Origin of the sequence: Nocardioides sp. CCNWLW239 (assembly GCF_037137035.1) — a bacterium.
Classification (GTDB): Bacteria; Actinomycetota; Actinomycetes; order Propionibacteriales; family Nocardioidaceae; genus Nocardioides.
Map to the genome: position 1 here is coordinate 1 of NZ_JBBBNW010000009.1, position 57,671 is coordinate 57,671.

A 57,671-nucleotide genomic window follows, 5' to 3' on the forward strand; every position below is an offset into this window, starting at 1 on the left:
GAACCCGGAAGTCAAGCCCTTCAGCGCCGATGGTACTGCAACCGAGAGGCTGTGGGAGAGTAGGACGCCGCCGGACAAAATTTCAGGTAGAGGCCGCCCATTTGGGCGGCCTCTACTGCTTTTACCAGCGAATGATCTGGGGATCGTTCGAAGTCGGCTGCCAGAGGCAGCAGTGAGGATGGCAGCTATGGCTGACGAGCGCCGTAGCAACAGAGGCGGTAAGCCCGCCGGACGCCCGGGGCGTCCGAAGAGCTCATCAGGTTCGTCCGCCGGCGGCCGCGGAGGCCGATCGGGCGGCGGCCGGCCGGGGACCGGCGCAGGCCGCAGCAGCGACCGTCGCGATGGTGGCGGCCGCGGAGGCGAGCAGCGTCGCGACGGCGCTCGCGGCGGAGACCAGCGCCGTGATGGTGGCCGGGGCGGCGACGAGCGCCGCGACGGCAAGCCGTCGACCGGGCGCGGTGGCCCCCGTGCCGGTGGCCGCTCTGACGCTACGAAGCGCGGTGGCAGCGGTGACCGCAAGGGCGGCTACTCCAAGGACCGCGGCGGCAAGCCCGGTGGCAAGCCGCAGCGTCGTTTCGACGAGCCGCGCGAGGAGCGTACCGCCGACCAGCGTGCCTATGACGGCCCGGTGCTGCCGGAGGAGGTGACCGGCAAGGAGCTGGACCGAGCGATCGCGGCTCAGCTGCGCGGTCTGCCCGAGAAGCTCGCGGCGCGCATCGCCCGTCACCTGGTCGCAGCGGACATGTTCATCGACTCCGACCCGGAGCTGGCCTATCAGCACGCGAAGGCGGCGAAGTCGCGTACGCAGCGGATCGCAGTGATTCGCGAGGCGCTGGGAGAGGCCGCCTACGCGGCTGGCCACTACTCCGAGGCGCTCGCCGAGCTGCGGGCCGCGAAGCGGATGAACGGCGCGACGGCATACCTCCCGATCATGGCCGACTGCCACCGCGCGCTCGGTCAGCCGGAGCAGGCGATCAAGCTCGCCCACAGCCCGTCCGTGGCGAACTTCGAGGCGCCGGCGAAGGCAGAGATGACGATCGTCGAGGCCGGTGCCCGCCGGGACATGGGGCAGTACGACGCAGCCCTGCGGATCCTCGAGCAGTCGCCGCTCAACAACAAGAGCCGCGAGGCCTGGGTGGTGCGGTTGCGCTACGCCTACGCTGACACGCTCCAGGACGCCGGGCGCGACAAGGACGCCCTGACCTGGTTCCACCGCACCTACGCGATCGACGCCGACGAGATCACCGACGCCGCGGCGCGGGCGGAGGCGCTCGAGAAGACGGTCGAGAGGGACTGAACCCCTCGAAGCACGCAGGCGGTGGCGCCCGGCACATGTGTCGGGCGCCACTGGCCGTTTTTGCCCGGTACTGGAGATCCTGGGCCGGGTAGGTAAGAATGGATCGTACAACTACATCCATGTGATCCACCGAAGTGTTTCCTTCACGCATGATCGAGCCCGCTGGGGAAGGCGTAGCTCGCGCCGCAACGAAGGAGATATTCGGTGACCACTCAGATCAAGGACCCGAGCGCCTCGCGTGGCATCGCCCGAGGCGTTGTGTTCGTGCATTCGGCTCCCTCCGCGCTCTGCCCTCACATCGAATGGGCCGTCGCGGGGGTTCTCGGCGTGCCGGTGAACTTCGACTGGACGCCGCAGCCGGCTCAGGCGGGCACCTACCGCGCCGAGCTCTTCTGGTCCGGTGCGATCGGTTCTGCGGCGGCGATCGCTTCGGCGCTGAAGGGCTGGACGCATCTGCGCTTCGAGGTCACCGAGGACGGCACACCGACCTCTGAGGGGGCGCGTTACTCCTTCACCCCGGACCTCGGTGTCTTCCACGCCATGACCGGGTTGCACGGCGACATCGTGATCCCCGAAGACCGTCTCAAGGCCGCGGTCGTGAAGGCTGCCCTCGGAGACACCACGCTCGAGCTCGAGGTCGACAAGCTCCTCGGCAAGCCGTGGGACGACGAGCTGGAGACGTTCCGCCACGCGGGCGAGGGTGCCCCCGTGCGCTGGCTGCACCAGGTCGTCTGAGCGACCCGTCGGCCGCAGAGCACGGTCGACAACAACGCCGAGTCGGCGCGTCATGACGCGCCGACTCGGCGTTGTTTAGGTCAAGATGCGCCGACTCGGCGCTGGGTCATCAGATGCTTCCGTAGACGACCGCGACGTTTGCTCCACCGAAACCGAAGGAGTTGTTGAGAGCGGCGATGTCGCCGACCGGAAGGTCGCGGGCCTTGGTGGCGATGTCGAGCTCGACCGCGGGGTCGAGGTTGTCGAGGTTGATCGTCGGCGGCGACTGGCGGTGGTGGATGGCCAGCACGGTCGCGACGGTCTCGAGGGCGCCGGCACCACCGAGCAGGTGCCCGGTCATGGACTTGGTCGAGGTGACCACGACGTTCTCGACGTGCTTGCCGAGCGTGGCGTGGAGCATGAGGCCCTCGGCGATGTCGCCCTGCGGGGTGGAGGTCGCGTGGGCGTTGACGTGGACGATCGTGCTCGGGTCGATGTCGCCGTCCTCGAGCGCCCGCTTGATGGCGCGGCTGCCGCCGCGACCCTCCGGGTCGGGCTGGGCGATGTCGTGGGCGTCGGCGGTCACGCCGGCGCCGAGCACCTCGGCGTAGATCCGGGCGCCGCGGGCCTGGGCGTGCTCGAGCGTCTCGAGGACGACGATGCCCGCACCTTCACCGAGGACGAAGCCGTCGCGACCGGTGTCCCAGGGGCGGCTGACCGCGGTCGGGTCGCCACCGTCGGGTCCGGAGGCGGTCTTGGACAGGGCCATCATGTTGGCGAAGGCGGCCATCGGCAGCGGGTGGATCGCGGCCTCGGTGCCACCGGCGATGACGACGTCGGCGCGGCCGAGGCGGATCTGGTCGGCGGCCAGGGCGATCGCCTCGGAGCCGGAAGCACAGGCAGAGATCGGGGTCTGAGCCGCGGCGCGAGCGCCGTAGGCCAACGAGATGTTGGCTGCCGAGGCGTTGGCCATCAGCATCGGGACGGCCAGCGGGCTGACCCGACGCGGGCCCTTGGCGAGCAGCGTGTCGTAGTTGTCGAGCAGGGTGGTCACACCACCGATACCGGTAGCGACGGCGACGCCGAGGCGCTCCCCGTCGAGGCCTGCCTCGGTCGCCGTGCCCTCGAAGCCGGCGTCCTTCCAGGCCTCGGCCGCAGCGACCACAGCGAACTGCGCGGAGCGGTCCAAGCGCCGGGCCTTGACCCTCTCCAGAACCTCGGACGGCTCGACGGCGACACGGCCGGCGATGCGTACGGGAAGGTCCTGGGCCCACTCCTCGGTGAGCTCGCGGATGCCGGAGCGGCCGGCGATCAAGGCATCCCAGGTGGTGGCTACGTCTCCGCCGACCGGGTTGGTGGTGCCCAATCCGGTGACAACGACTCGGGTGCGGCTGCTCATGTGGTCTCCGTGGTGGGGTGGTTGGCGCGTTGGGATCAGGTGATGAAGGGTCCGGCGGCCCGGCCTGGGAGGGTTGGCCGAGCCGCCGGGGCGCGTCAGGCGCTCGCGGAAGCCTTCTCGATGAAGCTCACCGCGTCGCCGACGGTCTTGAGGTTCTTGACCTCCTCGTCGGGGATGGAAACGCCGAACTTCTCCTCGGCAGCAACGACGACCTCGACCATGGACAGCGAGTCGACGTCGAGGTCATCGACGAAGGACTTGTCCAGCTGAACGTCGTCGACGTCGATGCCGGCGACCTCGTTGACGATCTCGGCGAGGTCGGAGCGGATCTCTTCGGTGGTGGGCATGTGTGGTGGTTCCTCTCGGATTTCTGTGTGCTGAAACTGTGGTGGTGATGCAGGACTAGGGGATCACGACGACCTGGGCGGCGTACACCAGGCCTGCGCCGAAGGCGATCAGCAGCGCGGTGTCGCCCGACTGCGCCTGGCCCTCGTCGATCATCCGCTCGAGGGCGAGCGGGACCGAGGCGGCTGAGGTGTTGCCTGCCGTGGCGATGTCGCGTGCGATCTTGACCGTCGGAGGAAGCTTCATCGAACGCGCCAGGGCGTCGACGATGCGCATGTTGGCCTGGTGCGGTACGAAGCAGTCGAGCTCGTCAGCGGTGATCCCCGCCTTCTCGAGCGCCTCCCGGCCGACCTCGGCCATCGCGTAGGAGGCCCAGCGGAAGACCGGGTTGCCGAGCATCCGCAGCCACGGAGTCTCCTTGGCCGCGGTCGCGTCGAACCAGTCAGCGGTCTGGATGTGGTCGGCCTTGTCACCGGAGGAGCCCCATACGACCGGGCCGATGCCGGGCTCGTCGCTCGGACCGACGACCGCCGCACCGGCACCGTCGGCGAAGATGAAGGCGGTGCCTCGGTCGTGCGGGTCGGTGATGTCGGAGAGCCGCTCGACGCCGATGACGAGCACGTGGCGGGCGCTGCCGCCGCGTACGAAGTCGTTGGCCATCGCGATGCCGTGGCAGAAGCCGGCACAGGCCGCGGAGACGTCGAACGCGGCCGGGTGGTCGGCGCCCAGCTCGTCGGCGATCAGCGCGGCGACCGCGGGGGTCTGACGCATGTGGCTGACGGTCGCGACGATCACGCAGTCGATCTGGTCGATGCCGATCCCGGCATGCTCGAGCGCCTTGCGTGAGGCGGCGACCGACATCGCCTGAACCGTCTCCTCCTCGGTCGCCCAGCGACGCTCGGTGATGCCGGAACGCGTCCGGATCCACTCGTCGGAGGAGTCGATCAGGTCGACGATCTCGCTGTTGGGGACCACCCGGCTCGGGCGGTAGCCGCCGACGCCGAGGATGCGGGCGTACGGCGAACCGGTCGGGGCTGAGATCACGAGTGCTGTGCTCCTGTCTCCCCGTGCTTCTCCACGAAGGCGCGGGCGTCATCGAGCTGGTCGGGGGTCTTGAGAGCGAACGTCTCGACGCCCTTCAGGGCACGCTTGGCGATGCCGGTCAGGGTGCCGGCGGGCGGCATCTCCAGGATGCCGGTGACGCCCATGTCGGCCATGGTGTCGAGGCAGAGGTCCCAGCGCACCGGGTTGGCGATCTGGCCGACGATGCGGTCCAGCGCCTCGGCGCCGTCCTGCACGATCTGGCCATCCTTGTTGCTGATCAGGCGCGTACGCGGGTCGTGGGTCGAGACGCTCTGGGCCAGCCGGGCGAGGTGGCCGACGGCGGGCTCCATGTGGCTGGTGTGGAAGGCACCGGCGACGCTGAGCGGCATGAGCCGGGCCTTGGCGGGCGGCTCGGCCGCGAACGCCTCGAGCTGCTCGAGCGTGCCCGCGGCGACGATCTGGCCGGGACCGTTGTCGTTGGCGGGGGTGAGGCCGTGCTTCTGGATCGCGGCGAGCACCTCGTCGCGTACGCCACCGAGGACCGCGGTCATGCCGGTCGGCGTCTTCGCGGCGGCCTCCGCCATCGCCTTGCCGCGCTCGCGGACGAGCACCATCGCCTGCTCGGCGCTGATCGCGCGAGCACCTGCAGCAGCGGTGATCTCCCCGACGCTGTGGCCGGCGACGGCGCCGATCTTCGCGAAGGCGTCCGAGGGCTGCGGGCAGAGCTGGAGAGCCGCGACCAGGCCGGTGGCGACCAGCAGCGGCTGGGCGATCTCGGTGGCGCGGATGGTCTCTGCGTCGGCATTGGTGCCGTAGTCGATCAGGTCGATGCCTGCGACGGTCGAGAGCCACTCCATACGAGCGGCGAAAGCGGGGTCCTCCAACCACGGGGTGAGGAATCCTGGTGTCTGAGCACCTTGTCCTGGGGCGACAATGACGAGCACGGAACGATAGTCCCGTCTGGAGGGGTGTCGGAGCACCTTCAGCGACGACGAATATCTGTCCCGCAATCTTGTAGGTGTCCTACAAGATTCGCGAAACGTGTGTGCGCGCTCACTCTCAGTGGTCCTGTTGCCGGCCGAGGATCAGCGCGACCTGCAGGGCGAGGGCGTCGCGGGAGTCGGTGGGGAGGAACCCGGTGAGCTCGGCGACCTGCTTGAGCCGGTAGCGCACGGTGTTGGGGTGCACGAACAGCGTGCGGCCGGTGGCCTCCAGGCCGCCGCCGGCGGCGAAGTAGGCAGCCAGCGTCTCGATCAGGGTGCTGCGAGCCTCCACCAGCGGCCGGTAGAGATGCTCGATCAGGTAGCGATGGGCCCACGCGTCGCCGGCCAGGGCACGCTCGGGCAGGAAGGCCTGGCTCATCGCCGGGCGGGGCGCATCGGGCCACCCCGGCGCCGCTCGATAGGCCGAGAGCGCGGCCCGGGCGGAGTCGGCAGCGGTCGCCAGCCCGGACGCCACCGGCCCCACCACGACGGGGCCGTCGGCGAAGAGGTCGGCGATCCGGCCGGCGGCCTCCAGCGGATCGTCGACGCCACCGAGCAGCGCGACGAGCCGGTCACCCTGGACCGCGCACAGGCTGTGGAGGTCGTGGACGCGGGCGCGGCGGCGTACCTCCTCCATGGCGGCGTCGAGGCCGATCCCCTCAGGGGCGTGACCCAGCACCGCGCACAGCTGCAGGTCGGCGTCCCAGCCGAGCGCGCTGGCACGGGAGAGGACGACCTCGTCGGTCTCGGCGCGCAGGACGGCGTCGACCACGAGCGCCTCGAGTCGAGCGTCCCAGGCGCCCCGCTGCTCGGCTGCGCGGGCGTAGACCTCGGCGGTGGCGAAGGCGACCTCGCGGGCGTAGCGGCCGATCGCCTCGTGCACGTCTGCGGCGTCCTCCGGGCCCAGGAGGTGATCGATGTTGGCCTCGACGACCTCGATCGAGAGCCGCACCAGGTCGACGGTCTGCTGGAGGGTGATGATGCCGGTCAGCGCACGGGGCGCGACCCCGAACATCGACGCGGCCAGGTCGGGTTTGGCGGTGTCGGCGGAGGCGCCGCCGGCGTACCAGCCGACGAACTCCTTGATGCCCGCCTGGACGATCAGGCCGACCAACGAGCGGTTCTTCGCGGAAAGGTCCTTGAACCAGGGCATCGCGTCGTCCATGCGTGACGTCGCGGCCGTTGCCAGCCGGCCGGTAGCGCGCCGCAGCGCCTGCGCGGTGCGCTGACGGGTGGGAGGGATCACTGCGGTCACGTTGTCCATTCTTGCGCTTAGTACATCTGATGACATGCCGAGTCGGCGCATCCGACCCCTCTGGCTCGCGTCGCTTCGCCAGACACGGGGTCAGATGCGCCGACTCGGCGCCACGATTTCAGGCGTCCCCGCCCTCCTGCATGATGCCCCTCGCGGCGGTCGGGTCGTCGATGCGGTAGGCGTCGAAGGCCTTCTTCACCAGGGAACCGTCGATCTCGCCGGCCTCGGCCAGGGCCTGGAGGGCCTGGACGACGACCGACTGGGCGTCGATCTGGAAGAAGCGACGCGCGGCCGGGCGGGTGTCGGCGAAGCCGAACCCGTCGGCACCCAGGACGCGGTAGTCGTCGGGCACCCAGCGGGCGATCTGCAGCGGGACGGCTCGCATGTAGTCGGAGACCGCGATGACGGGGCCGTTGGACGCCGAGAGCTTCTCGGTGACGTAAGGCGTGCGCGGGGTCTCGCCCGGGTGGTTGAGGCTCCACTGCTCGGCGTCGATGGCGTCGCGAGCGAGCTCGTTCCACGAGGTGACCGACCAGGTGTCGGCCTTGACGCCCCACTCCTCCTCGAGGAGGCGGGCCGCCTCCTCGATCCACGGGTAGCCGACGCCCGAGGCGAGCAGGCGGACCCGGGGGCCCTCGCCCGAAGCGGTCGAGACCTGGTGGATGCCCTTCAGGATGCCCTCGACGTCGACGCCCTCGGGCTCCTTGGGCTGGCTGACCGGCTCGTTGTAGACGGTCAGGTAGAAGATGACGTCCTCGCCGTTCGGGTGCTTCTCCGAGGTGCCGTACATCCGCTCGAGGCCGCTCTGCATGATGTGCGAGACCTCGTAGGCGAAGGCGGGGTCGTAGTGCACGACCGCCGGGTTGGTCGCCGCCAGCAGCGGGGAGTGACCGTCGGCGTGCTGGAGGCCCTCACCGGTCAGCGTGGTGCGACCGGCGGTGGCGCCGATCAGGAAGCCGCGGCCCATCATGTCGGCCATCGCCCAGATGGAGTCGCCGGTGCGCTGGAACCCGAACATCGAGTAGAAGATGTAGAACGGGATCATCGGCTCGCCGTGGGTTGCGTACGCCGTGCCGGCAGCGGTCGCCGACGCCAGCGCCCCCGCCTCGGAGATGCCCTCGTGGAGCAGCTGGCCCTGCGCGGACTCCTTGTAGGAGAGCAACAACTTCCGGTCGACCGACTCGTACTGCTGGCCGCCCGGGTTGTAGACCTTCGCGCTGGGGAACATCGCGTCCATGCCGAAGGTGCGGTATTCGTCCGGCGCGATCGGGACGATGCGCTTGCCGATCTCCGGGTCACGCATCCAGTCCTTGAGGAGCCGGACGGTGGCCATCGTGGAGGCGATCTTGTTCTTGCCGGAACCCTGCTTGAGCTCGGAGTAGACCTTGTCGCCCGGGAGGGTGAGGGGCTTGAACTCGACCCGACGCTGGGGGAGCGGGCCGCCGAGCTGCTTGCGGCGCTCCATCATGTATTCGATCTCGGCCGACTCCGGACCCGGGTTGAAGAACGGTGCCGCGCCGGTCTGCTCGTAGGTCGCCTCGAGCTCCTTGTCGGAGATCGGCAGGAGCAGACGGTCGCGGAACTTCTTCAGGTCCGCCATGGTCAGCTTCTTCATCTGGTGGGTGGCGTTCTTGCCCTCCAGAGCGTCGATCGTCCAGCCCTTGATGGTGTGGGCCAGGATGACGGTCGGCTGCCCGACGGTCTTGGTGGCCGCGTCGAAGGCCGCGTAGACCTTGCGGTAGTCGTGGCCGCCGCGGGGCAGCTTGCGGATCTGCTCGTCGCTCATCTGCTCGACCATCTTGCGCAGGCGCGGGTCGGAGCCGAAGAAGTTCTCCCGGACGTAGGCACCGGTCTCGACCGAGTAGGTCTGGAACTGGCCGTCGGGGGTGGAGTTCATCTTGTTGACCAGGACGCCGTCGACGTCCTTGGCGAGCAGCTGGTCCCACTCGCGGCCCCAGATGACCTTGATGACGTTCCAGCCGGCACCGCGGAAGTTGGACTCCAGCTCCTGGATGACCTTGCCGTTGCCGGTCACCGGGCCGTCGAGCTGCTGCAGGTTGCAGTTGACCACCCAGACGAGGTTGTCGAGCTCCTCGCGGGCGGCGACGCGGATCGCGCCGAGCGACTCGGGCTCACCCATCTCGCCGTCGCCGAGGAAGGCCCACACGCGCTGGTCGGAGGTGTCCTTGATGCCGCGGTTCTGCAGGTAGCGGTTGAACCGCGCCTGGTAGATCGAGTTGATCCCGGTCAGACCCATCGAGACCGTCGGGAACTCCCAGAAGTCGGGCATCAGACGGGGGTGCGGGTAGGACGAGATGCCCTGACCGACGCCGTGCTGCACCTCCTGGCGGAAGCGGAACAGCTGCTCCTCGTTGAGCCGGCCCTCGAGGAAGGCACGCGCGTAGATGCCGGGGGAGGCGTGGCCCTGGATGAAGACCTGGTCGCCGCCGCCGGGGTGGTCCTTGCCGCGGAAGAAGTGGTTGAAGCCGACCTCGTAGAGGCTCGCGGAGGACTGGTAGGTGGCGATGTGGCCGCCCACCTCGAGGCCCTTGCGGTTGGCGGAGGAGACCATGACGGCGGCGTTCCAGCGGATGAAGGCGCGGATGCGTCGCTCGATGTCCTCATCGCCCGGGAACCACGGCTCGCGGTCGGAGGGGATGGTGTTGATGTAGTCGGTGCTCCGCAGCGCCGGGACACCGACGGACTGCTCGCGGGCGCGCTCCAGCAGGCGCAGCATGACGTAGCGGGCCCGCTCGCGCCCGTTCGACTCGATCATCGCATCGAACGAGCCCAGCCACTCACTGGTCTCCTCGGGATCGATGTCCGGAAGCTGGGTCGGTAGACCCTCGTGGATTACGGTCGGCTGGGCGGGGGTCGGGCCCTGCGGACCACCAGTCGTCTCGGTGGATTCTTCGGTCACATCCTCAATGGTCGCACGCGGTCGAGAGCGGTTGCTCACCCGCGGTGGGTTACTGGACAGTAGGCGATTTCTGCTGGTCAACCCCGAAAATTCCTGGGTACGCCGAGTTGCTACTCTGCCGCCGTGACCAGCCTGGATCGTGACAATGCCGTTGCCGACGTTTTGGTGGTAGGCGAGGCCCTGGTCGACGTGGTCACCACGGCCGACGGCGTGACCCAGGAACATCCCGGCGGAAGCGGCGCCAACGTCGCCGTCGCGCTGGGCCGGCTGGGCCGTCCGGTGCGCTACGCGGCCTCCTTCGCCGACGACGCCCGCGGCCAGGCGCTGGCCGCCCACCTGGCCGGATCCGGGGTGCGGATGGCGTGCGACCCGCACGTGCTGGCCCGCACCTCGACCGCTCAGGCCACGATCACGGACGACGGCTCGGCGACGTACGTCTTCGACCTGGAGTGGAGGCTTGGCGAGGTCACGGTCGGGACGCCACGGTTCGTCCACATCGGCTCGCTCGCGCCGGTGCTCTCGCCGGGAGCCGAGACGGTCTTCGCGCTGCTCGACGGGCTCCCCGAATCCGTCCGGGTCCTCTACGACATCAACATGCGGCCCACGCTGACCGGAACGGGCCCGGAGATCGTCTCGCGGATCGAGCGGGCCGCGGCGTACGCCGACGTGGTCAAGGCGAGCGACGAGGACCTGGAGACGCTCTACCCCGGTCTCGGGCTCGACGACGCGGCGGCTCGGCTGCTCGGGCTCGGAGCCGGAGCGGTCGCGGTGACCCGCGGCGGTGACGGCGCCAGCTGGATCACCACCTCCGAGCGGATCGACGTCTCGGCCGAGAAGGTGACGGTCGTGGACACCATCGGCGCCGGGGACACCTTCTCCGCGGGCCTGGTCGACGCGCTCTGGGAGGACTTCGACCGCGACCGGCGCGAGGTGCTCGCTCATGGAGTCAGGGCGGCTGCCGTCACCGTCTCCCGTGCCGGAGCCAACCCGCCGACCCGGGCCGAGCTCGGGTCCTAGGGAGCCAGCCGCTCGGCGAGCGTACGTCCCAACCAGGCCGCGGAGCGGATGGCGCTGCCGCAGTTGGCGATGAGGAGACCAGGGGTGGGTTCGTCGACCACGAGGGTCTTCTGCGCGGTGTCGACGCCCCAGAGGATGTCGTCGACGCGGGCATCGCGGAGCCAGGGAAGCGTCGCGGCGAGCCCACGGTCGAGGATCGTCGTCCAGTGGTCGACCGGTCCCGAGGTGTCGTCGTCCTCCACGATGTCCTCCTGGCCGACCAGGACCCTGAGGCGACCGTCGACGAGCTTGACGAAGACGTAGCCGAAGCCGTCGCCGACCGGCACGATCGTGTGCGGCATCTGCTCGCGCTCGGGCGGCACCGGGAGATCCAGGACGAAGAGCTGGCGCTTCTCCGGCGTCGCACTGGTCTGCGGGAAGACCGATGCGTTCGCCGCGCCCATCGCACCGAGGACCCGTGCGGCGCGGATGGTGCCGCGAGCGGTCTCGACGACGTGGCCGGGCCCGTCAGGACGTACGCCGGTGACGGCTGCGCCATCGATGAACTGCACCCCCAGTTCCTGGGCCTGATCGCGCAGCAGCCCGACCAGACGCGTCGCGGAGACGTTGATCGCGGGAATGAGCTCGCCGGTGTGGAGCAGGTGGTAGGGGTTCTCGAGCATCGCCAGATCCGCGTCGGATGTGACCCCGCGGATGAACTTCTCCGTCTCGGTCGTCATCTCGCGCTTGACCGGATCCGGCCAGGTCCAGCGGATGCTGCCGCCGGAGTAGCGGTAGGTCGCGAGGTTGGCCGGGTCGTCCTCGGGGTCGAGGTCGAGCACCACCACCCGCAGGTCCGGCCTGGCCAGGAAGTAGGCCGTCGCGGCGCCGATCGGGCCGGCTCCGCAGATCACCACATCGGCCTGTGCGAGCTGAGTCACGAGTTGGTCAGCCTTCATGTCGTCGGGCAGGTCGGCGGGCTGATCGGTCAACGAAGTCCTTCCGGGAGGTACATCAGGCCGGTGCGCGAATGTGCGTCCAGCAGGTTATCGGCCGGTGTGCGTCCCTCGCTCAGGAACTGGTCCAGACAGTCCAGGTGCCCGGCCTCGGGCATCCCGGCGAGCGCCCGGCGGGCGGCGGTGAGCACCTCGCGCGCGCCGCTTGCGATCTCCGGGTCCGCCAGCGCCGCAGTGGCGGCACGTTGGTGCAGGTCACGGCTGGGAGCGTCGGCAATCCCGGGGAGCTCGTCGGTGAGACAGACCCCCAGCGTGAGCGCCGCGCCGGCGAGCAGGAGGTCGCGGGAGAGGAAGGCGTCGAAGGCCTTGAACTCGATGCGTCCCTCCTCTCGTGGGATCCGAGGCTTGTGCACCATCGTCGGATCGCCCAGGGGAGCGTCCACGAAGCAGCGCGCCGCGACCCGCCTCCAGGTGCGCTCGTAGGTGCGCTTGCTGGGGCCTCGCCACGGACCTCCGGCGTGGAAGGGCGAGCTGAAGCTGAACGGCACCATGAACGGGCTGTAGTAGGTCAGCCGCCGGGTCACCTCGACGACCTCGCTCGCGGAGAGCTCCGGGAACGAGAGGTTGATGTCGGGGCCGTAGCTCAGGTTGGAGACCTCCGCGTGGTCGTACTCCCGGTGCTCGGCCCGCATCTGCTGCTCCCACGCGTTGAGCGGTGGGTCGAGGACGTACGCCTCCCGGACCGGGTTGAAGCCGACGATGCCCAGGCGCAGGCCGAGGGGGTCGAGACGTGCGGTGAGATCGCCCTGCAGGTCGATCAGCCGGTCGGCGGCCTCGGCGGTGCCGGTGCAGACGGGGGTGCGGATCTCGACGCCCTTGACCAGCATCGTGGTGAAGGTGCCGTCGGTGCTGAACCGTTCGTCGCCCTCGAGATACCAGTAGCCGCTCTTGATGCCGAGGTCACCGCGTACGAGGTTCTCGTCGGAGGTGCCGGAGCCGTCGGCGAGCGCGCTCTGGAGAGCTGCGAAGTCGAGGTCGGTGAAGTCGTGGAAGGTGCCGTCACGGTCGACCAGGGCGTACTCGAACTCGAACCCGGTGGAGTAGAGCACGACGCAACTCTAGGGGGGTCTCGACAAGCTCGACCACCGTTTGTCCACCTTCAGCGGCATTTCTCGAGAATTAGGTTAGGCTCCCCTCATGTTTCGCGCGGTCAAGCCGGAGACAAAGCCGGACACGCGGGTCGTGGTCACCGCGACCCGACGCCTCAGTGCGGGGATGACCCGGGTCTACTTCCGGGCCGAGGACATGGCCGCATTCGTCGGCAGCGTGTGCACCGACCGGTTCCTGCGACTGGAGATCCCGGTCGGTGACGGCTCGACGGCCTGCCGCACCTACACCGCGCTGGAGCCGTCGGTCGCCGACGGGACCCTGGCGGTCGACTTCGTGCACCACGGGGACGAGGGTGTCGCCGGGCGCTGGGCGGCGACGGCGGGCCCGGGTGATGTGCTCACGGTGCGGGGGCCGGGCGGGACGTACGCTCCGGACCCGACTGCCGACTGGCACCTGCTCGTCGGAGACGAGTCCGGTCTGCCCGCGATCCGGGCGGCGCTGGCGGTGCTGCCTCCCGACGCGGTGGGCTACGCGGTGATCGAGGTCCCCTCCGCCGAGCATGTCCAGCAGGTCCAGGCTCCGGCCGGGGTCGTCGTGCGCTGGCTGGACGCCACCGTCGACCCGCCCCTCGACGCCGTCGTGCGCGAGCTGCCCTGGCTGGTCGGCCGGGTGCATGCGTTCGTGCACGGCGAGGCCGAGATGACGATGCAGCGGATCCGTCCCTACCTGCTGCGCGAGCGTGGGGTGCCGCGCGGTGACGTGTCGATCTCCGGCTACTGGCGCCGTGGGAACAACGAGGACAGCTTCCGTACGTGGAAGCGCACGCAGTCGGTCGATCGCCAGGTCGCGTACGCCCGCTGACGTCCGTTGTCGTACCCACCCGATGCCCGTACGGTTCTCCGGAGGTGACCTCGAGGGACGGGACGGCCGCGCATGCACGACGACGTAAATCTCACCGAAGGCCGGGTGAGCCGGGTGCTCGCGGAGCGCTTGTGGCCGGCCGTGCATTCGCTCTCGGCGCCCGTCGACGTCGAGTGGCACGAGCTCCCCGGGGAGCCGATCCCTCCGGCGGAAGGACTCGCGCTGGACTTCGTCCCTGTCGACGTCGGCACCGACTGGGGCCCGGCCTGGAGGACGACCTGGTTCCACATCACCGGGAGCGTGCCGACGGAGTGGTCAGGGCGTCGAGTCGAGCTCGTCTGCGACCTCGGCTTCGACGTCAGCCGGCCCGGTTTCCAGTGCGAGGGGCTCGTCTACACACCCGCCGGAGAGCCGGTCAAGAGCCTCAACCCGCGCAACCAATGGGTGCTGGTGGCCGAGGAGGCGACCGGGGGTGAGGAGGTCGAGCTCTTCGTGGAGGCGGCGGCGAACCCGCTGCTGCTCGAGCACCACCCGTTCCTGCCGACGCGGGAGGGCGACATCGAGACCTCGTCACCGACGAAGCTCTACAGGACCCGCAGGATCGAGCTGGCCGTCTTCGAGCACGAGGTCTTCGAGCTCTGCCTCGATCTGGAGACCCTCCACGAGCTGCAGGTCGAGCTGCCGGAGGGGCCGCGGAAGTCTCGGATCCTGCAGGCGATCGACGACGCACTCGACCGGGTCGACCTGCAGCGGATCCCGGAGACGGCGGCAGCGGCACGCGCGGCTCTCACCGGAGTCCTCGAGGCCACCGCCCACGACTCCGCCCATCAGATCGCCGCGATCGGTCACGCCCACATCGACTCCGCCTGGCTGTGGCCGGTCCGCGAGACGATCCGCAAGGTCGCCCGCACGACCTCGTCGATGACCGAGCTGCTCGCCGAGGACCCCGACTTCCGCTACGGGATGTCGAGCGCTCAGCAGTACGCGTGGCTCGAGGAGCACCGTCCCGAGGTCTACGCCAAGGTCAAGGCCGCGGTCGCCGAGGGCCGCTTCATCCCGCTCGGCGGCATGTGGGTCGAGTCCGACACCACGATGCCGTCGGGGGAGTCGCTGGTGCGGCAGTTCCTCTACGGCCAGCGGTTCTTCGAGAGCGAGTTCGGGATCCGCTGTCGAGGGGTGTGGCTCCCGGACTCCTTCGGCTACAGCCCGGCGCTGCCGCAGCTGATGAAGCGGGCCGGGTTCGAGTGGTTCTTCACCCAGAAGATCTCCTGGAACCAGGTCAACCGGTTCCCCCATCACACCTTCGAGTGGGAGGGCATCGACGGGTCCCGGATCCTGAGCCACTTCCCGCCGATGGACACCTACAACTCCCGGCTCTCCGGCTCGGAGGTGGCCAAGGCCGCCCGGCAGTTCCGCGAGAACCGAGTCGCCACCGGGTCGATCGCGCCCGTGGGCTGGGGCGACGGCGGTGGCGGCACGACCCGCGAGATGGCCGGCAAGGCTCGGCGTCTGCGCGATCTGGAAGGCTCCGCCCAAGTGGCCTGGCGCCATCCCGACGACTTCTTCGCCGAGGCGCGGGAGGAGCTGGCCGAGCCGCCCGTATGGGTCGGCGAGCTCTACCTCGAGCTCCACCGCGCCACCCTCACCTCCCAGCACCTGACCAAGCAGGGCAACCGGCGCTGCGAGCACCTGCTCGTCGAGGCCGAGCTGTGGTCGGCCACCGCCTCGGTTCGCGGTCTGCTCGACTACCCCTACGACGAGCTGGACGCCCTGTGGAAGCAGGTCCTGCTCCAGCAGTTCCACGACATCCTGCCGGGTACGTCGATCGCCTGGGTCCACCGCGAAGCGGCCGCGCAGTACGCCCGGGTCGCCGAGGCCGCCGAGGCACTCATCGAGCGCGCGCTCGCGGCGCTCACCGGCGAGGGGACGGTCGCGCTGCGCGCCGACGGGCGCGCCGGGTCTGTCGTGCCGGCCGAGCCTGTGGCGGCGGTCTCCGTGGTCGAGAAGAACGGGACGTACGTCCTGGAGAACGGCGTCATCGAGATCACCGTCTCCGCGGCGGGTCTGGTCACCTCGGCGATCGACCTGGCGACCGGGCGCGACGCGATCCCGGCCGGCGCCGAGGCCAACCTGCTGCAGCTCCATCAGGACTTCCCGAACATGTGGGACGCCTGGGACGTCGACCGGTTCTACCGGAACCGGGTCACCGATCTGCGCGAGGTCACCTCGATCGAGATCACCGCCGACGGCCTGGTCGTCGAACGGCCGATCTCGTCCGAGTCGTCCACCACCCAGACCCTCTCGCTGGCCCCCGGCTCGCGGGTGCTGGACATCGCGCAGAGCACCGAGTGGCACGAGACCGAGAAGTTCCTCAAGGTCGCCTTCCCGCTCGACGTCAAGGCCGAGCAGACGCTCGCCGAGACCCAGTTCGGCTACCAGCGCCGCCCGACCCATACCAACACGTCCTGGGAGGCGGCCAAGTTCGAGACCTCGATGCACCGCTGGGTCCTGGCCCAGGAGCCTGGGTTCGGGGTGGCGCTGGTCAACGACTCGACGTACGGCTTCGACGTGACGCGGCCGACGGCGGTCACCACCGAGGTGCGGCTCTCGCTGCTGAGAGCGCCGCGCTTCCCCGACCCGGAGACCGACCAAGGGGTGCAGACCCACCGTTACGGACTGGTGGTCGGTGCTGACGTCGCGTCTGCGACCGAAGCGGGCACGGCCCTCAACACGCCTCCTCGCCAGGTCACGGGCGCTCACGCGGTCGAGCCGCTGGTGACCGTCTCCGGTGAGGGTCTGGTGCTCTCCAGTGTGAAGCTCGCCGCCGACCGTTCCGGCGACCTCGTGGTGCGGGTCTACGAGTCTCACGGGGCGCGCACGATGGGGGAGGTGCGGGTCGCGGGCAGCGTCGGTCGGGTTGCCTCGGTCTCGCTCCTGGAGGACTCGGGTGACCCGGTCGAGACGGCGGGAGGGACGGTCGCGCTCCGTCTGGGGGCGTTCGAGGTGCGGACGCTGAGGTTCCGGCGGAGCTGAGGGCATGGAGCCGGGCCGGCCCGGCGTTGTGCAACTGCACCGTTCCGCGTCGGGAAGATGCGGCATTTCGTGATTGCTGACACCTGTTGCCCACCGAGACGCTGGTCACATGCCAAGCGCCGTACAGGAACCCCACGTCGCCGCCGTCGAGATCGGTTCGCAGCTGGTCGCCGAGCTCGGCGACGGTGTCGTGACCACCGACCCCGACGTGCTCGCGACCTTCTCCCACGACCAGGCACGGTTCTGTGAGGCAGGCGTCCCGGCAGCGTTGGTCCGGGCTCGCTCGACCGAGGACGTCTCGGCGACCCTGCGACTGGCTCACGCGGCCGGGATCCCGGTCGTCCCCCAGGGCGCGCGTACGGGTCTCGCGGGCGGCGCGAACGCCGTCGACGGCTGCATCCTGCTCAACCTGGAGCGGATGAACCGCATCCTGCGCATCGACACCGGTGAGCAGATCGCCGTGGTCCAGCCCGGGGTCGTCAACGCGGACCTCTCCCGTGCGGTCGGCGAGCATGGCCTGTTCTACGCCCCGGACCCAGCGTCCTGGGAGAGCTCGACCATCGGGGGCAACGTCGCCACGAATGCCGGCGGCCTGTGCTGCGTCAAGTACGGCGTCACCGGTGACTCGGTCCGGGCCCTCGAGGTGGTGCTGGCCGACGGCTCGGTCATGCGCACCGGGCGGACCACCGCCAAGGGCGTCGCCGGATACGACCTCACCAGTCTCTTCGTCGGCTCCGAGGGGACGCTGGGTGTCATCACCGAGGTCGTCGTCGCGCTGAGACCCGCACCGGTGCCGCCGCTGACGGCGGTCGCGATCTTCACCGACATCGCCGCGACGTGCGACGCCGTCAGCGACTTCATGGCCACCGGCGTACGGCCGTCCCTGCTCGAGCTGATGGACGGCCCGACGATCAAGGTCGTCTCCGCCTACCGGGACCTGGGCTTCCCCGAGAAGACCGGGGGAGTGCTCATCGCGCAGTCCGACGACCCCGACCGGGCTGCGGCCGATCTGGAGGTCTTCGCCGAGGTCTGCCGCAGCCACGGCGCCGAGGAGGTGGTCGTCGCGGACGACCCCGCTGAAGGCGAGCTCCTCATCGCCGCCCGCCGGCTCGTCGGCCCCGCCCACGAGCCGTTGGGCGTCTGCCTCGTCGACGACGTCTGCGTCCCGCGGGCCCGGCTGGCCGACCTGCTGCGCGGCGTGGAGGAGATCGGTGCCACGTACGAGGTCCTGGTGACCTGTGCCGGCCACGCGGGCGACGGCAACATGCATCCCGGCGTCGTCTTCGACCCCACCGACAAGGCTGCCGCCGAGCGTGCCTGGGATGCATTCGGCGCCATCATGCAGCTCGGCCTCGACCTCGGCGGCACGATCACGGGCGAGCACGGGGTCGGACTCCTCAAGCGGTCGTGGCTGGCGACCGAGCTCGGAGACGTCGCGCTCGCGACGCAACGGTCGATCAAGAGCACGCTCGATCCGCGCAACATCCTCAACCCCACCAAGGTGCTGCCCCTTCGGTGACGCGTCCATCGCCACGACGGAACGACAGACAAGGATCCCCCATGACCACCACCTCCACCTTCGGCACGACGCCGGCTCCGCCCACGGAGAACGATGTACGCAGGATCGTCGCCGCGGCGTACGTCGGCACTGCCCTCGAGTGGTACGACTACTTCCTCTACGGAACCGCCGCCGCGATCGTCTTCGCCGGGCTGTTCTTCCCGACCGAGAACGCCGCGACCGCAGCCATGGTGGCGCTGCTCAGCTTCGGCATCGGGTTCGTCGTCCGCCCGCTGGGCGCCGTGCTCTTCTCCCACATCGGCGACCGCTACGGCCGGCGCGCAGCACTGATCGGCACGATCGTCGTCATGGGCGTTGCCACCGGGGCCATCGGCCTGCTGCCGACGTACGCCGCCATCGGTATCGCGGCACCCGTCCTGCTCACCCTGATGCGGGTGCTGCAGGGGCTCTCGGCTGGTGGCGAATGGGGCGGCGCGACGCTCATGGCGCTGGAGTATGCGCCGGAGGAGAAGCGCGCCCGCTACGCGTCGATGGTGCAGCTCGGCTCGCCCACGGGAACCGTGCTGTCCTCCGCGGCGTTCATCTTGGCCTCGATGCTGCCTGAGGACGCCTTCCTGTCGTGGGGATGGCGGGTCCCGTTCCTGGTGGCGTTCTCGCTCCTCGCCCTGGCCCTCTACCTTCGGATGAAGGTCGAGGAGACCCCGCTGTTCAAGCAGCTCGTCGCCGCCGAGCAGCGGGAGAAGCTCCCGGTCGTCGAGACCTTCCGTACGGCCTCCGGACGCCTCTTCGTGGGTGCGGCGATGTATTTCATCGGCACCGCGGCGTTCTTCATCATGACCACCTTCATGATCAGCTACATCACCTCGAGCCTGGGCCTGCCCAAGTCGCTCGCGCTCGCCAGCACGATCGTGGGCGCCTTCGCGCAGATGGCCGTCCTCGTCTACTTCGGCCGGCTGGCGGACCGCATCGGTGCGGCCAAGGTCAACATCCTGGGTTCTGCGGTCACGGTGGTCGCGGCCTTCCCGGTGTTCTGGCTGGTCGACACCAGGGTCCCGGCCCTGGTCCTTCTCGGCGTGACCCTCGGCATCGCCTGCATCTCGATCCCGTACTCCGCGATCGGACCGGCCCTGTCCAGCCTCTTCCCGGCACACCTCCAGTACAGCGGTGTCGCGCTGTCGGCGAACTTCTCCAACGTGCTGGCCGGTTTCATGCCCTTCATCGCCACCTGGGCCTTCGCTGCTGCCGGCGACAGGTCGTGGGCGCCCGCCGGGCTCCTGGCGCTGGTGGCACTGATCAGTCTCGCCGGGTCGATCGCCAGCGACAAGCTCCAGCGACCGGTCCGGGTCGAGGAGGTGTTGTAGGTCGGGGCCGCGAGGACCTGGTGTCGGGGAGTATCGTTCGCCCTCGACCGCGGCGGCCGGTCCCGAGGAGAAGAGGCGGCGTAGATGGGTGTCACGAGCGAGAGCGGACGGATCGTCGCGGGAGGCCGGAAGGGCCCCTACGTACGTCTGGCCGAAGGCCCGCAGGAACGCCACGTCTCGCGCACCGAGCTGGCCCGGAAGCCGGAGAAGCTGGGTGACCCGATCCTCACCGTCGCGCACCTGTCCGACATGCACGTCTGCGACCACCAGTCGCCGGCCCGGGTCGAGGTCCTGGACCGGCTGAAGGACCCCGACAGCACGACCCGGGACCTGATCGAGCAGGTCGGGACCTACCGCGCGCAGGAGCTGCTGACCGCCCAGGTCGGCGCGGCGATGGTCGAGGCGGTGAACGAGATCACCGAGGGCCCCGTCGGTGGTGGTCCGCTCGACCTGGCGATCGCGACCGGCGACAACACCGACAACGGGCAGTACAACGAGCTCGACTGGTATCTGACCCTGCTCGACGGCGGCCGGCTGACTCCCGACTCCGGCGACATGCTGCACTACGAGGGCGTCGCCACCCTGCCCGACAAGCGCTTCTGGCACCCGCAGGGCGAGACGTACGACATGCGCCGCGGTGACCTCGGCTTCCCGCTCGTCCCCGGGCTGCTGAAGGCCGTACGTCGCGCCATCGACTCACCCGGGCTGGAGGTGCCGTGGCTGGCCGTCAACGGCAACCACGATGCGCTGCTGCAGGGCACCGTGCCGGGCAGCACCGCCATCGGCGAGGTCGCGGTCGGTGAGCTGAAGGCGATCGCGATGCCCGAGCACTGGACCGACGAGGCCAAGGCGAAACTCATCACCGGCCTGATCTCCGGCGATCCCGCGGCGTTCGGGATGCTGGCCGAGCTGGAGCCGTACGAGGTGACCGCCGACCGCCGCCGGCGCCAGACCACGCTGCAGGAGTTCATCGACTCCCACGTGCACGACGAGGCCAAGCCGGCCGGGCACGGTTTCAAGGCCGGGGGCGAGCCCTACTACCGCTACGACGTCAACGACGAGGTCACCTTCGTCGTCCTCGACACGGTCAACCCGGCCGGTGGCTTCGAGGGGTCGATCGACGCCGAGCAGCTCGAGTGGCTCGATGCCGTGCTCGCCTCCACCGACTACGACGAGCGGCTCGCGGTGATCGCCAGCCACCACGACGTGGCCTCGCTGGTCAACGACATGAGCGGCTCCGGAGGGGGCCGGCGGGTGCTCGGCGACGAGATCGAGCAGACCGTCTCGAGGCATGAGAGCGCGGTCCTCTGGCTCAACGGGCACACGCACCGTACGGCGGTGAAGCCTCGTGGCTCCTGGTGGGAGGTCACCGCGCCGTCCCTGATCGACTGGCCGCAGCAGGGCCGTGTCGTCGAGCTCATCTCCGACGGAGACGTACTCACCATCGCCACCACCATGCTCGACCATGCCGGTCCCGCCCGGTGGAGCGGCTCGATCGATGAGGTCGGCCATCTCGCCTCGCTCTCCCGCGAGCTGGCCGCCAACGACTGGCAGGGACCGCAGGTTCCTCTCGCCGAGCACCCGTGGGCCGGGACGGCTCAGGATCGCAACGTACTGCTCCATCTGCTCGATCCGAGGGCCTGAAAACAGGTGCGACACGCCGTTATCTAGCGCACGACAGGCGGTTGGGGTTGCGTGGACCAGCGTTCTCCGCTGGACTACCACCAACGAAGTCCGTGCAAGCGGCGTGGACATCAAGCTTTGGAGGAACGACACGTGAGCTCGACCGCAGCCACAGGGCCTGCGGACCGGCTGGGCCTCAAGTCCGGCATGGTCATCCAGGAACTGGGCTGGGACAACGACACTGATGACGAGCTGCGGGTCGCCATCGAAGACTCCGTCGACGCAGATCTGGTCGACGGCGACTACGGCAACGTGGTCGACGCGGTGCTGCTGTGGTGGCGCGACGACGACGGCGACCTCGTCGACGGTCTCGTCGACGCGCTGACCGACCTCGTCGGTGGCGGCGTCATCTGGCTGCTGACGCCGAAGGTGGGCCGCCCTGGTGCGGTCGACGCGGCCGACATCGCCGAGGCGGCGCCCATCGCCGGACTGTCCCAGACCACCACCGCATCTGTGAGCAAGGACTGGGCCGCCACGCGTCTGCTGGCGCCGAAGACTCCTGCCTGATGACCGCGATTCTCGGGATCGCAGGCATCCTCGGAGGCCCCGTGTGAGTGAGCATGGGGGAGCGATCCACGGAATTAGTGCGACGCAGTGTCCGCATTCTGGTTCCTTTTCTACGGGGGCGGCATCCCCACGTGGCTAGACTTCCGACGGTGTTCTCGACTACGGCTGCCAAGGCACGCACCGCCGGATCCGCGGCGAGGATCCTGGCCGGCTCCGGCATCGTCCGGCCGGTCAACCCGATCGGGCTCGCCCGGACCGGTCTGGCGCTGGCGCGCTGGGGCACCGGGCCGGCCGGTGGGTTCATCGGCCTCGCCCGCCGCTACCCACGCCGCACGGCGGTCATCGACGAGCTGGGCTCGCTGACGTACGCCGACCTCGACCGGCGTTCCAACGCGATCGCCCGGGCGCTGGCTGCCCGTGGTGTCGGCGAGGGCGACGGGGTCGCGATCATGTGTCGCAACCATCGCGGGTTCGTCGATGCGACCTTGGCGGTGGCGAAGCTGGGCGCCGACGTGCTCTACCTCAACACCGCCTTCGCCGGTCCGCAGCTGGTCGGGGTGCTGGAGCGTGACAAGCCCGCCGTGGTCATCCACGACGAGGAGTTCACCGAGCTGCTTTCCTCGGCGACCACCGCACAGCGGCTGATCGCATGGGTCGACTCCGCCGACCCCGGGGCGACCACTCTGGAGTCGCTGGTTCACGGCGATGCGCGGCCGGTGCCGCCGCCGAAGCGGCACGGGCGGATCGTGATCCTGACCTCCGGCACGACCGGGGCGCCCAAGTCGGCGCCGCGCCCGGAGGCCGGGTTCGACGCGGCCGTCGCGCTGATGTCGCGGATGCCGATGAAGGACGGGTGGCGGTGCTTCATCGCCGCGCCGCTCTTCCACACCTGGGGGCTCGCCCACCTGCTCTTCGCCGAACTGCTCGGCACCACCATGATCCTGCGCCGCCGGTTCGACCCGGAGGACGCGCTGGCGACCCTCTCCGAGACGCGCGCGGACTCCTTCGTGGTCATCCCGGTCATGATGCAGCGGATCCTGTCGCTGCCGGAGGAGACGCTGGCTGCGTACGATCTGGAGGGGATCGCCTCCCGGCTGAAGGCCGTCGCCTCCTCCGGCTCGGCGCTGCCCGGCGACCTGGCCCTGGAGTGGATGGACAGGTTCGGCGACAACCTCTACAACGTCTACGGCTCGACCGAGGTCTCCTATGCCTCCATCGCCGACCCCGTCGACCTGCGCGAGGCACCGACCTCGGCCGGCAAGGTCCCGTGGGGCACCCGGATGCAGATCCTCGACGGCGACGGCGTACCCGTGCCCGACGGTGAGGCCGGCCGCATCTTCGTCGGCAACGGGCTCCTCTTCGAGGGCTACACCAGCGGCGGCGGCAAGGAGGTCATCGACGGGCTGATGGCGACCGGTGACGTGGGACGGTTCGGGCCGGATGGCCGGCTCTACGTCGAGGGCCGCGACGACGACATGATCGTCTCCGGCGGGGAGAACGTCTTCCCGCAGGAGGTCGAGGACTGCCTGATGCGGCATCCGCTGGTCGCCGACGCAGCCTGTGTCGGGGTCGACGACGCCGACTTCGGCAAGCGGCTGCGCGGGTTCGTGGTCCTGGTATCCGGCGCCGAGGCCGACCTCGACGGCGACGTCGATGTGGCTCTGAAGGACTGGGTGAAGGAGAATCTTGCACGCTTCAAGGTTCCGCGAGAGATCGTCGTGACCGACGCTCTGCCGCGCAACGCGACCGGCAAGGTCCTCCGGCGCGAGCTGGTGACCTGGGACATCGAGGCAGCAGGACCGAACAGCGAGAGGGCGGCAGGGCAGTGAACGGACTACAGACCGGCGTGCCGGCGCCCGACTTCACCCTGCGCGATCAGTTCGGGGCCGACGTCACCCTCTCGGACTTCCAGGGCAAGAAGGCAGTGGCGATCTTCTTCTTCCCGTTCGCCTTCTCCGGGGTCTGCACCGGTGAGATGAGCGGTCTGCGCGACCGGCTCGACGAGTTCGTCACCTTCGACACCGAGGTCCTGGCGATCTCGTGCGACCCGGTGTACGCGATGCGGCAGTTCGCCGACACCGACCGGCTCAACTTCCCGGTGCTCTCCGACTTCTGGCCGCACGGCGAGGTCGCGAAGTCCTTCGACGTGTTCAACGACCGCACCGGCGCCCCGCTCCGCTCCTCCTACATCATCGACAAGTCGGGTGTGGTGCGGTGGGCGGTGCACAACGCCAACGCCGACGGCCGAGACCTGGATGAGCATCTCCGGCAGCTCCACGCTGTCGTGTGACCTGATGGTTTACGGATCATCCAACTTGTGTTAACAGGGTGGTTACACCCCTTTTCTGATGCCCTGGGTGGGATCTACTCTTTAAGTGTTGAGCCGCTGATGACCCGAGACGTCAGCGGCTCAACTTCCATTTACGGCCCGGTTCGTCGGGTCAGCCCCTGATCGCGTAGTCTTGGGGCGCTTCGGACGCATAGCTCAGTTGGTAGAGCGCCTCCCTTACAAGGAGGATGTCAGGGGTTCGAGTCCCTTTGCGTCCACCACCTTGTTTCGCCAGGTCAGGACCCTGTTTCGTCATCGTCCGCATCCTATCCGGGCTCCACTTCGGGCTCAGATGCCCCAGGATGCCCCCGAACCGCTTGGCTGAGTCTCAGATGGTGTCATCGATCAGGTGGGGGTAGCCGTCCATCGTCATGAGACTGAAGTCAGCGATTCCGTCATTAGACGCTGGATTCGTCGCAGACTGCGGCGAACGCATCGGAACCCCGGCCAACGCTGGCAGCTCGCGCGTTTTGAGTGATCGGCGATGGAGAGCGAGGTAGGGACGCAGGCTCCCGGCCCCTCACCTGCATGTCATGTGCCCGACGCCTGCCGAAAAGGGAGACCATTCATGAGGGACGACGCCGGCGCTCGTCGGCACGGACCAGTTCTCACTACTCATTCCTGGGGGCGAGACGTGAGGGTCGCCTTCGACGACTATCGCGCAGTCGACGTCGATCTCGGGGAGTTCTGAGGATGAACAGCGTCTCGTCCGGTTGACCGTACGATGGGCTCGCGGCGCTCAGTGCCGCGACGACGCAAGTGGGGGCTCTGCGCATTGATGCACGACGGCACGACCAAATCCGATGAGACACTGACGCGACAGCGTCTGCTCGAGCCACTGGTCAGTCTCGACCCGGGCGGTGTCGCCCTGGTGTACGGACCGCACGGCAGCGGCCGAAGGACCATGATCCAGCAGTGGCTCGACGCGACGGGACAGCACGCGACGTGGGTCGACAGCACGACACGGGTCGAGCGGTCGACGACGAGCTCGTCGTTCGCCCCCGACGTCATCGTGCTCGACTACGACGCCGAAGCGGCGGTCGACGTCGCGGTGGAGTGCCGGCGAACCTGGCCACGCGCCCGGATGGTGGTGATGACCGGGGTCGGGTGGCCGGCGGGTCTGCGCTCGGCCGCGATCAGTCCGGACGCCGTGGTCGCCGGCCGCGCCCTCCGCTTCACGCATGCGGAGCTGCGGGAATGGGCGGCGGAGAACGGAGTCGGGATCTCGGACGGTGACGCGGCCGCTGTCGTGGAGGCGACCGCCGGTTATCCCGTGTTCGTCGATGCGGTGATCCAGGTGCTCGCAGAGCGCGGACGCTGCGACTCGTCGGTGCTTGCCGAAGGTTGCGACCGGGCCGCCTCCGACCTGTCAGCCGTTGCTTCGGCCGACAGCGCCTACTGGAGCATGTGGGAGAGGCTCCTGGTGATGGGTCACGCGGGGGAGCTCACCACATCTGCCTTGGATGTCGTGGGTGGGAGCGACTCCTACAGTCCCTTCTCACTTCGAGCGATGCAGGACGCTGAGCTCCTGACCCCAGGATCCGGACCCGACACCGTCGGTTTTCCGCCCGCGATACGTGCTGCGATGCGCAGGCGATTCTCGGCGGATCTCACCATCGGTCGCCAGGTGGACCTGGTGCGAGCCGCGATGGTGGCGATGCGCGACCGGGGGTTGCTCGGTGACGCGATCTCCGTCGCGGAGGGAGATCCTTTCCGGGCCGAGCTGCTGGAGGTCTTGACGGAGGAATGGCTCCGTCTGGACGACGTCCCCGCGGGGATGATCCATGACCTGTTCGCCCGGGTGCGCGAGGTCGATGTGTCCGCCGAGCTCTGGATCGCTCGGGCACGTGCGTTGATCGACATGGCTCAGCGCGACCGCGCGATCCCGGTCGCGGCACGCGACCGGCAGCTGGCGCAGCGATATCTCGACCGCGCCGAGAAACGCCTGGCCGAGAAGGTCGAGGCGGACGGACCTGAGCCGGTTGCGTCGAGCGACCCTCACGCCGACGACTGTCGCACCATGATCGCGGTCCTGCGTGCCGTCGAGGACCGCTCAGCGGGCCGGCATCACGAGGCCGAGGCCAAGCTCCAGCAGTGCCTCGCCGATCCACCCGCGAGCGATCTGGCCAACGCCGTGCTCCGCATCCACGCCGGCATCACCGCCACCACCTCGGACCGACTCGAAGAGGCGCTGGCCTTGTTCGCCGAGGCCGGCGCGGCTGCCACGGTCGGCGGCGGGCCCCGGCTCGCTGCACTCGCTGCCGACTGCGAAGAGCTGGTTCATTGGTACGTCGACGACCCGGGTCTCTGGTGGCGCCACATCGGCGCCAGCCGGGAGGCTCTGCCGGAACGGGGGTCGGCGATCTCGCGGCCGCTCCAGTTCGCTCGCGCACTGCATTCCCTCGACGTCGAGGCGCTCCGGCAGTTGCTCTCCGAGTCGCCGATGGTGCTCGACGATCCGCTGGTGGTGTCCCTGGTCGAGCTGGAGTCACGCGTCATCGCCCTCCAAGCCCTGCGCAGGCCGAAGGTCGCCCTCCAAGAGCTCGACCTCGCCGAGATCGCACTCCGCGGCCACCCGCTGAGCGTGGCAGAGCAGCACGTGATCATCCAGGCTCGCGCTGAGCTGCTCCTCGACGAGGGCGACCCTCATGGTGCTCTCGCGCTTCTCGACGCGGCGCCGCCACGTGCGGATCCGATCAGCGACGCGCTCTCTCGCGCACGGGTGCTGCTCGGGCTCGGTCGGTTCGAGGACGTGATCACTCAGCTACCGGCGAGGCTCGAGCCCGTTGCCGGTGACCGCGGCCGGTTCGCTGTCATCGCGCATCTGATCCTCGCGCTTGCCCATCGGGGCCTAGGTGACCAGGAGACCGCCGACCGGTGCATCGAGACCGCGATCGTGACCGGTGCGCGCAATCGCCTCGTCTGGCCGTACGTGCGGGTCGGGTCCGACGATCTGAGATACGTGCTCGACCGGGCCACCGGGATGACGTTGGACGCGGCATCGTCAGCTCATCTGGCGCATCTGGAGACGGTGTGGGAATCCCTGTTCGCGTTCGACGAGCCGGTGGATCTGAGCGATCGGGAGATGATCGTCCTCGAACGTCTCGCAGACCACCAGAGCGTACGCAGCATCGCGACCGGCCTCCATGTCTCACCCAACACGGTGAAGACCCAGCTGCGCACCCTCTACCGCAAGCTGGGCGTCTCGAACCGGGCCGACGCGATCCGTGCTGCCCGACTCCGTGGTCTGCTGAGCGACACCGCGCAGGACGATCTGGATTCCGCGGGAGCCTGAGCGTCGTGGGAACCTCATCCGTGACCCGGTCGCTCGGACGGGGTTCGTGTCGCGGACCCGCTGAGGCCGGTCGCTCGTCGACCTGAGGGGCAGCCGGTTCGCCCGCCGACCTCGTCGGCGCTGCCGGGAAGAAGCATGCGGGCGGCGACGTACGCGACCAGCACGATCGCGATGACCATGCTCGCGGTGCCGGCCCACCCGGCCGCGAAGGCGAGGCCGCCGAGCCAGCCGAAGAGGCTCGAGCCCGTGTAGTAGAACAGCGTGTAGAGCGACGTGGCCTGCGCGATGCCGCTGGTCGCCATCGGGCCCACCCAGCCGGAGGCGATCGAGTGTGCGCAGAAGTAGGCCGTGGCGAACACCAGCAGGCCGATCAGCACCGACGCCAGCCGGTCGGGGATCGTCAGCACCGCTCCGGCGACCATGGCTGCCGACGAAGCGAGGAGGACGCGGCGGCGGCCGAAGCGTTCGGCGAGCGTGGCCGCCAACCGGGCCGAGACCGCACCGGAGAGCCCGGCGAGGAAGATCACCGCGGTCAGCGCCGGTGGCAGGCCGAACGGCTCCCGCTCGAGCCGGTAGCCGAGGTAGTTGAAGACCGCCACCTGTGCGCCCATGAGGAAGAAGGCCTGCGCGTAGAGCGCCAGCTGGCGAGGGTCGGTGAGGTTGACGATCATCCCCGGCCACACCCCGCGTGGTGGAGTCGCCGCCATCGTCGTCGCCGGGCGTTTGCGGGGAAGAGCGGTGACTGCGACGACGGCGCCGATCGCGCTGACCCCGCCGGCCACCAGCGCCGCCACGCGCCAGTCGCTCACGTCGGCGACGGGAGCGGCGATCAGTCGACCGACCAGGCCGCCGACGACCGTACCGGAGATGTACGTCGCGCCGGCAGCCATGACCTCCCGGCGACCGACCTGCTCGTTCAGGTAGGCGAGAGCCAGTGCCGGGGTGCCGCCCAGCGCGATGCCCTGAGCGACGCGGAGGACGACGAGCACGGGGAACGACGGTGCGAACGGCAGCGCCAGCCCGATCACCGCCGCTGAGACGATGGCGATCGTCATCGCCTTGGCGCGGCCGATCCGGTCGGCGACCCACGACCACGCGAGCGCGGCTACGGCGAGCCCGATCGTCGCGCCGGAGACGGTCAGGGCGGCCTGGGAGGCATCGACCGCGAAGTCGCGGCTGATCGCCGGGATCAGGGCCTGAGGGAAGTAGAGCTGCACGAACGTCGTCATCCCGATCGCGACGAGCGCGACCAGCACACGCCTCGGTGCCGCTCCGGTCGCTGCCTGCTCGTTCACCCAGATCACGCTAGGGAGCACCGGATCATGCGTCCAATGCATGAATGCTTCATCAAGAATGCGTCTATGCATAGGATGCGGGTGTGGATGCCGCCGCTCGAAACATCCTGCCGATGCTCCCCGCTCTCGCTGCTCTGGCCGAGACGGGACAGACCCTCGCCGCCGCCGACCTGCTGCAGATGCCGCAGCCCACGGTGAGCCGCATGCTTGCGCGCCTGGGTCGAGAGCTCGGGGTCGACGTGGTCGAGCGGCACGGACGGGGGCTGCGCCTCACCAGGGCGGGGCAGGCGCTCGCACCGCACGCCGCCGCGGCGGTCGCGGCCGCCACGGCGGGCATCGAGGCGGTGCAGGCCCAGGAGTCCGGTGCCCGTGGGCGGATCGCCCTCGCGTTCCAGAGCACTCTCGGGGAACGGGTCGTGCCGGCGCTGGTCAAGGCTTTCCTCCAGGAGCACCCGGGTGCCTCCGTCGACCTGATCCAGACCTCGCGCCCGCGATGCCTGGCGGCCGTCACCGACGGCACCGCCGAGATCGCGCTGATCTCGCCGCTCGAGGAGGAGCCCGGCCTACGCCGGTGGCGGCTGCACACCGAGCCGCTGGTCCTGGTCGTACCCACGGGCCACCGGCTGTCGACCCGTGCCCGGGTGAGCTTCGCGGAGGCCGCCGAGGAGACGTTCATCTGCATGAAGCGCGGCTACGGGATGCGTACGTTGCTCGAGGACCTCGCCCTGGCCAGTGGAGTCACGCCGGCCATCGGCTTCGAGGGCGACGACCTCGCCACCCTCCGAGGGCTCGTATCGGCCGGTCTCGGCGTCAGCCTGGCACCCCGCGACCCGCACGGGGCCGCGGGCTGTGTCGAGGTGCCGCTGACCGACCCCGAGGCAGTACGTCACATCGGCGCCTGCTGGCTCGACCGCAAGCCCTCGACGCTCGCGGCCGCTTTCCAGGACCTGCTCCGACGTCGCGGCCGGCGGCTGACCGAGATCGGTCTGCGCCCCTTGAACACCTGATTCGAAAGCGGTGGTCGGCACCTGATCCACGGCGGGCGACGCCGGGCCACGGCGCAGGACATCGGCCATTCGGCTGATTCCCGTCTCAGCCTTGTTCGCGATGATCGGCGACGCCACCGCTGGTGAGGTTGGTGGCATGGCAGATTCCCTGGTTCGCACACGGACGGACACCCCTCCACGCTTCTCAGACAGGTTGACCTCACGGCGAGGAGCGTGGGTGGCGCTCGGGGTCGCGGTGGTCGTGATGGTCGCGCTCTTCGGGCTCCTCGGCGGCGCGCAGGCGCCGGAGCGAGGAGGGCAGGCGCCGGCCGGATCGGAGTCGACGCAGGTGAGCGAACTGGTGGAGGGGTTCCCCGGCGCGGATCGTCAGGCCGCGCTCGTCGTCGCCACGCGTGCCGACGGCGGTGAGCTCACCGCGGCCGATCTCGACGGGCTCCTCCCGGTCGGCGAGGCCGCCGGCGCGTCCGAGCCGGTGGTCAGCGCGGACGGGAGGGCAGCGGTGATGTCGGCGCCGATCACGGTCGGTGCCGACGACGCCGAGACGGCGCCGGCGATCGCGGCGCTGCGTACCGACATCGACGGAGAGGCTCCCGACGGGATCACCCTGGAGGTCACCGGTGGGCCCGCGTTCGGCGCCGACATGGCCTCCGCGTTCGACGGCGCGGACGTCACGCTGCTGCTGGTGACCGTGCTGATCGTCGCGCTCCTGCTGGTCATCACCTACCGGTCACCGGTGCTGTGGCTGGTCCCGCTGATCGTGGTCGCGCTCGCGGACGGCCTCGCCGCCCGGCTCACGGCCGCCGCGGGCGCGCTGTGGGGTCTCGAGTTCGACGCCGGCATCATCAGCGTGCTGGTGTTCGGAGCGGGCACGAACTATGCGCTGCTGCTGATCTCCCGCTACCGCGAGGAGCTGCAGGAGACCGACGACGACCGAGCGGCGCTGAGCCTCGCCTGGCGGAAGACCGTCGCCGCGGTGGTCGCGTCGAACGTGACGGTCGTGCTCGCCCTGCTGGCCCTGGCCTTCGCGGTGATCCCGACGACGCGCGGCCTCGGCGTCCCGGCGGCGATCGGCCTGCTCGTCGCCGTCGTCGCGGTGCTGTTCGTGCTGCCACCGTTCCTCGCGGTGTGCGGCCGCCGGCTGTTCTGGCCGTTCATCCCGCGGCCAGGTGATTCCCGCGTCCAGGGGCGCTGGTGGCGTGCGGTCGCCTCGAGGGTCGCGAAGCGGCCGGCGGCGAGCCTCCTCGGTGGCCTGGCGCTCCTCGCGGTGATGGCCACCGGCCTGTTCGGCACCTCGGTCGGGCTCGACCAGGTCGAGAAGTTCCGGGTGCAGTCCGAGTCGGCCGCCGGTCTGGAGACGCTCGCCGCGCACTTTCCGGCGGGCGAGGCGCAGCCGATCCAGGTCGTCGCGACCAGTGCGGCCGCCGACGAGGTGGTCGCCGTCGCGGGCGAGGTCGAGGGCGTCGTACGCGCCCACCCGGTCGGGACGAACGATGACGGGTCGCTCACCGAGATCGCCGTGACCAGCGCCTACTCGCCGGGCACGGCGAGGAGCCTCGACCAGATCGCCGAGCTGCGCGAAGCCGTCCACCCTGTCCCAGGCGCGGACGCGCTCGTCGGTGGGGCGGTCGCGACGGAGCTGGACGCCCGCGAGGGAAGCGAGCGGGACCTGTTGCTGGTCGCACCGCTCGTGCTCGCCGTGAGCTTCCTGGTGCTCCTGGTGCTGCTGCGCTCGCTGGTGGCACCGGTGCTGCTGCTCGGCGTCAACCTCGCCAGCGCCGCCGCCGCGATCGGGGCGGGCGCCTGGTTGAGCCGGGTGATCTTCGACCAGCGGGCGCTGGACCTGCAGGTGCCGATCCTGGCGTTCCTGTTCCTGGTCGCGCTGGGTGTCGACTACACGATCTTCCTCGTCCACCGGGCGCGCGCGGAGTCGGCGAAGGTCGGCACCCGGGCCGGCATGGTCGAGGCGGTCGCCCACACCGGCAGCGTCATCACCAGTGCGGGCATCGTGCTCGCCGCGGTCTTCGCCGCGCTCGGGGTGCTCCCGCTGGTGGTCCTGGGGCAGCTCGGGCTGATCGTCGGGGTGGGCGTGCTCGTCGACACGCTGGTGGTGCGCACCGTGATCGTGCCGGCGCTCTTCGGCCTCGTCGGCGACCGGATCTGGTGGCCGCGCGGTTCGAACGGGCGTCTCGGGAGAGAATCGACGACATGAGCGTCGTGCACATGCCGTGGGGGCGGTCGGCCGGCTCGGGGTCGACGTCCGCCCGGTCGACCAGGCGAGCGATGGCGGCCGGCCAGCACGTGATGGCCGTCGTGCTGACCTCGATCGGCGTCAGCCGGGCGATCGGCGACGGTGTCGCGCCTTCCGTCGCCGTCCCCACGGGGCTCCTGATCATCGCCTGGGACGCCGCCGGCACGGTCCTGGCCACCCGCACCCGATCGCACCGGGTTCAGGTGTGCTGGCTGATCGGCTTCGCCGCCGTCTGGGTCGGCGCCGTCGCGGTCTCGGTCGAGTTCGTCTGGCTCGCCTTCATGCTGTGGCTGCTCGCCGGCCACCTCCTGCCGCTGCGGTGGGGCCTGCTCCTCTCGGCGCTGGTGCTCGGGGTCGTGGTCGTCGCCCCGATCGTCCACGGCGGAGACATCAGGTACGCCGAGGTCTTCGGCCCGCTCATCGGCGGCGTCTTCGCCTTCGGCATCTCCCGGGGCTATCTCCAGCTCCTCCGCGACGCGGACGAGCGGGAGCGGCTCGTGGCCTCGCTGACCACCGCACAGCGGGAGATGGCAGACCTGCAGGACGAGCTCGCCCTCGCCCAGCGACACTCGGGCGTGATCGCCGAGCGCACCCGGATCTCGCGCGACATCCACGACACGATCGCCCAGGCGCTCTCCTCGATCCGGCTGCTCAGCCATGCCGGCGGCGGCCGCACGACAGACCCGGAGTCGTCGCGGACGTTCGCGCAGGTCGAGGCGCTGGCGGGTGACAGCCTGGCCGACGTACGCCGGATCGTGGCGGCGCTGGCACCCGCCGAGCTCGAGGACTCCGCGCTCGCCTCGGCGTTGCGGCGGATGCTCGACCGCGTGCACGACGAGACCGGGCTGCTCGTCGAGCTCCATGTCGACGACACGCTGCCGATCCTGCGCACCGACGTCGAGGTCGCGCTGCTGCGCACCGCCCAGTCCGCGCTCGCCAACGTACGTCTCCATGCGGGTGCGTCCCGGGCCGTGCTCACGCTGACCGACGACCACGACGCCGTGCGCCTGGACATCAGCGACGACGGTGCCGGCTTCGACGTCGCCCGCTGGGAGCAGGAGTCGGGCGCCGGGTCGTCCAGCTATGGACTGCGGTTCATGCGGGACCGCCTGCGTGAGCTCGGCGGCGGCCTCGACGTGGAGAGCACGCCCGGCGAGGGCACGGCGGTCTCCGCTCACCTGCCGATCCACAGCGAGGAGCGGGTGCGATGACCACGGTGCTCCTCGTCGATGACCACCCCGTGGTCCGCAGCGGGCTGCGGGCGGTCATCGACGCCGGCGACGCGGTGCGGGTGGTCGGCGAGGCGGCGACGGGCGAGGAGGCGATCGCGCTCGCCGCCGAGCTCAGCCCGGACGTCGTGCTGTGCGACCTGCGCCTCGGCAGCGGGATCGACGGGATCCGGACCACGAGCGCGCTGCGGGCCCTCGACCCGGCCCCGGCCGTGCTGATCCTGACCACCTTCGACCGCGACGCCGAGGTGCTCGGGGCGATCGAGGCCGGGGCGGCCGGCTATCTCCTCAAGGACGTCGACCCGGAGGTCATCGTCGAGGGGATCCGCCGTGCGGCCGCCGGCGAGACGGTTCTCGCCCCGGACCTGGCCGCGCGGGTGCTGAAGGGCATGCGGAGCCTGCGGCCACGGCTCACCGACCGAGAGACCGAGGTGCTGCGCCACCTCGCCCGAGGCGCCACGAACCGCGAGATCGCTCGCACGCTCTTCGTCACCGAGGCCACCGTGAAGAGCCACCTCGCCCACATCTTCACCAAGCTCGACGTCGACAGCCGGTCGCGTGCCATCCATGTCGCGCAGGAGACCGGCCTGATCTGACGCCGCTACTCGACGCCGACCGGCTCCCCGGCGGTCTCGGGTTCCTGGGTGCGGTCCTCGGCGTCGGTGAGCAGGAACCGGAGCCTGGTCAGCACCAGACCAGCGGTGAGGGTGCCGCCGATCACGACGAAGGCCCACAGATGACCGAGGCCGCTGCCGATGAGGGAGCCGGCCAGCGCGGGTCCGAGGATCTGGCCGAGGGTCAGGGTGAGCCCGAGGGAGGCGTTGTAGCGGCCCCGCAGGTGGTCGGGGGCGATGGTGTTCGCCAGCCCGGTCACGACCGGTGCCCACAGCGTCTCGCCGAGGCCGAAGATCGCCAGACCGATCACGACGGCGGCCACCGCGCCCGCGACCGGCATCAGGTCCGCGGCCGCCAGCACGCTCCACGCGAGCGACCAGGTCAGCACGGCGCACGCCAGCGCGGTCGTACGCCGCCACCCGGACGTGAGCCGCAGCAGGACGAACTGCCCGCAGACGATCACGGCGGCGTTGGCGGCGAAGGCCCAGCCGAGAGCGGTGGCCGGGACACCGGCTACGTCCACGGCATAGGCGGTCGCGCCGGCCTCGAGCTGCCCGTAGCCGAAGGTCACCGCGAGCACCCCGCAGCCGACCAGGGCCACCGCCCGCCGGTCCCGGAGCACCTCGCCCCAGGAGCCGGCGGTCGCATCGTCCGCGTCGTCCTGGGTGGGGCGGGCGGGCGAGCGGACCAGCAGCGCCAGGACCGCGGCGTACATGAGGTAGGCGGCGGCGTCGCACAGGTAGAGCACCTGGAAGGTCTCCGGTCGCTCGACGTCGATGAGGAACGCGCTCACCAGGCCGCCCAGGCCGATGCCCGCGTTCAGCCCCAGGAAGGCGAAGCCGTAGGCGCGCTCGCGGTCGGCGGCCGGGACCATCCCGGCCAGCATGGTCGTGGTGCCGGGCCACAGCGGGGAGGCGCCCACGACCACGCCGGCGAGCACCGCCATCGTCGGCACGGTGCCGTCGACGAAGCCGAGCGACCCGATCGAGACCGACTCCACGACCAGTGCGCCGATCAGGACGAGTCGAGGGCCGAAGCGGTCGAGAAGAGCTCCGACCCCGGGGGCGGCGAGCAGACCGACCACTCCCATCCAGGCGAACATCCAGCCCGCCGTCGATGACCCGAGGTCCTGGACCTGGGCCATGTAGACGTACAGGAACGGCAGGGTGAGGCCGTTGCCGAGCGAGGCGAAGGCAAAGCCCACGAGCACGCGAGCGGCCTGGGTGGGGGAGTGCGGCACGGGTGTGATCGTCCTCTCTCTGATCCGCCTGTCTGACGGGAATACGATTAGGGTAGCCTCACTTAGGTTCGCCTTACCTAACCACCCCCGTGTCGAAGGAGACCAGTGAGCGCACCGCACCTGGAGCATCTGTTCCACCCCGACAATGCTCGTGAGTACACCAGCGGAATCACCGAAGCGATCAGGCTGCTCGTCGACCGGCTCGCCACCCTCGAGGGCCCCACCACCGGGATCTCGCCAGCGGCCGCCGCCGAGCCGGTCGCCGAGGTCGACCTGGACAGTCCCCTCGTCGACAGCGCCGCGGCGCTGGCCGAGGTCAGCCGGCTGTGGCTCGAGGACGCGGTCTGGTTCCACGATCCCTCCTATGCTGCGCACCTGAACTGCCCGGTCGTGATCCCCTCCCTCGTCGGGGAGCTGCTGATCGCGGCCGTCAACACCTCGATGGACACCTTCGACCAGTCCGTCGGCGGCACGTTCATGGAGCGTCGTCTCATCGACTGGACCGCCGCTCGTGCCGGCTACCCCGAGGCGACCCGCGACGGCGTCTTCACCAGCGGCGGCAGCCAGTCCAACCTGCAGGCGCTGCTCCTGGCCCGGGGAGAGGCGGAGCGCCGCGGCGTACCTCTGGACCGGCTGCGCTTCCTGACCTCCGCGGACAGCCACTTCTCCATCGCCAAGTCGGCCCGTCTGCTCGGCATGGGCGACGCGGCCGCGATCGCGATCCCGACCGATGCCGAGCACCGGATGGACGTGGTCGCGCTGCGCGCCGCGCTCGACGAGTGCATCGTCGACGGTCTGGTGCCGGCCGCGGTCGTCGCCACCGCGGGCACCACCGACTTCGGGATCATCGACCCGCTCCACGCCATCGCCGACGCCTGCCAGGACTTCAACGTGTGGTTCCATGTCGACGCGGCGTACGGCGGTGGCCTGCTCGCCTCGCCGAGGTATCGCCATCTGCTCGACGGCATCGAGCGGTCGAACTCGATCACGATCGACTACCACAAGACCTGGTTCCAGCCGGTCTCCTCCAGCGCCCTGCTGGTCCGCGACCTGGCCACCATGCAGCACGCGTCCTGGTACGCCGACTACCTCAACCCGCGGGAGTCTACGAGCCCCAACCAGGTCGACAAGTCCCTGCAGACCACCCGCCGCTTCGACGCGCTCAAGCTGTGGCTGACCCTGCGCACGATGGGTGCCGACCAGATCGGTGCCTACCTGGAGACCGTGATCGACCTGGCTCGCGAGGTCTACGACATCCTCAGCGTGCAGCCGGACATCGAAGTCATCACGCCCTCGCAGCTCTCCACGGTCGTCTTCCGCTACGCCGACCCACGCCTCGACGAGGACGCCGTCGGCGACCTCAACCGCCGCATCCGCGCCGAGATGTGGAGCGGCGGCCGCGGGGTCGTGGCCGCGACCAAGGTCGACGGCCGTCAGTTCCTCAAGCTCACCCTGCTCAACCCCAAGGCCACCGTCACCGACGTGCTCGACATCATCGAGCAGGTTCGTGCGCTGGGTCTTTCCCTGGGCCGTGCCGTTCCGGAGGTCGTCCGATGACCGAACCCACCACTGTGTTCACCGACCGATCGGCCCGCATCCATGACCTGATCGGCATCGGCCTCGGCCCGTTCAACCTGGGCCTGGCCGCTCTCGCCGACCCGATCGACGAGCTCGACTGCCTCTTCCTCGAGGGCCGTGACCAGTTCGACTGGCACCCGGGCATGATGCTCGACGAGGCCACCCTGCAGGTGCCGTTCCTCGCGGACCTGGTGACCATGGCCGACCCGACCTCGCGGTTCAGCTTCCTCAACTTCCTCAAGCAGACCGGCCGGATCTACCCGTTCTACATCCGCGAGAACTTCCTGCCCCACCGGCGTGAGTACAACCAGTACTGCCAGTGGGTCGCCTCGCAGCTCGGCTCCGTTCGCTTCGGGCAGCAGGTCACCTCCGTGGAGCACGACGGCGAGACGTACGTCGTCACCACCGCCTCCAGCCAAGGCGATCAAACGCAGCGGCACCGGACCCGGCGGCTGGTGCTCGGGACCGGGACCAGCCCTCGTGTCCCGGAGTGCGCGGCCGAGGCCGTGGCGGCCGCGGGGCCGGCGCTGCACAGCTCCGAGTATCTGGCCCGTCGCGACGAGCTCGTGTCCCGGCGCAGCATCACCGTGGTCGGCAGCGGCCAGTCGGCCGCCGAGGTCTACCTCGACCTGCTGACCGCCCAGCCCGACCACGACTACCAGCTGGCCTGGCTGACCCGCAGCCCGCGGTTCTTCTCGATGGAATACACCAAGCTCACCCTCGAGCTGACCTCACCGGAGTACTCCGCCTACTTCCAGGCACTTCCGTCCGAGAAGCGCGACCGGCTGCTCAAGTCGCAGCAGAGCCTCTACAAGGGCATCTCGGGCGACACGATCGACGCGATCCACGAGGCGCTCTACACCCGGTCGATCGGTGCTCCCGCCGAGACGACGCTGCTCAGCAACACCGAGGTGCGCGGCGTGACCCGCACCGACGACGGCTACCACCTCGCCCTCCACCACGTGGAGCAGGAGGAGGACTACGAGATGGCGACCGAGGCGCTGGTCCTCGCGACCGGCTATCGGGCCGGCATCCCGTCCTTCCTCGAGCCCGTCCGCGACCGCATCCGTCTCGACTCGCAGGGTCGCTACGCGGCCAGCCCGACCTTCTCGGTCGACACCGCCGACCGCGAGATCTGGGTGCAGAACGGTGAAGAGCACACCCACGGCTTCGTCGCCCCCGACCTCGGCATGGGGGCGTACCGCAGCTCCGTGATCCTCGCCGCCATCCTCGGCCGCGAGCCCTACCCGGTCGAGAAGCGGGTCGCCTTCCAGGAGTTCGGTGTGCCCGACCGATTCAAGATTCAGCCTGGCCAGACGACGGAGGAGAACCGATGAGGATCACGATCGAACCGCTCGAGATCGAGGCCCACCTCGCCACCGTCCACTCCTGGGTGACCCACCCGCGCTCGGCGTACTGGATGATGCTCGACGCCACGCTGGAGGACGTCGCCGCGGAGTATGCGCGAATCGCCGTTCACCCGCACCACGACGCCTGGCTCGGCCGGGTCGACGGCGTGCCGGCGTTCCTGGTCGAGACCTACGACCCGGCCCACAGCGAGCTCGCCGGGATCACCCACCTGCCCGATCTGGCCGACGGCGACCTGGGCATGCACATCCTGGTCGCGCCGCCAACCGGTGACACAGTCGGCGAGCCCGTCTCCGGCTACACGACCCGGGTCTTCCGGGCGGTCATGCGGCACTGCTTCGCCGACCCCGGGGTGCGTCGTGTGGTGGTCGAGCCCGACGTACGCAACGAGCCGATCCGCCGCAAGAACACCGAGGCGGGCTTCGTCGAGCTGCGCGAGATCAACATCGGTGAGAAGACCGCGATGCTCTCGGTCTGCACCCGGGAGATGTACGCCGCCGCCCACCTGCGACCGGAGAACCTGCGGGTCGCCCACCGCCACCTGGTCGCCAAGGCGATCGCGGAGTTCAGCCACGAGCGGATGCTCGCACCTGTGGCTACCGACAATGGCTGGGAGCTCCAGGGGCCGACCTCGACCTACGCGTTCACCGCGCGCCGCTTCCAGCTCGAGCACTGGGTGGTGGACGCGGACTCGATCGTCCGTACGACCGGCGGCGAGGAGGCCGAGGTCGACGCGCAGGCGTTCGTCGCCGAGTTCGCGCCAGACCTCGGGATCCCGGACACGCTGCTGCCGACCTACCTGGAGGAGCTGGCGGCCACGATCGCCTCGGCCTGCTGGAAGCTCGAGCACCAGACGCTGACCGCGGCCGACCTGGTCGACGCCGACCACCAGAGCGTCGAGGGCGCGATGAGCGAGGGCCACCCTGCCTTCGTCGCCAACAACGGCCGGATCGGCTTCGACATCGACGACCACGCCCGCTGGGCGCCGGAGACGAGCAACGACCTGAGCCTGCTGTGGGTGGCTGTCTCCCGGGAGCAGTCCCACCTGGCGTTGGGGCGCGGCGAGGATGAGGACAGCCTCTACGCGGCCGAGCTCGGTGAGGCCACGCTGGCCCGGTTCGCGGCGAAGCTGCGCGGGCTGGGCCTCGACCCGGAGGGGTTCCGCTACCTGCCGGTGCACCCGTGGCAGTGGCGCCACAAGCTGGCGGTCACCTTCGCGGCCGACGTCGCGGCGCGCCGGATCGTGCTGGTCGGGTCGGGGGAGGACGTTCACCGTCCGCAGCAGTCGATCCGGACCTACTTCAACACCAGCCGCCCGGAGCGGCACTACGTGAAGACCGCGCTGTCGATCCAGAACATGGGCTTCATGCGCGGGCTCTCGCCGGCCTACATGGCCGCGACGCCGGTCATCAACGACTGGGTCGCCGACCTCGTCGAGAGCGACGCGGAGCTGAAGGAGCGCGGGTTCGGAGTGCTGCGCGAGCTGGCCTCGATCGGCTGGACCGGCGACATCTTCCACGCCCTGCCGAACCCGTCGCCCTACCGGAAGATGATCGCCGCGCTGTGGCGCGAGTCGCCGGTGCCGCGGCTCTCCGCGGGCGAGCGGTGCGCGACCATGGCGGCGCTGCTCCACCGCGACGCTTCGGGTGCCTCGTACGCGGCCGAGCTGGTCCGTGCCTCCGGCCTGCCCGCCCGGGAGTGGGTGCGCAGCTACCTCGACGCCTACCTGCGGCCGCTGGTGCACTGCCTGCTGGCGTACGACCTGGCCTTCATGCCGCACGGCGAGAACCTGGTGATGGTGCTGCGGGACCACGTCCCGGTGCGGATGTTCATGAAGGACATCGGCGAGGAGGTGGCGGTGATGGGCGACCTGCCGCTGCCGGAGGAGGTCTCCCGCATCCGCGGCTCCTTCCCCGACGATGTGAAGGCGCTGGCCATCCACACCGACGTCTTCGACGGAGTGCTGCGCTACGTCGCCGCGATCCTCGATGATGAGGGCGTGCTGCCGGAGACCGAGTTCTGGGCCGAGGCCCGGGCGTGCATCGTCGATCACGCCGCCGACCACCCCGAGCTGGCCGACGCGGTCGCGCGCTACGACTTCCTGCGCCCGCGCTTCCGCCACTCGTGCCTCAACCGCCTGCAGCTGCGCAACACGCTGCAGATGGTCGACATCACCGACCAGGCCGAGTCGCTCATCTTCGCGGGCACGCTCGCCAACCCGGTCGCATGACACTGCTTCGCGACGAGTGGGGCATCCCGCACGTGCGGGGTGCCTCGCTGACCGAGGTGGCCCGGCTCCAGGGCCGGGCCACCGCGCGGGACCGCGCCTGGCAGCTCGAGATCGAGCGGCTGCGCGGTGAGGGCCGGACCGCCGAGCTGCTCGGCCCGGCCGGGCTCGAGTGGGACACCTTCGCGCGCCGCGCCCGGATCGCGGCGGTCGCGCGCTCGGCCTACGCCGGACTCGACGAGGAGACGCAGGAGTTCCTGACGGCGTACGTCGACGGCGTCCGCGCCGGGCTCGCGGAGACCTCCTGCGTCGAGCTCGACGGGCCCGACGGGCTCGGCCCGGCACCGGGCACCTGGCAGCCGTGGACGCCGCTCGCGGTGTTCTGGGTGCAGCAGATCCTCTTCGGCTCGTTCCCCTCGAAGCTCTTCGGAGCCCGGGCCTCGCGGGTGCTCGGTGCCGAGGCGGAGCTGTTCCGCACCGAAGGCCTGTCCGGCGGATCCAACGCGTACGCCGTCGGCGGCCGCCGCACCCGCTCGGGTCTGCCGCTGGTGGCCGGTGACCCGCACCGGGTCTTCGAGGCGCCCAACGTCTACCTCCAGGTCCGGCTGGCGTGCACCGATCCCGACGACACCTTCGACGTGGTCGGGATGACCTTCCCCGGCGTCCCGGGCGTGCAGCACTTCGCGCACGCCGGCCGGGTCGCGTGGGGGATCACCAACGCGATGGCCGACTACCAGGACCTCTACCGCGTCGACCTGCGAGGGGGCGGCGACGTGGTGCGGCGGAGCACGGAGACGGTGCTCGTCCGCGGCGAGGAGCCGGTCGAGGTCGAGATCCTCGAGACCAAGCGCGGGCCGGTGGTCCTCGACGATCCGGAGGAGGGCTGGGGCCAGGGGCTGCGTACGCCTGGCCACGAGCTGGGGGACCTCGGCTTCGGCGCGCTGCTGCCGCTGCTGCGGGCGCGTTCCGTCGCCGACGTGGAGGCGGCGGTGGAGCGCTGGGTCGAGCCGGTGAACAACTGGGTGATCGCCGACGAGGCCGGTCACGTCGTTCACCGTGTCGGCGGCCGGGTGCCCACCCGTGACGAGGCAGGGGAGTGGACGGGCTGGGTCGACCCGCTCCCGCGGCGTACGGCTTCCGCTGGCGGCGCCGTGGTGACCGCCAACGACCGGTGCATGCCGGAGTTCGACGTGCTGGCGACCGGGTTCGCGCCGCCGTTCCGGGCGCAGCGGATCGGACAGCTCCTCGACGCCGCCGGAACGCTCGACGCGGAGCAGGCGGTCGCGGTGCTCGCCGACACCGTGCAGCGTGCCGGCGGGCCGCTGCTGGCGCTGGTCCCGGCCGACCTGCGGCCGCCGGTGCTCGCCGAGTGGGACGGGGCGATGGACGGATCGCCGGGCGCGGCCTGGTACGCCGCGCTGCGCGCCGAGGTGGTCGACCGGATCTGCGCGGCACCGACGCTCGCGCCGCTGCGGGAGCCCTCGGACCACGGGCCGCTCTACGAGCCGTGGTTCAGCCTGCCGGCTCGGGTGGGCGGCGCGCTGCACGTCATCCTGGCCGCCGAGAAGCCCTTCGGGCTGGACCTGCGTGAGCTGGTCGCGGAGGCGGCCACAGCCGTGCTCGAGCCGGGTTCGGCATCGGCCCCGTGGCCGGAGAACCACCGGTTCTGGCCGCTGCACGCGCTGGAGCAGTTCGAGCTCCCGCACCCCCGGACCGCGCCCGCCACCCCTCTGCCCGGCGACACCGACACGGTCCGCTGCAACGCCTGGATCCCGGGCACCACGGTGACCGTGCGTGGCTCGGTCGCCCGCTACGCCTGGGACCTGGCCGAACCCGACAACAGCCGATGGGTCGTACCGCTGGGCGCCAGCGGAGACCCGGACAGCCCCCACCACATCGACCAGCACGACGCGTGGGCCGCCGGTGGCGCCATACGTGTCGTCACCGACTGGTCCCTGCTCACCGAGGAGACGACATGCCCCTGACGAAACCGGTCCTGACGATCCGCGACCTGGAGCCTTCGGCCGACATCGACCTGCTGTGCGGCTGGCTGCAGGACGATCGCGCCAAGTTCTGGGGCATGGTCGAGAAGCCGCGCGAGGAGATCGAGGAGATCTACACCTGGCTGCAGGAACAACCTCATCTGGCGGCGTACATCGTCGAGATCGACGGCGAGCCGGTCGCCCTGTTCCAGACCTGGGACCCCGAGGTCGACGAGCTCGGCACCTTCTACGACCGCCGCCCCGGCGACATCGGTGCCCACCTCTTCCTGGCCGACACCCCGACCCGCCAGGGCCGGACCGAGACCGTCCTCGCCTTCTTCATCGAGGAGGTCATCACCCCGTCCGGCGCCCGCCGTATCGTCGTCGAGCCGGACGCCACCAACGAGGCCTCCCTCGCCCGGCTCGACGACTACGGATTCAAACGGGGCCCGGTCGTGCAGCTCCCGCACAAGGTCGCCCAGTACGCCTTCCTCGACCTGCCCTGACCCACCGGCTCACGCCAGCTTCCGGGCGACCTCGTTGAGCGTGGCCCGCAGCTTGTCGCGGTAGACGTCCTGCTGCTCGGGCAGCCGGGCGTCGCAGAACGCAGCCAGATCGTTCCCGGTGACCTCGACGACGCTGCGACCGGCGGCCGCCTCGGTCTCGAACAGGTCCAGGACCTCGCGGAGGATCTCGACGATGTCCATGCCGTCGCCGGCGGTGAACCGCCACATGTAGCTCTTCATCTCGGCGTAGACGGCCCGGTAGTCGGCCGGCAGCTCGGCCGCACGGGCCTCCATGCGCTTCCAGTCCTTCTTGTCCCCGACGAGGCGGCTGAGGATGTTGTTCATGACGGTGCTCCTTCGGTTCGGTGCTTTCGGTGTCGGCTCCCTGTCTGGGGCCGTGCAAGAAGCGTGCAGCCCTGACGCTGCGTCAAGGTCAAGCACCGACCCGAAAATCGACGCCGAGAAGTCAGAAATTGGCGCCGAGACGGCACTTTTCGACGCCGAGAAGGCAGCCTCGGGAGTGCCCGGAAACTGACTTCTCGCCGGCAAGAACTGACTCTTCGGCGCGGGGAGGGTCAGGGGGCGGCGATCATCTCGACCAGCCGGCCCATCGCGCGGAGCTCGGCGTCGTGGAGACCGTCGTCGGGGACGATGACCAGGGACCAGAGGCGGCTGTCGACGGCGACGTTGCCGACGACGAGGTCGCCGTCGGAGTGCTTCTCGACGCACACGAAGGCGCGCTCGCCGATCTCGACGGGTGCGGGGGAGGTGATGCAGTCGGCACGGCTGGCGTCGAGCCCGGCCTCGACGGAGGTGTCGACCAGGGTCGTCACGAAGATGGCGCCGCGGTCGCTGGTGTAGGTGCACACGTCCGCGTCGGCGCTGTGCTCCCAGGTGCCGGGGATGGCGCTGGCGACCTGACCGGGCTCGAACAGGCACGGGCCGGCGGCCCCGGTAGGAGCGGAGGTCGACGGGCTCGGGCCAGGGCTGCTGGTCGTCGGATCGCCGGACCCGCAGCCCGCCAGAGGGGTCGCGAAGAGGACGGCTGCGATGCTGAGCAGCTTCCTCGACACGTACGTCTCCTCGGGTTTGCGGGGGTCCCGCCAGTTTCGCAGGTCAGCCTCCGAAGCCCGCAACCGAGGATCCATCCGATGCGGCGAGATCGGGGACCACGGTGCGGAGACGCGCCCGACCACACATCGGTCTCCAGATCGTCGTCCGATGGCTTATACGTAGCGAGCCTCGCGGAAGGTTGGGTGCTGATTTGAACAGAAGTCCCACACTGGCTTGCCCGGATTGGGCAGAATCGCGGGCGTGACCTCTGAGATCAGAGAACGGCTCGCGGGGCAGCACGTCCTGCTCACAGGAGTGACCGGGTTCGTGGGGGAGGCGCTGCTCCATCTGCTGCTGACAGAGGTGCCGGACGTACGCCTCAGCGTCCTGGTCCGACGGAAGGGGTCGATCTCGGGGGCCGACCGGATATCGAAGCTGCTTGCCAAGCCGATCTTCGAGGCGGTCGCGGACGCGGAGGTGAACGTCGTCGAGGGCGATCTCTCCGACCCGCCCGCGCTGCCGAGCGATCTCGATGCGGTGGTGCACTCCGCGGGTGACGTCTCGTTCGACCCGCCGGTCGACGAGGGGTTCATGAGCAACGTCGTCGGGGTCCGGGAGCTGCTCAGGCGGATCGAGGAGACCGGGCGCGACATCCACTATCTGCACGTCTCGACCGCCTACGTGTCCGGCCGCCGCCGCGGGCACATCCCCGAGGGGCCGGTGGACCATGCGGTCGACGTCGATGCCGAGCTCGCCTGGGGCCTGGCCCAGCGCGCCGCCGTCGAGGAGCGCTCGCGCAGCGTCGAGGTCATCTCCAAGCTGCGCAAGCAGGCCGAGCGGGAGCACGGTCGTGCCGGCCTGATGACCGCCGCTGCCGCCACCGAGGAGGCACGGAAGAAGTGGGTCAAGGACGAGCTCGTACGCCTCGGTGCCGAGCGCGCGCGCTCGCTGGGCTGGACCGACTGCTACACCTTCACCAAGGCGTTGGGGGAGCGGGTCGTCGAGGCGTACGCCGCGCAGGGGAACCGAGCGACGATCTACCGCCCGGCGATCATCGAGTCGGCTCTTGCCCGCCCGCATCCGGGATGGATCGAGGGGTTCAAGATGGCCGAGCCGCTGATCCTCGCCTACGGGCGCGGCGAGCTGCCGCTCTTCCCGGCGGCCGCGGACACCGCCATCGACATCGTGCCCGTCGACCACGTGGTCGCCTCCATCGTCGCCTGCCTCGCCCACCCGCCTCAGCACGGTGAGCCGGCCTATTTCCACCTCGCCTCGGGCGACCGCAACCCGGTGACCTTCGAGATGCTCTACGAGAACGTGCGCGCCTACTTCGCGAAGGAGCCCTTCGCGGCCGGCGACCGCGGGGCCGTGCGGCTGCCCGAGTGGACCTTCCCCGGTGGAGCGTCGGTCGAGCGGCTGATGACGACCGGGGAGAAGGTGCACAAGATCGCCGACACCCTTCTCGGGCTGGCGCCGCGCAGCGACCGCACCCGCGGCTGGGCGCGCGACCTCGACCGGCAGGGCCGGCGGCTGAAGTTCCTGCGGCGCTACCTGGACCTCTACAAGGAGTACGCCCAGGCCGATCTGCGCTTCGTCGACGCCAACACGCTCGCGCTCTACCGGTCGCTGTCGCCCGCCGACCAGGAGACCTTCGCCTTCGACACCGGCGTGATCGACTGGCACGAGTATCTCTATGGCATCCACGTGCCTTCGGTGACCAAGCCGGTCCGCGAGCTCGACGAGCTGCGCAAGCTGCGGAAGAAGCCGGTTCCCGGACGGATGCCACGGATCTCGGCGCCCTCGCCCACCGAGGAGAAGCGGGTCGCGGCGTTCTTCGACCTCGACGGCACCCTGATGTCCTCCAACGTGATCGAGACCTACCTCTGGCTGCGTCTCGGCGAGCTGTCGGGCACCCAGAAGGCAGCCGAGATCGCCCGGATGGCGGGCAAGGTGCCCAGCTACGTGTGGGCCGACCGTGCCGAGCGCAGCTCGCTGCTGCGTACGGTCTACAAGGAGTACGCCGGTGCGCGGCTCGCCGAGCTCGACGAGATCGTCGACCAGCACCTGACCACCCATATCCTCGGCCGCCTGGCCCCGGACGCGGTCCGGCGGATCCGCGAGCACCGTGCCGCCGGGCACGTGACGGTGCTGGTCACCGGCGCGATCCGGCCGCTGACCCGGCCGCTGCTCCCGCTGTTCGACCACGTCGAGGCGGCCGACCTGGCCGTCGACGATCGGGGGATCTGCACCGGCCATCTGTCGGCCTCGCCGCTGGTGGGGGAGTCGCGCGGCGCGTTCGTCCGCGAGTGGTCCCGCCGCGAGGGCATCTCGCCGTCCGACTGCTTCGCCTACGCCGACTCCCACTCGGATCTCCCGCTGCTCGCCGCGGTCGGTCATCCGGTCGCGGTCCGGCCCGACGTACCTCTCTTCCGGCATGCCAAGAAGTCGCACTGGACGATCGTCGACTGGGAATCTCCGGGCCACGCGAGCCGCACGCTCGACCCGGCTGGGCTGAACCGATGAGGAGGGGCTGAATGCTCGCGCTCGAGATGTACCGCAGCGTCGCGAAGACGGCGCTGGGGAAGGTCGCCGGCGGCCGGATGCCGCTGCTCCTGACCGGGGCCGCGGCGCCGCTGCGGATGGTGACGCTCGACCCGCCGAAGGTCGTCCACGACGGGTGGGCGCGGCTGCGGGTCTCGCTCTCCGGGATCTGCGGGTCCGACCTCGGGATGCTGTCGGGGAAGACGTCCCTCTACTTCCAGCCGCTGGTGAGCCTGCCGTTCGTCCCCGGCCACGAGATCGTCGGTGAGCTGATCGATCCGTGCGGCGACCTGGCGGCCGGCACCCGCGTGGTCGTCGACCCGGTCCTCACCTGTGCCGCACGAGGGCTGGAGGCGTGCGAGGCGTGTGCGCGCGGAGAGACCAACCGGTGCTCCCGGATCACCGTCGGCGACATCTCCTCCGGCCTGCAGACCGGGTTCTGCCACGACACCGGCGGCGGCTGGTCGCAGCAGCTCTCGGTGCACCGCTCACAGCTCCACGTGGTGCCGGAGGGATACTCCGACGAGCAGGCGCTGCTCGCCGAGCCGGTTGCGTGCGCGGTGCACACGGCCCGACGTGCCGCGGTCCGGCCGGGAGACCGCGTGCTCGTCTCGGGCGCCGGTGCGGTGGGGCTGCTGGCCACGCTCGCGCTGCGCGAGCTCACCGACGCCGGTGAGATCGTGGTCGTCGCCAAGCACGCTCATCAACGGGAGCTGGCGCTGGAGTTCGGCGCCACCGAGGTCGTCGCGCCGAGCGAGACGCTGCGGAGAATTCGGCGTGCGACCAGCGCTTTCATGATCGAACCGGAGATGATGGCGTCTCCCTACCTGCTCGGCGGCGTGGACGTGACCGTCGACGCGGTCGGTTCCAAGGAGTCGCTGCAGACCTGCCTGCATGCCACCCGTGCCGGCGGCCGGGTGGTGCTCTCCGGGATGCCCGCCTCCGCCGATCTGTCCGCGGCCTGGTTCCGGGAGCTCGAGGTGGTCGGGACGTACGCCTCCTCGCGGGGCTCCGGCGACTTCGCCACCGCTCTCGACCTGGTCGGCCACGACGCCATGTGCCGCCTCGCCAAGACCGTCGCGCCCTACCCGCTCCACCGCTGGCGCGAGGCCCTCGACCATGCCCACTCAGCCGGTCGGCTCGGCACCGTCAAGGTGGCGTTCGACCCCCGCCGAACGAATTGAGCAGAGCCGTCTTGAAATCGAAGGAGAGTCATCGATGACACGCCCAGGATTCGTTCTGGAGGTCGACGACCGTACGCCGCCTCTGCTCGTCCACGAGGGGCTCGGGTTCCGGCTGGAGGAGTTCCCGCAGGGCACCCGGGTGGTCTACCCGCCCGAGTCGCTGCCGACGGTGCCGGACGTGGACGCGGCGATCCGGGAGTCGTTGGAGAACCCGGTCGACTCCGAGCCGCTGCGGGAGCTGATGTTTCCGGGGATGCGGCTGACGATCGCCTTCGACGACCTCTCCCTGCCGCTGCCCACGATGAAGGCGCCCGACATCCGGGGCCGAATCATCGAGCAGGTGCTCACGATCGCCGCCGAGAAGGGCGTCGACGACGTCGAGATCATCGCCGCGCTCGCGCTGCACCGACGGATGACCGACGCGGAGATGAAGCACATCGTCGGCGAGCGCGTCTTCCGCTCTTTCGCGCCCTCCGGGAAGCTCTACAACCACGACGCCGAGGACCGCGCCAACCTCGAGCACATGGGCGTCACCGAGAAGGGCGAGGACGTCGAGATCAACAAGCGGGCGGCCACCTCCGACCTGCTGATCTACGTCAACGTCAACCTGGTCGCAATGGACGGCGGCCACAAGTCGGTCGGCATCGGGCTGGCGTCCTACAAGTCGATCAAGCACCACCACAACGCCAAGACGATGGTCCACTCGCGCTCCTTCATGGACCACAAGCACTCCGAGATGCACTCCTCAGCCTGGCGGATGGGCCGGCTGATCGGGGAGCACGTCAAGGTGTTCCAGATCGAGACGACGCTCGACAACGAGGTGTTCGGTCGCCCCTACGACACGCTCCTGAAGCGCGAGTGGGAGTGGTCGCTGCGCGACCAGGCGACCGTGCTCGGCCTGCGCCGAGGGCTGGCGGTCGCGCCGCAGAAGATGCGCCACAAGATGTTCCACGACCTGCGCTCCAACTACGGGCTGACCGGGATCACCGCCGGTGCCGTCGAGCCGGTTCACGAGCTCACCGTGCAGCGTGTCCACCAGCAGCAGCGGGTGAAGGTCGAGGGGCAGTCGGACGTGATGGTGATGGGGGTGCCCTACCTCGGCCCCTACAACGTCAACTCGACCATGAACCCGATCCTGGCCGCCTGCATGGGCCTGGGCTACTACTTCAACTCCTACCTGCGCCAGCCGGTCGTGCGCGAGGGTGGCGTCGCGATCCTCTACCACCCGCTCGACGAGGGCTTCAACACCCTCACCCACCCCTCCTACGTCGACTTCTACGAGGAGGTGCTCGCCGACACGACCGACCCGGCCTTGATCGGGCCGAAGTTCGAGGAGCAGTTCGCCACGGACCCCTGGTACGTCCACCTCTACCGCACCTCCAACGCCTACCACGGCGTCCACCCGTTCTACATGTGGTACTGGATCGCGCACGCCCTCGACCACCTCGGCGACGTGATCTGGGTCGGCGGGAACCCGAAGGCCGCCGCCCGGATGGGCTTCCGGTCCGCGACCACCCTGCGCGACGCCCTGGAGATGGCGAGCTCGACCGTCGGCCCGTCGCCGTCGATCACCTACCTGCGCAACCCCCCGCACCTCCTGGCGGACGTGCGATGAGGGGGGTCGGCGGATCGTGGGGCACGTGTAACACGCTGTTCGGAGCACTATCCGGTCGTTCAGATAGGGCGAGTAGTACTACGAACGACGTGTTACACGGCGAGGAGGCGCCTCGATGAGCAGCTTCTGGAAGGACACCGCCCGCGACGTACGCCTCATGAAGCGGGGCTGGCGGTGGGGGCACCGGGCGCAGGTGCCGAGGTCGGCGGAGCCGTTCGTACCACCGGCCACGACGACTGTCTTCGACAACGAGTGGTCGCGGAAGCCGGCGGCGCGAGCCGTCCGGGAGGTCGCGCAGGCCGGGCTCGAGGCGGTCTTCAGGTCCCAGGTGAAGACCCGGGTCGAGGGCCTCGACGTGCTCGACCGGCTCGAGGGCCCGGTGATCTTCGTGGCCAACCACGCCTCTCACCTCGACACCCCGCTGATCTTGCTGAGTCTTCCGGACCAGTGGCGGCGGCGTACGGCGGTGGCGGCCGCCGCCGACTACTTCTTCGACACCTGGTGGCGGGCGGTGGGATCCTCGCTGGTCTTCAACACGCTGCCGATCGACCGCCGCGGGGGAGCGTTGTCGACCCAGCCGGGGGAAGTGCTCGCCGAGGGCTGGTCGCTGGTCGTCTTCCCCGAGGGCACGCGCTCCAAGGACGGCACCGTCGGCCGGTTCCGGTCGGGTGCGGCCTACCTGGCGATCGAGTACGGAGTTCCGATCGTGCCGATCGCCCACCGGGGCACCTACGCGGCGATGCCGCGCGGCGTGAGCTGGCCGGGGAAGGACACCTCCGGTGGCCGGCGGCAGCTGACCGTACGTTTCGGGGAGCCGCTCCGCGCCGCCGAGGGCGAGTCGGTCCGCGAGCTCGCGCCCCGGATCCGGGCAGCCGTGGCGAGGCTGCTCGATGAGGACGAGACGGACTGGTACGCCTCGATGCGCCGCGCCGCCGAGCGCAGCACGCCCGACCCGGCCGGCGAGGAGATCGCCGAGTGGCGCAAGGTCTGGGCGGCCACGGAGTCTCCCGACACCGAGCCGGACAAGATCCGGGCCTGGCGCCGCTGAGCCGGGTCAGGACCAGCGCAGCAGCGCGGCCACGGGCGCGTCGCCGAGCACGCTGGCGGGCAGGACGCACACCTCGGCGTCGGTGAGGACCGCCGCGGCGATGAGCGCCTCGCCGGCCTCGACCGGGCCGGTGACCGGAGCCTCGCCGAAGGTGAGACCAGGGTGGTCGGCCGGGTCGAGCATGCGCCCGGCGAGCGCGCCGGGGTCGATCAGCAGGGTCTCGACGCGGCCGGTGACGAAGGCATCGGCGACGTCGCGTACGCCGGTGGCCGCGCGGTCGCCGCGGCCCCAGGCCTCCTCGAGCCGTCGGACGAGGGCCGTGCGACGGCGTACGACTCGGTCCATCAGCGCGCTGCGGATGGCGTCGTCGCGAGCCTGGTCGCCGCCGTCGGTGGCGCGCTGTCCGCTCGTCAGCTCGACCACCTCGACAGGCTGGTCGGCGAGGTCGTCGCGCAGCCTGCCGACCGAGGCCGGGTCGCCGCCGACGAGCACGAGGTCGTGGCCATGAGCCCGGATCAGCCGGATGACCTCCTCGGCCACCTTGTCGGCGTTGTTGCGCCACACGTTGTCGGTGGTCTGCTGCATGCGGAAGGCCGCCCAGCCGACGTTGTCCTGGACCTTGTGCACGTGCTCGAGCTCGTCACCCTCGACGGTGGTGGTCGCCGTCGGCTGGGGCAGTCCGGAGTCCCACAGCGAGATCTCGCCACCGGTGTGGTCGACGAGGACCAGCACGAACGGCATCGAGGCGTCGCGGGCGGCGATCCAGGAGCCGAGGTCGGGGAGCGGGTCCCAGGTCGCGACCTGGTTCGTCACCTCCGCGACGGCCACCTGGTCGTAGGCGATCCCCTCGGGGGTCGCGACGACGACGTGGGCCAGGGGCGCGGGCTGGTGCGGGTTCGCCTCCAGGCGCTCGGCGACCTGGGCTACGACCTCCGGCGGAGCACCCTGCGCGGAGAGCTCCTCGCAGGCCGCGCGTACGCGCAGCTCCTTGGCGTGGGCCGCGTTCTCCGAGTCCTGGCTGACGTCGGCCAGCACGGTGGCGTACGGCCCTGGGCGGGTCAACAGGTTGGTGAATCCAGCGGTGTCCATATCGGTGTGGTACCCAGAGTCGGGGGCTGCCACACGGGTCTGTTCACCCTGCTTCGCAGGTCACCCCTGTGACGTGCCACTTCTCGTCCTTGCCCTTCCCGGAGCGGTCGACCGCGAGGGTGAAGACCGACTGGCCGCCGTCGGGGGTCAGCTCCACCGTGGCGCCGGTCTCGGTGAGCTCGGTCGAGATGATGCGTACCTTCTCCAGGTGGCCGCGCGCGTCGGCGGTCTTCTCAGTGGGCGGCGTCTGGACCGACGAGCAGGCGTTCCCCCACTGCTCGACCAGGTCGGCGTCGGCATCGATGCTGGTCCAGCTCGTCGCCTTCGCGAACCTGCTGGCGGCCGTCTCGGCCTGCTCGGTCGCGTGCTCGCGAAAGCGTGAGCGCGAGTAGCCGTAGCCGGCCACCGAGATCAGCACCCCGACGAGCACCAGTACGCCGACCTTGAGCGCGATCTCGCGCTTCTCCTTGCTCTCCACGGCACGTTCCTACCAGCACCGGCCACCTGACCCGAACCGGCTCGCGGATGAGAGACCTCTCATGGTCGTCTCACGGTCACCTCACCGCGGGCAGAGATGGTTCTTCCACAGGGCCGGGAACACCCGGGCCAGAACCGAGAGGACGAACCATGAAGAAGCTCCCGATGCTGCTGGCGACCGGGCTGGTCGGTGTGGTCGCGGCCGGTGCGGTCACGTTCCAGAGCGCCGCCGCTGACGACGACTACGCCAAGCGCGAGGAGAAGTCGAACACCCAGGTGACCACTGTCGACGACGTGGACGACGACGACAACGACGTCGACGACGTCACCCGCGACGGCGCCGACGACGTGACCAACGGGACCGGCGTGACCCGGGCGACCAAGGACGCCACCCGCGACAACACGCGGGACAACACGCGGGACAACACGAACGACGACACCACCAAGGACGGCGACACCAAGGACGGCGACACCAAGGACAACACCCGGGACGACAACACCCGGGACCAGGCCGACGACAAGTCCGAGGACTGAGCCCGCCGATGACCGACACCTGGGGCCTGGACCAGGGTGACGCGATCACCCCCGAGCTGACCGCGATGCGGCTGCTCGGGGGCGGCTCGTCGTACGAGGCCTTCCTGGCCTTCGACGAGATCACCTACGGCCCGGTCGTCGCCAAGGTCCTGCGACCGAACCTGATCGACAGCGAGACCAGCCGCAACGCGCTGCGGCGCGAGACCGATGCGCTGACGATCCTGAAGCATCCGGTCCTCGTCCGCGCCCTGCGCGAGGACCTCGACGGCGAGCGGCCGTACGTGGTGATGGAGCACGTCGAGGGCCCGCGGCTCTCGACCCTGATCCGTCGTCACGGGCGCCTCCCGGAGCAGCAGTATCTGCCGCTGGCGCTCGACCTCGCCTCGGTGCTGCACTACCTGCGCCGCTCCGGCTGGGTGCATCTCGACATCAAGCCGAGCAACCTGATCATGGGTTCACCGGCCCGGCTGATCGATCTCTCGGTGGCCCGACCCGTCGCCGCGGCGGCCGTGCTGCGCCACGAGATCGGCACCGACGCCTACATGGCGCCCGAGCAGTGCCTGCCCGGCGAGCGTGGCGAGGTCGGCCCGGCCAGCGACGTCTGGGCCCTGGGAGCGACCCTCTTCCACGCGGTCACCGGCGAACGGCCGTTCCCCCATGGCGACCCTTCTGCCGCGGACCGCACGGAGCGCTACCCGCAGCTCGTCTCCCGCCCCGGCGCCCTCCCCCGACGTACGCCGCCCGAGATCGCCAAGGTCATCGAGGCGTGCCTGGCGCCGGCCCCCGGCGACCGTCCCGCCCCGGCGGAGATCGCCGAGACGGTCTCCCCCGCGGTGGAGCGCCTCCCGCGCGCCTCGCTGGGTGGCCTGCGGATCGGCTGATATGACGGGGAGTCAGGGCTGGAAGCGGTAGCCCATGCCGCGGACGGTCTCGACCCGGGCCGACCCCAGCTTCTTGCGCAGGTAGCCGACGTAGACGTCGACGACGTTGGAGCCGGGGTCGAAGTCCATGCCCCAGGCCAGGTCGAGCAGCTGCGCACGAGAGAGCACCTGCCCCGGATGCCGCAGCAGCACCTCCGCCAGCGCGAACTCGCGCGCAGAGAGGTCGGTCTCGCGCCCGTCGACCCGCAGCCGTCGCGTACGCAGGTCCAGCGCCACCGAGCCGGAGCGGAGCTCGCCCACCTCGGCGTCGGTGTTGTCCTGCTGCCGCAGACGTACGTTGATCCGGGCCCGCAGCTCGGCGAAGCGGAACGGCTTGGCGAGATAGTCGTCGGCGCCGCCCTCGAGCGCGGAAACGGTGTCGTGCACCGAGTCGCGGGCGGTCAGCACCACCACCGGCATCCGGGACCCCTGGGCGCGCAGCTGGTCGAGCACCTCGAAGCCGTCGATGGTGGGGAGCCCGATGTCGAGCACCATCAGGTCGAAGGCGCCGCTGAGCGCCTCCTCGAGCCCTTCGAGGCCGTCGGCGACGGTGGTCGTCTGATGGCCGTCGGCGCTCAGGCCCTTGGCCAGAAACGCCGCGATGCGGTCCTCGTCCTCGACGATCAGGATGCGGGCCATGCCTCTCCTTCGGTGCGTGCGGGCAGAGTGATGGTGAAGCGGGCGCCGGGCCTGGCGTCCTCGACGGCCACGGCGCCTCCATGGGCGGTGGCGATGGCGGAGACGATGGCCAGCCCGAGCCCGAGTCCCGGCCGGTCGCCCGACCCCGTCTCGGTGCCGCGCGCGAACCGCTCGAAGATCCGCTCCCGGTCCTCGGCCGGAACCCCGGGGCCGGTGTCGCGCACCCACAGCCGCAGAGTGCCGTCGACCGTCGCCGAGCCGACGGCGATCCGGTCGCCAGGTGCGGTGTGACCGACGGCGTTGTCGCACAGCTGCAGCATCGCCTGGGTGACCCGTTGCGGGTCGAGGCGCCAGGTGCCGGGGGTGGCCGCGTCGAGATGCCAGTCGCGGTCGGCGAGCGCGCTGGCCTTGGCGAGGATGTCCTCGGTGAGGGTGTCGACGTCGACCTCCTCCAGGGTGAGGAAGTCGGGCCGGTCGTGCTTGGCCAGCAGGATCAGGTCGCCGACCAGACGGCTCATCCGGTCGATCTCGTCGAGCGCCAGCCGCCGGGTCTGCTCGACCTCTGCCGGGTCGGACTCGTCGAGGAGCTCGAGGTGGCCGCCGATGATCGTCAGCGGCGTACGCAGCTCGTGACCGGCATCGTCGAGGAACTGGCGTTGGTCGGAGAACGCCCGCTCCAGCCGGTCCAGCATGTCGTTGAAGTTCCTGGTCAGAGCCGAGATGTCGTCGTTTCCGGACTCGGGCAGGCGGGCGGAGAGATCGGTCGCGCTGATCGATCCGGTCGCCTGTCGCAGCCGGGTCAGCGGGGCCAGCAGGCGACCGGACTGCCAGGCCGCGACCACGGTGACGAGGAGTGCGAGGAGACCGGCCACGATCGTGTAGGTGCGCATCGTGCTGCGCAGCTCGGCACGGTCCTCGTCGAGGTAGGAGACGACCAGGAGGGCGCCCTCGGTGGTGCCCGTGGCGGTGTCCTGCCGCACCGGCTGGCTGGTGATGCGTACCTCGCCCTCGGGGGTCTCGAGATACGTCGTCCCGCCACTGACGGCCAAGTCGCGGACGGCGTTGCGGAACCGGGCGGAGGTGACCAGCGGATCCTCGGGAAACTGTGCGCGCGGCCGGCCGTCGACCCAGGCGACCAGGAGCTCGTCGTCGTCGGGGACGTTGCGGCGGAGGAACGTGAGCAGCAGACCCTCTACGTCGTACGGCGCCCGGGTCTCGGGGTCGATGCCCTCGGTGCGCAGCCTCGAGAACTCGTCGAGCTCCTGCTCCGTCTCCCGCGTGGTCGCGGCATCGACCCGGTTGAGCTCGACGGCGTAGACGATGAGACCGGCCCCGGCCAGGGCGAGGGTGACGAGCAGTGCGACCGAGGCCGTGAGCCGGGCGCGCACGGAGAGCCCCCGGCGCAGCGGTGGCGGTGTGGTCTCGGGCGGCTGAGGGTCAGTCGTCGTCATGGCGGTCGTCGTGGTCATCGTCGTCGTCATCATCATCGTCGACGGGACCAGGGGTGACGACCGGGACACCCGAAGGATCCGTGCTCGGGGACGATCCCGGGCCCGAAGAACCGGGCGCGGAGGGCGAGACGGACTCCGAGGGCAGCACGACGGGTTCGCGCGGTGGCGGGTCGTTCTCCGAGGCTCCGGCGAAGGAGCCGGCCAGGTAGATGCCCACGACGGCGAGGACCGCCAGGGGGAGGAGGATCTTCAGAGTGCGGGACATGACCCTTCGATAGTGCCTGACCACGTGGCAGCAGCGGGGATCCATGAGAGAGCTCTCATCGATACAGTGATGCGGGTCACGACTTGCACCTGGAGGTAGCCCGTGTTCGTTCCGTTCAGCGTCAACGACTTCATCGACCGTGCCGCATCCGTCTACGGCGAGCGGGTCGGCATCGTCGACGAGCCCGACCAGCCGGCGGCCCCGCTCGGGGAGGTGACGTACGCCGAGATGAAGGTGCTCGCCAAGCGGATGGCCGCACGGCTCGATGAGCTCGGCATCGGCGTGGGGGAGCGGGTCGCGATCGTCTCCCACAACTCCGCACGGCTGCTGACCGCCTTCTACGGAGTCTCCGGCTACGGCCGCATCTTGGTGCCCGTCAACTTCCGTCTCCGTCCCGACGAGGTCTCCTACATCGTGGAGCAGTCGGGCGCCTCCGTGCTGTGGGTCGACCCCGAGGTCGACGAAGCGCTGAAGGACGTCACCGCGAAGCACCGCTTCGTGCTCGGCGACGACGCCAACCTCTACGCCGCGGAAGGCGTCGAGCCGGTCCCGTGGGAGCCGGACGAGAACGCGACCGCGGCGATCAACTACACCTCCGGCACCACCGCCCGGCCCAAGGGCGTGCAGATCACCCACCGCAACATCTGGACCAACGCGCTGACCTTCGCGCTCCACGCCGGGTGCAGCGACCGCGACGTCTACCTGCACACGCTGCCGATGTTCCACGCCAACGGCTGGGGGATGCCGTTCGCCGCGACGGGTCTCGGCATCAAGCACATCGTGCTGCGCAAGGTCGACGGGATGGAGATCCTGCGCCGCGTACGTGACCACGGGGTCACCTACATGTGCGCCGCCCCCGCGGTGGCGGCCGCCGTGCTCGACGCGCTCCCGCAGTGGCAGGAGACCGAGGGGGAGATCCCCGGCCGCGACAAGGTGCGGATCATCATGGCCGGTGCTCCGCCGCCGACGAAGACCGTCGTACGCGTCCAGGAGGAGCTCGGCTGGGAGTTCATCCAGATCTACGGCCTCACCGAGACCTCGCCGCTGCTGACCATCAACCGCACCCGTGCCGAGTGGGACGACCTCGACCCGATGGAGCGCGCCGCGAAGCTGACCCGCGCCGGCGCGCCCGCGATCGGCGTGAGCCTCGACATCTCGCCCGACAAGGAGGTCCTGGCCCGCTCCAACGTGGTGCTCGAGGGCTACTGGGAGAAGCCGGAGGAGACCGAGAAGGCGCTGGCCGACGGCTGGTTCCACACCGGCGACGGTGGCAGCATCGGCGACGACGGCTACCTCACCATCTCCGACCGCATCAAGGACGTCATCATCACCGGCGGCGAGAACGTCAGCTCCGCCGAGGTGGAGGACGTCCTCTTCCTGCACCCCGCGGTCGCCGAGGTCGCCGTCATCGGCATCCCCAGCGAGAAGTGGGGCGAGACCATCCTGGCGCTCGTCGTCCTCGCCGAGGGCGCCTCGGCGACCCAGGAGGAGCTGATCGCCTGGTGCAAGGAGCGAGCCGCGGGATACAAGGCCCCGACCGTCGTCGAGTTCCGCGACTCGCTCGCTCGCACCGCCACCGGCAAGCTGCAGAAGTTCAAGCTCCGCGAGCCCTACTGGGGCGACCGCGAGCGCAAGGTCAACTGACGGTCGCTCACCGCGTCGGGGGTTCGGGTGGGGTGCCTCCCGGGCCCCCGGCCGGACCGCTGCCGCCCGGCGCGCCGCCCATGGTGGCCGTCGTGGTGGTGTCGACGGCGACGGAGAGTGAGCCCTGGTAGCCGGCACTCGTGCTCCCCGTGAAGGTGCCCATCTCGAGGTCGTAGCCGTCGCTGAAGACGTTGTCGCTCTCGAGGCTGACCTTGGCCAGGTTCTCGGCCGAGCCCGTGTAGGCATCGTTCTCGTAGACCTTGGTCAGCATCTTCTCGGGGAAGGCGACCTGCGAGGTGGCGATGGCGT

General features: G+C 70.1%; 46 protein-coding genes, 1 tRNA gene and 1 rRNA gene (1 of these 48 running past the window's edge). 30 read left to right on the forward strand and 18 right to left on the reverse strand.

Annotation, left to right across the window (positions count from 1 at the left end):
- The 3 genes from rrf to WBG06_RS24715 form a co-directional block, all read left to right on the forward strand.
- Positions 1 to 76: ribosomal RNA gene (gene rrf, locus WBG06_RS26535) — 5S ribosomal RNA — on the forward strand; the annotation flags it as partial.
- A gap of 111 nt (positions 77 to 187) precedes the next feature.
- A complete protein-coding gene (locus WBG06_RS24710; RefSeq protein ID WP_336740192.1) occupies positions 188 to 1,297 on the forward strand; it encodes a tetratricopeptide repeat protein in 1,110 nt (369 codons plus the stop codon).
- Positions 1,298 to 1,501: 204 nt separating this feature from the next.
- Positions 1,502 to 2,032 (forward strand): DUF3145 domain-containing protein, encoded by a 531-nt coding sequence (locus tag WBG06_RS24715; RefSeq protein ID WP_442945503.1) that lies wholly within the window; start codon positions 1,502 to 1,504, stop codon positions 2,030 to 2,032.
- Between the two features lie 109 nt (positions 2,033 to 2,141).
- Here the strand turns inward: WBG06_RS24715 and WBG06_RS24720 are convergent, their stop codons facing one another.
- The 6 genes from WBG06_RS24720 to aceE form a co-directional block, all read right to left on the reverse strand.
- Positions 2,142 to 3,410: a beta-ketoacyl-[acyl-carrier-protein] synthase family protein gene (locus WBG06_RS24720; RefSeq protein WP_336740194.1), complete on the reverse strand. Its 1,269-nt coding sequence runs from the start codon at positions 3,408 to 3,410 to the stop codon at positions 2,142 to 2,144.
- Between the two features lie 95 nt (positions 3,411 to 3,505).
- A complete protein-coding gene (locus WBG06_RS24725; RefSeq protein WP_336740195.1) occupies positions 3,506 to 3,757 on the reverse strand; it encodes an acyl carrier protein in 252 nt (83 codons plus the stop codon).
- 55 nt (positions 3,758 to 3,812) lie between these two features.
- Positions 3,813 to 4,799: a beta-ketoacyl-ACP synthase III gene (locus tag WBG06_RS24730; RefSeq protein ID WP_336740197.1), complete on the reverse strand. Its 987-nt coding sequence runs from the start codon at positions 4,797 to 4,799 to the stop codon at positions 3,813 to 3,815.
- Positions 4,796 to 5,779, reverse strand: a complete 984-nt coding sequence (locus WBG06_RS24735) for an ACP S-malonyltransferase (protein ID WP_336740199.1) — start codon at positions 5,777 to 5,779, stop codon at positions 4,796 to 4,798. Before WBG06_RS24735 ends, WBG06_RS24730 begins: the two co-directional genes overlap by 4 nt.
- Before the next feature lie 79 nt (positions 5,780 to 5,858).
- Positions 5,859 to 7,046, reverse strand: a complete 1,188-nt coding sequence (locus tag WBG06_RS24740) for a PucR family transcriptional regulator (RefSeq protein WP_336740201.1) — start codon at positions 7,044 to 7,046, stop codon at positions 5,859 to 5,861.
- A 109-nt stretch (positions 7,047 to 7,155) separates the two neighbouring features.
- Complete coding sequence (gene aceE / locus WBG06_RS24745; protein ID WP_442945504.1) at positions 7,156 to 9,891, reverse strand: pyruvate dehydrogenase (acetyl-transferring), homodimeric type; 2,736 nt, start codon at positions 9,889 to 9,891, stop codon at positions 7,156 to 7,158.
- Between the two features lie 189 nt (positions 9,892 to 10,080).
- On the opposite strand from aceE, the gene WBG06_RS24750 reads away from it, so the two are divergent.
- Positions 10,081 to 10,974 (forward strand): carbohydrate kinase family protein, encoded by an 894-nt coding sequence (locus WBG06_RS24750; protein ID WP_336740205.1) that lies wholly within the window; start codon positions 10,081 to 10,083, stop codon positions 10,972 to 10,974.
- Here the strand turns inward: WBG06_RS24750 and WBG06_RS24755 are convergent.
- Entirely contained in the window at positions 10,971 to 11,945 is a 975-nt protein-coding gene (locus tag WBG06_RS24755) for an NAD(P)/FAD-dependent oxidoreductase (protein ID WP_336740207.1), read from the reverse strand. The genes WBG06_RS24750 and WBG06_RS24755 overlap by 4 nt on opposite strands.
- A complete protein-coding gene (locus WBG06_RS24760) occupies positions 11,942 to 13,018 on the reverse strand; it encodes a glutamate-cysteine ligase family protein (protein ID WP_336740209.1) in 1,077 nt (358 codons plus the stop codon). Before WBG06_RS24760 ends, WBG06_RS24755 begins: the two co-directional genes overlap by 4 nt.
- Positions 13,019 to 13,106: 88 nt before the next feature.
- Between WBG06_RS24760 and WBG06_RS24765 the strand changes: the two genes are divergently transcribed.
- The 10 genes from WBG06_RS24765 to WBG06_RS24810 all read left to right on the forward strand — a co-directional run bounded on the left by WBG06_RS24765 (position 13,107) and on the right by WBG06_RS24810 (position 27,607).
- Complete coding sequence (locus tag WBG06_RS24765; protein WP_336740211.1) at positions 13,107 to 13,880, forward strand: siderophore-interacting protein; 774 nt, start codon at positions 13,107 to 13,109, stop codon at positions 13,878 to 13,880.
- Between the two features lie 72 nt (positions 13,881 to 13,952).
- Positions 13,953 to 16,913, forward strand: coding sequence for an alpha-mannosidase (locus WBG06_RS24770; RefSeq protein WP_336740213.1), 2,961 nt, complete (start codon positions 13,953 to 13,955; stop codon positions 16,911 to 16,913).
- A 109-nt stretch (positions 16,914 to 17,022) separates the two neighbouring features.
- A complete protein-coding gene (locus tag WBG06_RS24775) occupies positions 17,023 to 18,432 on the forward strand; it encodes an FAD-binding oxidoreductase (RefSeq protein WP_336740215.1) in 1,410 nt (469 codons plus the stop codon).
- A gap of 41 nt (positions 18,433 to 18,473) precedes the next feature.
- Positions 18,474 to 19,793, forward strand: a complete 1,320-nt coding sequence (locus WBG06_RS24780; protein ID WP_336740217.1) for an MFS transporter — start codon at positions 18,474 to 18,476, stop codon at positions 19,791 to 19,793.
- Positions 19,794 to 19,877: 84 nt separating this feature from the next.
- The gene (locus WBG06_RS24785; RefSeq protein ID WP_336740219.1) at positions 19,878 to 21,437 is read left to right on the forward strand and encodes a TIGR03767 family metallophosphoesterase; all 1,560 of its coding nucleotides are present in this window, start codon (positions 19,878 to 19,880) and stop codon (positions 21,435 to 21,437) included.
- Between the two features lie 132 nt (positions 21,438 to 21,569).
- Positions 21,570 to 21,983, forward strand: coding sequence for a DUF3052 domain-containing protein (locus WBG06_RS24790; RefSeq protein ID WP_183546232.1), 414 nt, complete (start codon positions 21,570 to 21,572; stop codon positions 21,981 to 21,983).
- A 149-nt stretch (positions 21,984 to 22,132) separates the two neighbouring features.
- Complete coding sequence (locus tag WBG06_RS24795) at positions 22,133 to 23,812, forward strand: AMP-binding protein (RefSeq protein ID WP_336740222.1); 1,680 nt, start codon at positions 22,133 to 22,135, stop codon at positions 23,810 to 23,812.
- A complete protein-coding gene (locus tag WBG06_RS24800) occupies positions 23,809 to 24,273 on the forward strand; it encodes a peroxiredoxin (RefSeq protein ID WP_336740224.1) in 465 nt (154 codons plus the stop codon). The genes WBG06_RS24795 and WBG06_RS24800 overlap by 4 nt, the downstream gene beginning before the upstream one ends.
- 184 nt (positions 24,274 to 24,457) lie before the next feature.
- Positions 24,458 to 24,533 (forward strand) — tRNA-Val (locus tag WBG06_RS24805).
- 683 nt (positions 24,534 to 25,216) lie between these two features.
- Complete coding sequence (locus WBG06_RS24810; RefSeq protein WP_336740226.1) at positions 25,217 to 27,607, forward strand: helix-turn-helix transcriptional regulator; 2,391 nt, start codon at positions 25,217 to 25,219, stop codon at positions 27,605 to 27,607.
- Between the two features lie 14 nt (positions 27,608 to 27,621).
- Here WBG06_RS24810 and WBG06_RS24815 read toward each other — a convergent pair whose 3' ends face one another.
- On the reverse strand, positions 27,622 to 28,902 hold the full coding sequence (locus WBG06_RS24815; protein WP_336740228.1) for an MFS transporter: 1,281 nt from the start codon (positions 28,900 to 28,902) through the stop codon (positions 27,622 to 27,624).
- An 83-nt stretch (positions 28,903 to 28,985) separates the two neighbouring features.
- On the opposite strand from WBG06_RS24815, the gene WBG06_RS24820 reads away from it, so the two are divergent.
- The 4 genes from WBG06_RS24820 (at position 28,986) to WBG06_RS24835 (ending at position 33,982) form a co-directional block, all read left to right on the forward strand.
- Positions 28,986 to 29,909, forward strand: coding sequence for a LysR family transcriptional regulator (locus tag WBG06_RS24820; RefSeq protein ID WP_336740230.1), 924 nt, complete (start codon positions 28,986 to 28,988; stop codon positions 29,907 to 29,909).
- 217 nt (positions 29,910 to 30,126) lie between these two features.
- Positions 30,127 to 32,118 (forward strand): MMPL family transporter, encoded by a 1,992-nt coding sequence (locus tag WBG06_RS24825; protein ID WP_336740232.1) that lies wholly within the window; start codon positions 30,127 to 30,129, stop codon positions 32,116 to 32,118.
- Entirely contained in the window at positions 32,115 to 33,368 is a 1,254-nt protein-coding gene (locus WBG06_RS24830) for a sensor histidine kinase (RefSeq protein ID WP_336740234.1), read from the forward strand. The genes WBG06_RS24825 and WBG06_RS24830 overlap by 4 nt, the downstream gene beginning before the upstream one ends.
- A complete protein-coding gene (locus WBG06_RS24835) occupies positions 33,365 to 33,982 on the forward strand; it encodes a response regulator transcription factor (RefSeq protein ID WP_336740237.1) in 618 nt (205 codons plus the stop codon). The genes WBG06_RS24830 and WBG06_RS24835 overlap by 4 nt, the downstream gene beginning before the upstream one ends.
- Positions 33,983 to 33,987: 5 nt before the next feature.
- On the opposite strand, the gene WBG06_RS24840 is transcribed toward WBG06_RS24835, so the two are convergent.
- On the reverse strand, positions 33,988 to 35,241 hold the full coding sequence (locus WBG06_RS24840) for an MFS transporter (RefSeq protein WP_336740239.1): 1,254 nt from the start codon (positions 35,239 to 35,241) through the stop codon (positions 33,988 to 33,990).
- Positions 35,242 to 35,346: 105 nt separating this feature from the next.
- Here WBG06_RS24840 and WBG06_RS24845 point away from each other — a divergent pair, with 105 nt between their 5' ends.
- Genes WBG06_RS24845 through WBG06_RS24865 form a run of 5 tightly spaced genes read left to right on the forward strand, consistent with a single transcriptional unit; the run spans position 35,347 to position 42,902 of the window.
- Positions 35,347 to 36,798, forward strand: a complete 1,452-nt coding sequence (locus WBG06_RS24845) for a pyridoxal phosphate-dependent decarboxylase family protein (protein ID WP_336740241.1) — start codon at positions 35,347 to 35,349, stop codon at positions 36,796 to 36,798.
- On the forward strand, positions 36,795 to 38,156 hold the full coding sequence (locus WBG06_RS24850; RefSeq protein WP_336740243.1) for a lysine N(6)-hydroxylase/L-ornithine N(5)-oxygenase family protein: 1,362 nt from the start codon (positions 36,795 to 36,797) through the stop codon (positions 38,154 to 38,156). Before WBG06_RS24845 ends, WBG06_RS24850 begins: the two co-directional genes overlap by 4 nt.
- Positions 38,153 to 40,417 carry a GNAT family N-acetyltransferase gene (locus WBG06_RS24855; RefSeq protein ID WP_336740245.1) on the forward strand — a complete coding sequence of 755 codons (2,265 nt, stop codon included), beginning with the start codon at positions 38,153 to 38,155 and terminating at the stop codon, positions 40,415 to 40,417. Before WBG06_RS24850 ends, WBG06_RS24855 begins: the two co-directional genes overlap by 4 nt.
- Positions 40,414 to 42,399, forward strand: coding sequence for a penicillin acylase family protein (locus tag WBG06_RS24860; protein ID WP_336740247.1), 1,986 nt, complete (start codon positions 40,414 to 40,416; stop codon positions 42,397 to 42,399). Before WBG06_RS24855 ends, WBG06_RS24860 begins: the two co-directional genes overlap by 4 nt.
- Positions 42,390 to 42,902: a GNAT family N-acetyltransferase gene (locus WBG06_RS24865; protein ID WP_336740248.1), complete on the forward strand. Its 513-nt coding sequence runs from the start codon at positions 42,390 to 42,392 to the stop codon at positions 42,900 to 42,902. The genes WBG06_RS24860 and WBG06_RS24865 overlap by 10 nt, the downstream gene beginning before the upstream one ends.
- A gap of 9 nt (positions 42,903 to 42,911) precedes the next feature.
- Here WBG06_RS24865 and WBG06_RS24870 read toward each other — a convergent pair whose 3' ends face one another.
- Both WBG06_RS24870 and WBG06_RS24875 read right to left on the reverse strand, forming a co-directional pair.
- Complete coding sequence (locus WBG06_RS24870) at positions 42,912 to 43,247, reverse strand: DUF1048 domain-containing protein (RefSeq protein ID WP_336740250.1); 336 nt, start codon at positions 43,245 to 43,247, stop codon at positions 42,912 to 42,914.
- A 230-nt stretch (positions 43,248 to 43,477) separates the two neighbouring features.
- On the reverse strand, positions 43,478 to 43,975 hold the full coding sequence (locus tag WBG06_RS24875; protein ID WP_336740252.1) for a hypothetical protein: 498 nt from the start codon (positions 43,973 to 43,975) through the stop codon (positions 43,478 to 43,480).
- A gap of 241 nt (positions 43,976 to 44,216) precedes the next feature.
- On the opposite strand from WBG06_RS24875, the gene WBG06_RS24880 reads away from it, so the two are divergent.
- The 4 genes from WBG06_RS24880 (at position 44,217) to WBG06_RS24895 (ending at position 50,343) form a co-directional block, all read left to right on the forward strand.
- On the forward strand, positions 44,217 to 46,478 hold the full coding sequence (locus tag WBG06_RS24880; RefSeq protein WP_336740254.1) for an HAD-IB family hydrolase: 2,262 nt from the start codon (positions 44,217 to 44,219) through the stop codon (positions 46,476 to 46,478).
- 11 nt (positions 46,479 to 46,489) lie between these two features.
- Positions 46,490 to 47,680 carry a zinc-dependent alcohol dehydrogenase gene (locus tag WBG06_RS24885; protein WP_336740256.1) on the forward strand — a complete coding sequence of 397 codons (1,191 nt, stop codon included), beginning with the start codon at positions 46,490 to 46,492 and terminating at the stop codon, positions 47,678 to 47,680.
- Between the two features lie 34 nt (positions 47,681 to 47,714).
- Positions 47,715 to 49,295 carry a lactate racemase domain-containing protein gene (locus tag WBG06_RS24890; RefSeq protein ID WP_336740258.1) on the forward strand — a complete coding sequence of 527 codons (1,581 nt, stop codon included), beginning with the start codon at positions 47,715 to 47,717 and terminating at the stop codon, positions 49,293 to 49,295.
- Between the two features lie 115 nt (positions 49,296 to 49,410).
- Positions 49,411 to 50,343 (forward strand): lysophospholipid acyltransferase family protein, encoded by a 933-nt coding sequence (locus WBG06_RS24895; protein WP_336740260.1) that lies wholly within the window; start codon positions 49,411 to 49,413, stop codon positions 50,341 to 50,343.
- A gap of 6 nt (positions 50,344 to 50,349) precedes the next feature.
- Here the strand turns inward: WBG06_RS24895 and WBG06_RS24900 are convergent, their stop codons facing one another.
- Together WBG06_RS24900 and WBG06_RS24905 are read right to left on the reverse strand one after the other, a co-directional pair.
- Positions 50,350 to 51,432, reverse strand: a complete 1,083-nt coding sequence (locus tag WBG06_RS24900; protein ID WP_336740262.1) for a baeRF2 domain-containing protein — start codon at positions 51,430 to 51,432, stop codon at positions 50,350 to 50,352.
- A 43-nt stretch (positions 51,433 to 51,475) separates the two neighbouring features.
- A complete protein-coding gene (locus WBG06_RS24905; RefSeq protein ID WP_336740264.1) occupies positions 51,476 to 51,910 on the reverse strand; it encodes a hypothetical protein in 435 nt (144 codons plus the stop codon).
- Positions 51,911 to 52,059: 149 nt separating this feature from the next.
- On the opposite strand from WBG06_RS24905, the gene WBG06_RS24910 reads away from it, so the two are divergent.
- Both WBG06_RS24910 and WBG06_RS24915 read left to right on the forward strand, forming a co-directional pair.
- Positions 52,060 to 52,443 carry a hypothetical protein gene (locus tag WBG06_RS24910; protein ID WP_336740266.1) on the forward strand — a complete coding sequence of 128 codons (384 nt, stop codon included), beginning with the start codon at positions 52,060 to 52,062 and terminating at the stop codon, positions 52,441 to 52,443.
- A gap of 8 nt (positions 52,444 to 52,451) precedes the next feature.
- Positions 52,452 to 53,324 carry a serine/threonine-protein kinase gene (locus tag WBG06_RS24915; RefSeq protein WP_336740269.1) on the forward strand — a complete coding sequence of 291 codons (873 nt, stop codon included), beginning with the start codon at positions 52,452 to 52,454 and terminating at the stop codon, positions 53,322 to 53,324.
- A gap of 12 nt (positions 53,325 to 53,336) precedes the next feature.
- Here the strand turns inward: WBG06_RS24915 and WBG06_RS24920 are convergent, their stop codons facing one another.
- Genes WBG06_RS24920 through WBG06_RS24930 form a run of 3 tightly spaced genes read right to left on the reverse strand, consistent with a single transcriptional unit; the run spans position 53,337 to position 55,718 of the window.
- Entirely contained in the window at positions 53,337 to 54,002 is a 666-nt protein-coding gene (locus tag WBG06_RS24920; RefSeq protein ID WP_008358089.1) for a response regulator transcription factor, read from the reverse strand.
- On the reverse strand, positions 53,987 to 55,453 hold the full coding sequence (locus tag WBG06_RS24925) for a sensor histidine kinase (RefSeq protein ID WP_336740272.1): 1,467 nt from the start codon (positions 55,451 to 55,453) through the stop codon (positions 53,987 to 53,989). Before WBG06_RS24925 ends, WBG06_RS24920 begins: the two co-directional genes overlap by 16 nt.
- Positions 55,440 to 55,718, reverse strand: coding sequence for a hypothetical protein (locus tag WBG06_RS24930; RefSeq protein WP_336740274.1), 279 nt, complete (start codon positions 55,716 to 55,718; stop codon positions 55,440 to 55,442). The genes WBG06_RS24925 and WBG06_RS24930 overlap by 14 nt, the downstream gene beginning before the upstream one ends.
- A 102-nt stretch (positions 55,719 to 55,820) precedes the next feature.
- On the opposite strand from WBG06_RS24930, the gene WBG06_RS24935 reads away from it, so the two are divergent.
- Positions 55,821 to 57,362: an AMP-binding protein gene (locus WBG06_RS24935; RefSeq protein WP_336740276.1), complete on the forward strand. Its 1,542-nt coding sequence runs from the start codon at positions 55,821 to 55,823 to the stop codon at positions 57,360 to 57,362.
- 7 nt (positions 57,363 to 57,369) lie between these two features.
- Here WBG06_RS24935 and WBG06_RS24940 read toward each other — a convergent pair whose 3' ends face one another.
- Positions 57,370 to 57,671, reverse strand: the 3' portion of a protein-coding gene (locus WBG06_RS24940) for an intradiol ring-cleavage dioxygenase (RefSeq protein WP_336740278.1). Its footprint extends 658 nt past the window's final position; only the last 302 of its 960 coding nucleotides appear in the window; the start codon falls outside the window, past its right edge; it ends in the stop codon at positions 57,370 to 57,372.

Excerpts from the sequence above, each read along its gene's own strand:
- WBG06_RS24710 (WP_336740192.1), top strand. The coding sequence starts at position 188 with ATGGCTGACGAGCGCCGTAGCAACAGAGGCGGTAAGCCCGCCGGACGC.
- WBG06_RS24720 (WP_336740194.1), bottom strand. The coding sequence starts at position 3,410 with ATGAGCAGCCGCACCCGAGTCGTTGTCACCGGATTGGGCACCACCAAC.
- WBG06_RS24725 (WP_336740195.1), bottom strand. The coding sequence starts at position 3,757 with ATGCCCACCACCGAAGAGATCCGCTCCGACCTCGCCGAGATCGTCAAC.
- WBG06_RS24740 (WP_336740201.1), bottom strand. The coding sequence starts at position 7,046 with ATGGACAACGTGACCGCAGTGATCCCTCCCACCCGTCAGCGCACCGCG.
- WBG06_RS24765 (WP_336740211.1), top strand. The coding sequence starts at position 13,107 with ATGTTTCGCGCGGTCAAGCCGGAGACAAAGCCGGACACGCGGGTCGTG.
- WBG06_RS24770 (WP_336740213.1), top strand. The coding sequence starts at position 13,953 with ATGCACGACGACGTAAATCTCACCGAAGGCCGGGTGAGCCGGGTGCTC.
- WBG06_RS24775 (WP_336740215.1), top strand. The coding sequence starts at position 17,023 with ATGCCAAGCGCCGTACAGGAACCCCACGTCGCCGCCGTCGAGATCGGT.
- WBG06_RS24780 (WP_336740217.1), top strand. The coding sequence starts at position 18,474 with ATGACCACCACCTCCACCTTCGGCACGACGCCGGCTCCGCCCACGGAG.
- WBG06_RS24785 (WP_336740219.1), top strand. The coding sequence starts at position 19,878 with ATGGGTGTCACGAGCGAGAGCGGACGGATCGTCGCGGGAGGCCGGAAG.
- WBG06_RS24810 (WP_336740226.1), top strand. The coding sequence starts at position 25,217 with ATGATCCAGCAGTGGCTCGACGCGACGGGACAGCACGCGACGTGGGTC.
- WBG06_RS24830 (WP_336740234.1), top strand. The coding sequence starts at position 32,115 with ATGAGCGTCGTGCACATGCCGTGGGGGCGGTCGGCCGGCTCGGGGTCG.
- WBG06_RS24835 (WP_336740237.1), top strand. The coding sequence starts at position 33,365 with ATGACCACGGTGCTCCTCGTCGATGACCACCCCGTGGTCCGCAGCGGG.
- WBG06_RS24850 (WP_336740243.1), top strand. The coding sequence starts at position 36,795 with ATGACCGAACCCACCACTGTGTTCACCGACCGATCGGCCCGCATCCAT.
- WBG06_RS24855 (WP_336740245.1), top strand. The coding sequence starts at position 38,153 with ATGAGGATCACGATCGAACCGCTCGAGATCGAGGCCCACCTCGCCACC.
- WBG06_RS24860 (WP_336740247.1), top strand. The coding sequence starts at position 40,414 with ATGACACTGCTTCGCGACGAGTGGGGCATCCCGCACGTGCGGGGTGCC.
- WBG06_RS24865 (WP_336740248.1), top strand. The coding sequence starts at position 42,390 with ATGCCCCTGACGAAACCGGTCCTGACGATCCGCGACCTGGAGCCTTCG.
- WBG06_RS24870 (WP_336740250.1), bottom strand. The coding sequence starts at position 43,247 with ATGAACAACATCCTCAGCCGCCTCGTCGGGGACAAGAAGGACTGGAAG.
- WBG06_RS24885 (WP_336740256.1), top strand. The coding sequence starts at position 46,490 with ATGCTCGCGCTCGAGATGTACCGCAGCGTCGCGAAGACGGCGCTGGGG.
- WBG06_RS24890 (WP_336740258.1), top strand. The coding sequence starts at position 47,715 with ATGACACGCCCAGGATTCGTTCTGGAGGTCGACGACCGTACGCCGCCT.
- WBG06_RS24895 (WP_336740260.1), top strand. The coding sequence starts at position 49,411 with ATGAGCAGCTTCTGGAAGGACACCGCCCGCGACGTACGCCTCATGAAG.
- WBG06_RS24900 (WP_336740262.1), bottom strand. The coding sequence starts at position 51,432 with ATGGACACCGCTGGATTCACCAACCTGTTGACCCGCCCAGGGCCGTAC.
- WBG06_RS24910 (WP_336740266.1), top strand. The coding sequence starts at position 52,060 with ATGAAGAAGCTCCCGATGCTGCTGGCGACCGGGCTGGTCGGTGTGGTC.
- WBG06_RS24915 (WP_336740269.1), top strand. The coding sequence starts at position 52,452 with ATGACCGACACCTGGGGCCTGGACCAGGGTGACGCGATCACCCCCGAG.
- WBG06_RS24920 (WP_008358089.1), bottom strand. The coding sequence starts at position 54,002 with ATGGCCCGCATCCTGATCGTCGAGGACGAGGACCGCATCGCGGCGTTT.
- WBG06_RS24925 (WP_336740272.1), bottom strand. The coding sequence starts at position 55,453 with ATGACGACGACTGACCCTCAGCCGCCCGAGACCACACCGCCACCGCTG.
- WBG06_RS24930 (WP_336740274.1), bottom strand. The coding sequence starts at position 55,718 with ATGTCCCGCACTCTGAAGATCCTCCTCCCCCTGGCGGTCCTCGCCGTC.